The 42,722-nt window shown below is 34.0% G+C and carries 35 protein-coding genes, 1 tRNA gene, 1 rRNA gene and 2 pseudogenes; 26 read left to right on the top strand and 13 right to left on the bottom strand.

Annotated features, from left to right (window positions below; genetic code table 11):
* Positions 1-180, top strand: a 180-nt coding sequence (locus IC220_RS01405; RefSeq protein WP_188152748.1) for a transposase, incomplete at its 5' end; no start/stop codon positions are given.
* 12 nt (positions 181-192) lie between these two features.
* Here the strand turns inward: IC220_RS01405 and IC220_RS01400 are convergent.
* The 3 genes and pseudogenes from IC220_RS01400 to glpX all read right to left on the bottom strand — a co-directional run.
* Positions 193-309, bottom strand: a pseudogene (locus IC220_RS01400) (sugar phosphate nucleotidyltransferase); the annotation flags it as partial.
* Positions 310-409: 100 nt separating this feature from the next.
* Entirely contained in the window at positions 410-1,528 is a 1,119-nt protein-coding gene (rodA, locus tag IC220_RS01395) for a rod shape-determining protein RodA (protein WP_369408744.1), read from the bottom strand.
* 86 nt (positions 1,529-1,614) lie between these two features.
* Entirely contained in the window at positions 1,615-2,538 is a 924-nt protein-coding gene (gene glpX / locus IC220_RS01390) for a class II fructose-bisphosphatase (protein ID WP_188152823.1), read from the bottom strand.
* A gap of 83 nt (positions 2,539-2,621) precedes the next feature.
* On the opposite strand from glpX, the gene IC220_RS01385 reads away from it, so the two are divergent.
* The 17 genes from IC220_RS01385 to xth all read left to right on the top strand — a co-directional run bounded on the left by IC220_RS01385 (position 2,622) and on the right by xth (position 23,011).
* A complete protein-coding gene (locus IC220_RS01385; protein ID WP_188152821.1) occupies positions 2,622-3,392 on the top strand; it encodes a hypothetical protein in 771 nt (256 codons plus the stop codon).
* 65 nt (positions 3,393-3,457) lie between these two features.
* Positions 3,458-4,129, top strand: coding sequence for a hypothetical protein (locus tag IC220_RS01380; protein WP_188152820.1), 672 nt, complete (start codon positions 3,458-3,460; stop codon positions 4,127-4,129).
* Between the two features lie 316 nt (positions 4,130-4,445).
* The gene (gene ruvX, locus IC220_RS01375; protein ID WP_188152819.1) at positions 4,446-4,913 is read left to right on the top strand and encodes a Holliday junction resolvase RuvX; all 468 of its coding nucleotides are present in this window, start codon (positions 4,446-4,448) and stop codon (positions 4,911-4,913) included.
* A 17-nt stretch (positions 4,914-4,930) separates the two neighbouring features.
* Positions 4,931-5,803 carry a biotin--[acetyl-CoA-carboxylase] ligase gene (locus tag IC220_RS01370; protein WP_188152818.1) on the top strand — a complete coding sequence of 291 codons (873 nt, stop codon included), beginning with the start codon at positions 4,931-4,933 and terminating at the stop codon, positions 5,801-5,803.
* Complete coding sequence (locus IC220_RS08220; protein WP_458695326.1) at positions 5,800-5,937, top strand: CcmD-like small membrane protein; 138 nt, start codon at positions 5,800-5,802, stop codon at positions 5,935-5,937. The genes IC220_RS01370 and IC220_RS08220 overlap by 4 nt, the downstream gene beginning before the upstream one ends.
* Positions 5,921-6,325 carry a cytochrome c maturation protein CcmE gene (ccmE, locus tag IC220_RS01365; RefSeq protein ID WP_188152817.1) on the top strand — a complete coding sequence of 135 codons (405 nt, stop codon included), beginning with the start codon at positions 5,921-5,923 and terminating at the stop codon, positions 6,323-6,325. Before IC220_RS08220 ends, ccmE begins: the two co-directional genes overlap by 17 nt.
* 65 nt (positions 6,326-6,390) lie before the next feature.
* Positions 6,391-7,398, top strand: a complete 1,008-nt coding sequence (locus IC220_RS01360; protein WP_188152816.1) for a hypothetical protein — start codon at positions 6,391-6,393, stop codon at positions 7,396-7,398.
* 88 nt (positions 7,399-7,486) lie between these two features.
* Complete coding sequence (odhB, locus tag IC220_RS01355) at positions 7,487-8,647, top strand: 2-oxoglutarate dehydrogenase complex dihydrolipoyllysine-residue succinyltransferase (protein ID WP_188152815.1); 1,161 nt, start codon at positions 7,487-7,489, stop codon at positions 8,645-8,647.
* A gap of 9 nt (positions 8,648-8,656) precedes the next feature.
* A tRNA-Lys gene (locus tag IC220_RS01350) sits at positions 8,657-8,732 on the top strand.
* Between the two features lie 103 nt (positions 8,733-8,835).
* Positions 8,836-10,662: a hypothetical protein gene (locus IC220_RS01345; protein WP_188152814.1), complete on the top strand. Its 1,827-nt coding sequence runs from the start codon at positions 8,836-8,838 to the stop codon at positions 10,660-10,662.
* Positions 10,656-17,558 (top strand): ankyrin repeat domain-containing protein, encoded by a 6,903-nt coding sequence (locus tag IC220_RS01340; protein WP_188152813.1) that lies wholly within the window; start codon positions 10,656-10,658, stop codon positions 17,556-17,558. Before IC220_RS01345 ends, IC220_RS01340 begins: the two co-directional genes overlap by 7 nt.
* 101 nt (positions 17,559-17,659) lie before the next feature.
* Complete coding sequence (locus tag IC220_RS01335; RefSeq protein WP_188152812.1) at positions 17,660-19,189, top strand: acyl-CoA carboxylase subunit beta; 1,530 nt, start codon at positions 17,660-17,662, stop codon at positions 19,187-19,189.
* A 142-nt stretch (positions 19,190-19,331) separates the two neighbouring features.
* Positions 19,332-19,907 carry a Holliday junction branch migration protein RuvA gene (ruvA, locus tag IC220_RS01330; protein ID WP_188152811.1) on the top strand — a complete coding sequence of 192 codons (576 nt, stop codon included), beginning with the start codon at positions 19,332-19,334 and terminating at the stop codon, positions 19,905-19,907.
* Positions 19,904-20,887: a Holliday junction branch migration DNA helicase RuvB gene (gene ruvB, locus IC220_RS01325; RefSeq protein ID WP_188152810.1), complete on the top strand. Its 984-nt coding sequence runs from the start codon at positions 19,904-19,906 to the stop codon at positions 20,885-20,887. The genes ruvA and ruvB overlap by 4 nt, the downstream gene beginning before the upstream one ends.
* Positions 20,888-20,924: 37 nt before the next feature.
* A complete protein-coding gene (locus IC220_RS01320; protein ID WP_188152809.1) occupies positions 20,925-21,440 on the top strand; it encodes a DNA-3-methyladenine glycosylase in 516 nt (171 codons plus the stop codon).
* A gap of 69 nt (positions 21,441-21,509) precedes the next feature.
* A complete protein-coding gene (locus tag IC220_RS01315) occupies positions 21,510-22,217 on the top strand; it encodes a uroporphyrinogen-III synthase (RefSeq protein WP_188152808.1) in 708 nt (235 codons plus the stop codon).
* The gene (gene xth / locus IC220_RS01310) at positions 22,217-23,011 is read left to right on the top strand and encodes an exodeoxyribonuclease III (protein WP_188152807.1); all 795 of its coding nucleotides are present in this window, start codon (positions 22,217-22,219) and stop codon (positions 23,009-23,011) included. The genes IC220_RS01315 and xth overlap by 1 nt, the downstream gene beginning before the upstream one ends.
* 22 nt (positions 23,012-23,033) lie before the next feature.
* Here the strand turns inward: xth and IC220_RS01305 are convergent, their stop codons facing one another.
* From IC220_RS01305 to IC220_RS01285, 5 genes are all read right to left on the bottom strand, one after another.
* Complete coding sequence (locus IC220_RS01305; protein ID WP_188152806.1) at positions 23,034-23,825, bottom strand: DUF2163 domain-containing protein; 792 nt, start codon at positions 23,823-23,825, stop codon at positions 23,034-23,036.
* 124 nt (positions 23,826-23,949) lie between these two features.
* The gene (locus tag IC220_RS01300) at positions 23,950-25,197 is read right to left on the bottom strand and encodes a hypothetical protein (protein ID WP_188152805.1); all 1,248 of its coding nucleotides are present in this window, start codon (positions 25,195-25,197) and stop codon (positions 23,950-23,952) included.
* A 73-nt stretch (positions 25,198-25,270) separates the two neighbouring features.
* Positions 25,271-25,636, bottom strand: coding sequence for a succinate dehydrogenase, hydrophobic membrane anchor protein (gene sdhD, locus IC220_RS01295; RefSeq protein ID WP_188152804.1), 366 nt, complete (start codon positions 25,634-25,636; stop codon positions 25,271-25,273).
* A complete protein-coding gene (sdhC, locus tag IC220_RS01290) occupies positions 25,633-26,010 on the bottom strand; it encodes a succinate dehydrogenase, cytochrome b556 subunit (RefSeq protein WP_188152803.1) in 378 nt (125 codons plus the stop codon). The genes sdhD and sdhC overlap by 4 nt, the downstream gene beginning before the upstream one ends.
* A 100-nt stretch (positions 26,011-26,110) precedes the next feature.
* A 16S ribosomal RNA gene (locus IC220_RS01285) occupies positions 26,111-27,613 on the bottom strand.
* A 215-nt stretch (positions 27,614-27,828) separates the two neighbouring features.
* Here IC220_RS01285 and IC220_RS01280 point away from each other — a divergent pair.
* From IC220_RS01280 to icd, 4 genes are all read left to right on the top strand, one after another.
* Entirely contained in the window at positions 27,829-28,353 is a 525-nt protein-coding gene (locus IC220_RS01280; RefSeq protein WP_223158725.1) for a hypothetical protein, read from the top strand.
* Positions 28,354-28,585: 232 nt separating this feature from the next.
* Complete coding sequence (locus IC220_RS01275) at positions 28,586-30,700, top strand: WD0745 family porin (protein WP_188152802.1); 2,115 nt, start codon at positions 28,586-28,588, stop codon at positions 30,698-30,700.
* A 166-nt stretch (positions 30,701-30,866) separates the two neighbouring features.
* Positions 30,867-31,889, top strand: coding sequence for a hypothetical protein (locus IC220_RS01270; protein WP_188152801.1), 1,023 nt, complete (start codon positions 30,867-30,869; stop codon positions 31,887-31,889).
* Between the two features lie 68 nt (positions 31,890-31,957).
* On the top strand, positions 31,958-33,388 hold the full coding sequence (gene icd, locus IC220_RS01265; RefSeq protein WP_188152800.1) for an isocitrate dehydrogenase: 1,431 nt from the start codon (positions 31,958-31,960) through the stop codon (positions 33,386-33,388).
* Between the two features lie 38 nt (positions 33,389-33,426).
* Here icd and IC220_RS01260 read toward each other — a convergent pair whose 3' ends face one another.
* Positions 33,427-35,190 carry an ABC transporter ATP-binding protein gene (locus IC220_RS01260; RefSeq protein WP_188152799.1) on the bottom strand — a complete coding sequence of 588 codons (1,764 nt, stop codon included), beginning with the start codon at positions 35,188-35,190 and terminating at the stop codon, positions 33,427-33,429.
* A 275-nt stretch (positions 35,191-35,465) separates the two neighbouring features.
* On the opposite strand from IC220_RS01260, the gene IC220_RS01255 reads away from it, so the two are divergent.
* From IC220_RS01255 to IC220_RS01245, 3 genes are all read left to right on the top strand, one after another.
* Positions 35,466-36,116 carry a hypothetical protein gene (locus IC220_RS01255; protein ID WP_188152798.1) on the top strand — a complete coding sequence of 217 codons (651 nt, stop codon included), beginning with the start codon at positions 35,466-35,468 and terminating at the stop codon, positions 36,114-36,116.
* Positions 36,117-36,200: 84 nt separating this feature from the next.
* Positions 36,201-37,196 (top strand): pyruvate dehydrogenase complex E1 component subunit beta, encoded by a 996-nt coding sequence (locus IC220_RS01250; RefSeq protein WP_188152797.1) that lies wholly within the window; start codon positions 36,201-36,203, stop codon positions 37,194-37,196.
* 184 nt (positions 37,197-37,380) lie between these two features.
* On the top strand, positions 37,381-38,982 hold the full coding sequence (locus IC220_RS01245; protein ID WP_188152796.1) for a proton-conducting transporter transmembrane domain-containing protein: 1,602 nt from the start codon (positions 37,381-37,383) through the stop codon (positions 38,980-38,982).
* Here the strand turns inward: IC220_RS01245 and IC220_RS01240 are convergent.
* The 3 genes from IC220_RS01240 to IC220_RS01230 all read right to left on the bottom strand — a co-directional run bounded on the left by IC220_RS01240 (position 38,979) and on the right by IC220_RS01230 (position 40,793).
* Complete coding sequence (locus tag IC220_RS01240) at positions 38,979-39,881, bottom strand: aspartate carbamoyltransferase catalytic subunit (RefSeq protein WP_188152795.1); 903 nt, start codon at positions 39,879-39,881, stop codon at positions 38,979-38,981. The two genes, IC220_RS01245 and IC220_RS01240, sit on opposite strands and share 4 nt — an antisense overlap.
* Before the next feature lie 188 nt (positions 39,882-40,069).
* Positions 40,070-40,441 (bottom strand): DNA-directed RNA polymerase subunit omega, encoded by a 372-nt coding sequence (gene rpoZ, locus IC220_RS01235; protein ID WP_188152794.1) that lies wholly within the window; start codon positions 40,439-40,441, stop codon positions 40,070-40,072.
* Between the two features lie 58 nt (positions 40,442-40,499).
* Positions 40,500-40,793 (bottom strand): helix-turn-helix domain-containing protein, encoded by a 294-nt coding sequence (locus IC220_RS01230; protein ID WP_188152793.1) that lies wholly within the window; start codon positions 40,791-40,793, stop codon positions 40,500-40,502.
* A gap of 498 nt (positions 40,794-41,291) precedes the next feature.
* Here IC220_RS01230 and ychF point away from each other — a divergent pair, with 498 nt between their 5' ends.
* Positions 41,292-42,383 carry a redox-regulated ATPase YchF gene (ychF, locus tag IC220_RS01225; protein WP_188152792.1) on the top strand — a complete coding sequence of 364 codons (1,092 nt, stop codon included), beginning with the start codon at positions 41,292-41,294 and terminating at the stop codon, positions 42,381-42,383.
* A gap of 177 nt (positions 42,384-42,560) precedes the next feature.
* Here the strand turns inward: ychF and IC220_RS01220 are convergent.
* Positions 42,561-42,722 (bottom strand): annotated as a pseudogene (locus IC220_RS01220) (IS256 family transposase); the annotation flags it as partial.

Genomic DNA, 42,722 nt, shown 5'->3' with positions numbered 1-42,722 from the left:
CGTTCCAATAGAAAAACACCAAGAGAATACGATAAAGAGCTTTATAAAGAGAGAAATCTCATCGAAAGAATGTTCAATAAACTCAAGAATTTTCGTAGGGTTGCTACTCGTTATGATAAATTAGCTATTTCTTTCTTATCTTTTGTCCATATTGCTTCTATATATCTTTGGTTAAAATAAATGTCGACACTACCTAAGCAAAGTATCTTTAAACATAGTGTTATGACTAACCATCTTCTGGAATTGTTTTGGTTGAGGTAAGGGCCAAAGCCTATCGCCACTACCACCACACAATATTACAGGGCGCATGTTATTGTTAATGAAATTATTTAATATATTAATATTATATTAAATATACAATATACACAAGTTTTTATTCAAAATCTGTTATGGTGAATGGAGAAAGTGACTACTTCACTTCAGACTTCAGGACGGTATGAATGCTTTGTCTGCATGTAGCGCTAGGAGGATTGCGATTTAAGGTTGAAGTTAACACTAATCCTATACATATTAAACTTGCAGAAGTTGTACTGCCTCCGTAGGATAAAAATGGTAATGGATCACCTATAATAGGCAAAAGCCCTATAACCATTCCTACGTTTATCAAAAAATGAGCGCTAAAAAAAGCAAAAACTCCTATAGATACCAATTTGGCAAAATAATTTTGTGATCTGCAGGCAAGTGAAAATATCGTAATTAGCAATGAAGTATAGAGAAGAATTACAATCATACTACCCAAAAATCCCCATTCTTCACTAAGTACGGCAAAAGCAAAATCTGTACGTTTTTCCGGTAAAAACCCAAGTTGAGTTTGACTTCCATTAACAAACCCTTTACCAACTAAACCACCGGAACCTATAGCTATTTGTGATTGTTGTGCATTATAGCCCATGCCAAGTAGATCTACTGACGGATTTAAAAATGATGTGATCCTTTGTTTGTGATAATGATGTAAAAAAGGCCAAATGGCTGGTACCATCAAAATACCAAATACTCCGCAAATTACTAGGTGAGATCTTTTGATAACCACAGTGAATATCATTGATGCTCCTATCAACAACATTATCACAGAAGTTCCTAAATTAGGCTGCTTGAGTACTAAAAATATGGGTAAAAAGATAATTACGAATGCCATCAGCAATCTTTTAAACTCCATTATTTTGTACACACTTTGCTTATGAAAATAGCGGGCAAGTGCTAATATTAAACCTGCTTTGGCAAATTCTGAAGGTTGTACGCTAAAAAATCCTACTTTTAACCATCTTGTTGCACCCATTACATGTGAACCAAAGTAATTCACTGCCAGCAGCGAAATTACCGTTACTATGTAGATAACATAGGCATAAGATTCTAACTCTAAAAATAGCATGGCTACAACCAATGGTAAAGATGCACAAAATATAATTAATTGATGAATTGCAAATGGTGACCATTTTCCTCCAGCAGAAGAATACTGCACTGCTATACCGATTGCAAAAAGAGCAATTACATTAATGACTAATAACCAATGAATCTTTTCCAATTTAATTGTTGTACAAGCTTTCTATACTATAATAGAAGAAATTGAGAAAAACAGCTTTTTAAACTGGTTTTTTTCAAGAGGATAAAAGTACCTCATAAATAAGTTACAGTTTGGATTTTCATTATCCGATGAGGTAATATTACCAATGAACTGATAGAATAGCTGTCATGATTGAACTTGATACCATCTACAAGCTCACCATCTGTGATTCCAGTTGTAATAAATATTGATTCATCTTTCACCATATCGCTTATAGTGTAGATTTTTTCCGTATCGTGGATATTTAAATCCTTAGCTCTTTTCTTTAATGGTTCAGTATCAAATATCAATTTTCCTTCTATCTGTCCACCTAGTGAATTAAGCGCAGCAGCTGCAAGCACTCCTTCTGGTGCTCCTCCTATTCCAATGTACATATTTGAATTACCATTTATCAGTGAAACTACAGCAGCAATATCGCCATCATCTATTAGTTTAATTTTTGCTCCATATTTTCTAATTTTTGATATTAATTCATCATGTCTTTTGCGTTTTAATACAGTAACTATAAGATCACTTATTTTACATTCATTTGCTTGTGCCAAGTTATCTAAATTCTTTTCAATACTGTTATTGAGTGAAACTACACCTTGTGGAAGATTTTTTCCTACCGCTATTTTTTCCATATAGACATCAGGTGCATATAAAAAGTTGCCTTTTTTAGTTGCAGCAAGGGTAGACATCGCTCCTTGTTTATAATGAGCACAAATTGTAGTGCCTTCTAGTGGGTCAACAGCAATATCAATTTCGCACCCATTGCCAGTGCCTACTTTTTCTCCAACGTATAACATTGGTGCTGAATCTCTTTCACCTTCACCAATTACAATTGTACCATTTATTTCCATGGCATTGAGAGCTGTTCGCATTGCATCAACTGCAACTTGATCAGCCTTTTTTTCACCACCTAACCCTACAAGCTTATGTGCAGCAAACGCTGCAGACTCGGTTACTTTAATTAATTTATTAGCTAAATTTTCTATCATTTTAAAATTATGTATAACCTAAAATTGCAATAATTAGTTGATTATATCTAAAAAATTTAATATAATAAATAACTATAGTGATGTATTTTAACGCCATGCCACAAGACAACGATCAAAACTACAATGTAATTTACACATTATACTGTCATATTGATAGACACTTATGCCAAGATATTCGATACCCGGGGAATAATCAAGAGTCAAAAAATCTTCAAGATTTACAAAAAAGATTAAGGCAAGAACAGGAAATTAATCTATTGGAGAAATGTGGAAGTCAAACTTTAGGAGGAGAAGTTTTAAATCTTGCAGTTAAATGGAATAATTCACGTGTTGTTAAATTTCTTTTAATAAATATTAACAAAGAACAATCAAAACTTGATCTTAACAGTAAGGAATATAAAGAATATCAAACATTAAAGAAAAAAGCCAAAAAAATTGCCATTAAAAATGGTAACTCTGAAATAGTCAAGTTGTTTGCAGAGTATAAGGAAGTACCTAATAAAACTGAGAAGTGTAATACTGACAGTAAATCATGCGTTGAAACAATCGCTAAAAATCAAGAAAATACTTTTTATGATATTGATGCTAAAATAGTATCTTATTATCAGACAAGAAGGGATTTTCGTATTTCTCTAGTAAAAGATTACATGGGAGGTATGGCTACATTAGCTCTTATTGTTGCGTCTATCATGTCATCTTCTGACGCTTTTAAAGCGGTTTTTGGTGTTTTGGCTGTACTCGTTGCAATAGGTACTGGCTTGCATATAAAAAACTCTACAATACCAAGTTACGTGGAAATGCAAGAAAATAGTGTTGTATGTCTTAATCACTTAAATAGTATCGAATTATAATAATTTATTGATTATATCTAAAAATTTTAATATAATAAGTAATTATAGTTATATATTTGAAGGCTATGCCGCACAATAATGATCCAATCCATAAGTTATATGATGAGATTTTTAACCACACAATATTTGATAGCAAACTCAAGACTCTTAAGGATTTACAAGAAAAATTAGGACAAAAACAGGCAATTAACTTATTGGAGAAATGTGATAGTCAAACTTTAGGAGGAGGGGTTTTAAATTTTGCGGTTAAAACCAGGACTCTATGCGTTGTTGCATTTCTTTTAACAAATATTAGCATAGAACAATCAAAGCTCAAGCTTGAAAGTGAGTCATATAAAGAATATCAAGCATTAGTAGACAAAGCATACAAGATTTTGACTGATATGCCAGAGGATAAATCACAATGTGGATATCTAATTCCTACATGTTTTTATGCGTATTACATACAACGTAATTGTGATATTCACAAGAGGAAAATGCTTCAGGAGAGCAAGAGCAAAGATTTTTACACTTCTCTAGGACAAGATGGGATTAGGATTATTATTACAGGAGCACTTGTTGTTGCTGCTATTATGCACCCTTCTGACGCTTTTAAAGTGGTTTTTGGTGCCTTAGCTGTACTTGTTGCAATAGGTACTGGATTGCATATAAAAAATTCCACAATACCAAGTTACATGGACCTACAGAAAAATAGTATTGTAAATCTTAAGTCCTTGAATAGCTCCAAATCATTATAATTTATTGATTATTTATATTTAAAAATTTTGATACAATAAGTAATTATAGTTATATATTTGAAAGCCATTCCACAAGACGATGATCTCATTAGAAAATCATACTATGATATTAATAAATACACGGATGCTTATAGTTTGCAGGAAAGGAAATTTTCAAGACCATACATTTCCTGATTTATTTACACTTTCATCATACTCTGGAACCATACATCTTAGAAAAAATGTCACTATTGTTTACATATCTTGTTACTATACTTTACAAATCTATTGCTTCAATTTGAATCTTTTTTAAAATTTAAAATAATTTCGAAAGAAGATGCTACATAGAAACTTAGATGGATTTCTTAAATCTATTCCCAAAAATCAGCGTATCATGTGCCTTGATATGGGTGAAAAACAGGTGGGCATAGCATTTAGCGATACAACGCAATTAATAGCAACTGCACACAGCGTGTATCACAGGCAAAATACCAGCAAAGACTTAGGTTACTTTAATAAAATCTTCAAAGAAAATGAAGCTGGATCAATGGTAATAGGGCTGCCATTAGAGATGACTGGACAAGAAAATGCCTGGTGCAAAAAAATTATTTTATTTGCAAATAAAATAATAAAAAAATATAAGATAGATGTATATTTACAAGATGAAAGATTCTCAACATCTATGGCAATTCATACCCTCAAAATCACTAAAGTATCAATTATGAAATCAAAAAAAATAGACGATAAAATTGCTGCGTGTATCATTTTACAACGTACATTAGACCAAATCCCTAGGGATCTTTAAAGAAATATTTCTGAAAGATGACTTTTAAAACGTTTGCAGGATTTCACATTCATCACTACAAAGAAGTTGTGAGCACTAATATAGAAGCATTGGATTTAATTGATAAGAAAATAGCGAATGAAACTGCCATAATTGCCAATAAACAGACCGGTGGCAAAGGGCGCACAGGAAAAGTTTGGATTTCCCCTGAAGGAAATCTCTATGTAAGTTTGATAATAAATCAAGTCACAGATATAAATAAATTAACAGAGTTCACTTTTATTGCAGCTTTAGCTGTTGGCAGCACACTGTTATCATTAGACCTCTTGCAAAACCGATTTATGATGAGAAACGTTTTAGGAGAAACGCAGGCGAGCACCGCAGAATACTTAGATGTATTTGAGGAGCATAGGCAAGTTTTGACAACAAAATTGCCATCAGAAATAGGTTTTGCAAGAGGTCTATTAAAAAGTGATCTACATCTGCAATATAAGTGGCCTAATGATGTTTTGATTGATAACAAAAAAATCAGTGGAATATTATTAGAAAAAAAATTCAACTCAAATTGGCTGGTGATAGGAATTGGAATTAACATAACCTATGCACCACTCCCAGGAACAACTTGCATCAGTGATTACGGTAATTCTATATCAAATATAGATCTATTAAAGGAATTAATAATAAACTTTAACAGATTAAGAAAACAGTGGCTACTTTGTGGATTTTATGATATACAAAAAATGTGGTTAAAAAGAGCATTTAAGTTAAATGAGCAAGTTAGAATAAGGCTGGCTGATAAATTATACACGGGTACTTTTACTGATATAGACGAATACGGTAGATTAGTACTGCAGCAAGAAGATAAAAACTTGATTTACTTTAATGTTGGTGAATTGTTTGATATATTATGAATACATATGTAATTGCCGCTTACTTTTTGAGTTTTACATTGATTATTGGAGAGCTTATTTTTACATTTCATTGTCATAGAAAAAGTAAGAGGATTTTAGAAGATATAAAAAAAAGTAATGAAGAAAAAACATAAGAGGTTACTTATAGCTTCAGGAGTTTTCTGTTTTTTAAGTTGTATAGTTTTTTTCACTTTAGTAACTCTTAGGGACAATATTTCATTTTTTTATACGGTTAGTGAAGCACCAAGTACAGAAAAATCCATACGTATCGGGGGGATGGTAATTGAAGGCAGTGTTGTTCATAATGAAAGTGAAGTGATCTTTCACATAACAGATTTTAACAAAAGCGTGAAAGTGATATATAAAGGAATACTTCCACCTATGTTCTCAGAAAAAAGAGGTGTTGTTGTACAAGGCAGAATGATTGATGATAATACATTTTTGGCAGATACAGTGTTTGCAAAACATGATGAAAACTATATGCCACCTTCTAAAGAGTTACAAAAATCGTTAATATATTAATAATATTGACTAAATCAGATATATTGTAGTATAATATACCAGTTCGTAATTTTATTATAGTTAATATGACTGGTGCAGGTAACCCGAATAAAACTGATGCAAACAATAAATTGAATGTATCTGGTACAAACGAATCGGATAACAAGAACTCGACAACTGATCAATGGGGTTTTTTGCGTGCTTTTTGGCCAAGGATTAAACAAAAGAAGGATCAAGGGGATTTTTTTCATGAATTCTGGTTAGGAATTGAAGGAGAGAAATCAAAGAAATTAAAATTAGAAGGAAAAATATTAAATCTAAAAAGAAGAGAGCTGTGGAGACAATATACATCACTTGCTACAATGGCTCCATTTGCAGTACTTATGGCCATTAAACTAGAAGCAGCGTGCAGTGATGTGGTACTGTTAGGCCTTATAAATAATGCACTAAATCATACACTAATACCTTTTACAGCATTATCCCTTATTTGCACATTATATTTAATTTACAATAGCAGGAAAATAAAGCAAAAAGAACAAGAATTAAGAGGTCTTGAAAACAAAAAGGGAATGAAAGAAAGTGGTGTTCCTTACAGTAAAGATGATTATGTAAACTGTGTTGATGCTTTTACCTCTACATTAGTTATCTTAGGTGGCATAGTTAGTCAAGTATCGGGACAAGATATAATAGAAGATTCGATCCTCTTATTTTCTAACATAGTTGGTCTTTGCATAGCCTGTGCTTTCTTGCATAGTGAATGTAAAAAAATTAAGGATGAGAAATCTGACGAAAAAACTAGTAATATAAATGCAGCTACGTTTATTTTTGCTGGTGCTTTTTCATTATTGGTCAGAAGGATAACGTTAATGGCAACAGAACCATCTATGTATATCGACATTATAGGCCCTACTCTTGGTTTAATCGGAATCTTGAGTATTATAATAGGATGCATACTAAATACACGCTCCTACAGCAGTAAGTTGGAAGACGTAAAAGTGACAAAAGAAACAGCAATGGGAACTGGGGTTCATACCGTTGGCTGTTATGAGAGAGAATTCAATAATAATAGTGAACTGGGCAATCCTCCTATCTAACATATGTGACATCGCAATTTATTAGTTTATCGCAATCTTTTTTTCGTGTATAAGTAATCTATGGAGAATTTATACAAAAGGTTGTTTCATGAGCAAAATTATAGAAATTAGAGCACCAAAAACTCTTGGTGGTGAGTCAGTCACAGAAGGGATAATTAAAATTAAAAAAAATGTCGGGGAAGAAGTTACAGTAGATGACTTAATCTTTGAAATCGAAACTGATAAAACAGCACTTGAATTAAATGCAGAAAGCTCTGGTCACATAATCGAATTTGCCGTTAAGGAAGATGATGTAATTAGTCCAGGACAACTATTAGCAAAATTTGCTGTTGGTGAAGCTCCAAAAGAAGAAATAAAAAAGGAAGTTGAAGTAAAAAAAGAAGAGAGAAAAGATGCCCCATCAGCTCGTAAAATCATGGAAGAAAATGCGATTAATCCAGAAAGTGTTAAAGGCACAGGGATGGGCGAAAGAATCACCAAAGCGGATGTTATTGGCCATATAAGTAAAGCTGAGCAACCTCTAGCAAAACAATCAAAAATCAGTGGTGAAGGAAGAGAAGAACGAGTGAAAATGAGCAAAATAAGGCAAATAATAGCTTCTCGCTTAAAAGCATCACAAAATACTGCTGCAATATTAACTACATTCAATGAAGTTGATATGAAAAACGTAATGGATTTACGAGCAAAGTATAAAGAAATCTTTGAGAAGAGATATGGAATAAAATTGGGGTTTATGTCGTTCTTTATAAAAGCAGCGGTACAAGCGTTAAAGGAAATTCCTGAAATTAATGCTGAGATTTCTGGGGATGAAATTATATATAAACACTATTATGATATAGGTGTTGCAGTCGGTACTGATAAAGGTCTTGTCGTACCGGTTATTCGTGATGCAGATAAGCTGTCAGTTGCTGAAATAGAGTCAACTTTGGTTGCCCTTGGTAAAAAAGCTCGTGAAGGCAAGTTACAGGTATCTGAAATGGAAGGTGCAACATTTACCATTTCAAATGGCGGAGTATACGGATCATTACTTTCGACACCTATTATCAACCCTCCTCAATCTGGAATACTTGGAATGCATGCAATACAAAATAGACCGGTTGCCATTGGCAGTTCTATGGAGATAAGGCCTATGATGTATACTGCTCTATCTTATGATCATAGAATTGTTGACGGCAAAGGAGCTGTGACTTTTCTTGTAAAAATTAAAAACTATATTGAGGATCCAAGTAGACTGGTTTTAGAAATATAAAACTCATAAGATCCCATAGCTCAGTTGGTAGAGCGGCTGACTCTTAATCAGTAGGTCGTGTGTTCAAATCACACTGGGATCACCAATTTTTATCACATAATTAGACCTCAAAAAAAACTATTGACACTAAAAATACCTGTGCTAAAATGAGGCCATATCTAGTATACATAATTTTAGGCGGAGGTAAAATGGGAATAAATCAACAGCAACAATCAACTAGTGAAAGAGGTCTGTTTGATATCAAGCAAAAAGATTTCAGCAATGAAACTATAAATTTTGGTGAAAGTGGTATTGAGGCACTAAAACGGTCAAAACGTAATCCTATCCCTATTCCCATAATAACAGTTGCGGTTAGAAAGTTACTTCAAAAATGGATTCAACAGTATACCCTACCCGTTGCAGATACAGGTTGGTCTTGGTCCAGGCCAAATGAAGAGTTTAAAAGTCTTGTTACAGGTTTAAGTGACGATCTGAAGTCGATAAGGGAAAATTTCAATAAAAGTTTTGTGGATCTTGATGACCCAATAACTTGTAAAAATGAGCAAGTGTTTGATGCTACTAAAAAGTTTAGAGCTATTCTTGGTTTTATTCAGAAAATAGTCGATGATCCTCAAGCCATTCAAAATATTTCTGCACAAGTGGCTGAGAATTATTGGGCTATTAATAGAAATTATGAACTTCTTTTAGATAATCACATAGCTAGTCAGGCACTGCTTCTTACTAACGCTGGCTTTCTCATGGGCATTACTTCTATATCTATGATGACTAACAGTCAGTTAGATAGAAGCTATGAAACCACCAAAGTAGTAGAAGCTAAAGTAGATAGAAATTATGATGTCATTAAAAGAGCAGAAAGTAAAGTAGACAGAAATCTTGAAGTAATGCTGTCAGGACTTAAAGCATTAGAGTGTAACTTCGGAAATATGATAGAAAAAAAGTTTAGAGAAGTTATTAACTCTGTTAGACATACAAAAATAGAAGGTATTACCTCAGAATTAATTACTGTTATTAGGAATTTTATACACGAAAAAAATGCTATCAGAAATTTAACTCACGACCAATATATTACTAAATTTGCAGAAATAAATGGCATTTTATCTCGTCTGCAAAACTCTCGAATGCCACAATCAGGAAGCTTGCATACACTCTTGTATGGTATCATCAATCAAAGGTTTGCTATTCCGGAAAATTCTGATGATAAAATAGCATTTACTGCACTTGGTTTATTATGTTTTGGCACTGAAACTTACATTTCTATAATGTCCTTTTTACTTGAAGAATATAGCTACCTTGCTGATCTTCATTATCAAGAAAGTGATGTAGAAAAATATAATCATTACTTTTCTTCAATTTTAACAACTTTTAATGATTTTAAGGACTCATTGGTTGGTAACGATGGTTTAATTGATGCAGTGGTTAATATATTAAATGAGGTAAAGTCTTATGATTTCATTAAAGATGAAAGAGAAGACATAGTAAAATTTGTATCAGGAAAAATAGATTATTTAAGTTCGGTTAAATCGCAACTTATAGAAATAAGTGTCCTGTCTCAAGAAAAGCCAGCAAGAAAAATAAAATATGATTTTTCTAACTCACAAGTGAACACACCTATTGGAAAGTGGCAAGATGGAAGAAAAGTTAGCTATGCAGTACAATTTCAAGATAATGATACTTACTACCCAATTGGTGAATGGTCCACACCATATACAGTATATGGCAAAGCAAATCCACTGCTTGATATAGGAAGTGATCCACAAGGAAGAACTCGTCTTATCTTTAGAAAATTTGATAATGATAAACCCGAACTGGTTGGTATCGTTGAAGACAGCAATCAAAGAGAATTTAGAGATATTAGCAGAGATTTTTATAATGCTGCTTCAGAGCCAAATGAAAATATGGCCATCAATGAAATGGAGATTTTGCTTGAAAATGGCGCCAATGTTAATGCCAGATATAAAAAGACAGACAGGCAATTCATGCTGCTGCAGAAAGTGGTAATTCTAATATTATGCTAACTTTTAAAAATATGGGTACTGATGTTAATTCAAGAGATATAAACGGTTATGCTCCCATTCATATAGCTGCTGAAATGGGTTACGAGGGTTTTATGCAGGATCTGATAAATAATGGTGCAGACATCAATGCAAAAACTAATTCTGATTGGACAGCCTTACATATTGCTGCTGAAAAAGGTCATGTAAGCACTATTGCTAATCTCATGCAAGATGAAGGTGATATTAATGCAAAAACTAAAGGAGGCTTCACTCCTTTGCATATTGCTGCTTCCTTCGGCAAAAATAATGTCATTACTTCCTTATCCCAAAATAGTAGAATTGATATTAATGCACAATCCGAAACAGGATTAACACCGTTACATTTAGCAGTAATTGGTGAATATAATGATGCTGTTGAAGCATTATTAGTCAATTATAGAATTGAAGCTAATGCTAAAGCTAAAGGTGGTTTGACAGCTTTACATTTTGCATCCCTGACTGGTAATTTAGCAATTGTTAAATTTATGATCGGGCATTATAGAGTTAATATTAATCAAAAATCAACTGATGGTTGGACTGCACTACATTTAGCCATCGAATCTAGAAAAGAAAATGTTGCTTTGGAGTTATTATCAATCAACACCATAGAAGTAAGCATCAGAGGGAAAGATGATTTAACCCCACTACATCTTGCAGCATCAAGTGGACAGGGTAATATTGTATCAAAACTTCTAGATAAAGATGCATCAACTGAAGATGTAGATAAATACAATTATACACCTCTTCACTTTGCCATTGAAAATGGTAATTTGGACGTAGTGAAACGTCTTGTTGAAAAAGGTGCTAATCTATATGCAGTACAGAAAGACGATTATACTTCTTTAAGTCTTGCTGCTTATCATGGTAAGTTAAATATTGTACAATTTTTAGTCAATAACAAAGGTGTTGATGTTAATACCAAAAATAAGAATGGTATGGCTCCTATAGATTTTGCAGCTAGCCGTGGCTATTTTGATATAGTTGAGTTTTTTACAGATAAAGGTGCACAAGGATCTGCTCTACACTGGGCTGCTTATGGCGGTCATTTTAATATAGTTAAATACCTCGTAGATGAAAAACACTTTGATTTCAAAAAAGCAGATAAATATGGCAATATCCCCGTGCATATTGCCGCTTTACGAGGTCATTTCAGTGTGGTTAAGTACTTTATAGATCAAAAACAAGTAGATTTAAATACAGAAAGCAATGGTTACACACCTTTTCTCCTTGCTGTTTTAGGCGGTAATTTGGACATAATCAAGTATTTCGTAGATGAAAAGAATGTTAAATTAACTCATAAGGATGACAATAATGGCAACACAGTATTACATTTAGCAGCTTTAAATAGTAATTTAGGTGTCATAAAATATCTGATAAAAAAGGGCGCAGATGTAAGTGCTATTGATAATTATGGTAACACTCCTCTATTTCTAGCTGCCGCAAGAGGTCATCTAGATATGGTAACATATCTTATTCAAAAAGGAGCTGATTTAAGAGCTGCTAACAATTATGGCAACTCTCTTCTACACTTTGCTAGTTGGGGTAATCACTTTAATGTAGCGAAATATCTTATAGAAAAAGGTGTTGATTTTAATGTTACTAATGAGAATGGAGATACTTCGCTACATTTAGCTGCTTCTTCTGGTAACTTGGATTTAGTTAAATACCTAATAGACAAAGGAGCAAGTTTAACAGCTACCAGTAAGGATGGCTATACTCCTTTGCATATGGCTGCTGCTAGTGGTAACTTAGATATAGTAAAATACCTTCTTGAGCAAGGAATCAATATTCACACTAGAATTATCAAGAGTAATAAAGAAAGCAATAATGGTAAAACAGCTCTACATATAGCTGCACAAAACGGTAGATTAGATGTGGTAGAATATCTTATAAAAGAAAATGCTGATATTGGCTCTCGGAATGATAGCGGTAAAACACCAAGAGATCTAGCTATCGACACTGATGTGGTAAAGTTTTTAGAAAAAGCACAACTTAATCTCAATCTACTTAATGCTATAAAGCAAGGTAATTTTGATAAGGTAGAAAAATATTCCAATCAAGGAGCAAGCTTAAAAGTTAAAGACAAGAATGGTAATACTTTACAAGAGATAGCTACTCGAAATGGCAATACTAAAATAATAGAATTTTTAAAACAAAAGGAACTCGATTTCAACCTCATCAATGCTGTAAAGCAAGATAATCCTGGCATGGTTAAAAAGTACATTCTTCGTGGAGCAAATTTTGAAGTTCAAGATAAAGATGGCCATAGTCTTCTATATTTAGCTGCTCAGAACTACTACATAGAGCAACTTCTGCATCAGGCGCGATTTAACCTCGATCTAATAAATGCTGTAAAGCGAGGTGATCTTGATAAGGCTAAATGTGCTAGTGCAGATGCTAGTCTAGATACTAAAGACAAGGATAGTAATACCCTTCTGCACTTAGCTGCTTTTGGTGGTCATTTAGATATAGTAAAATACCTTATAGAAAAAGGAGCTGATTTAAATGCTACTAATAAAAACAACGGTACTCCTTTGCATGCAGCTGCTTCGAATGGCAAGCTAAATGTAGTAGAATATCTCATAGAGGAAAAAAGAGTAAATCTTGAGGTCCAAGACAAAGATGGTAATACTTCTTTAAGCTTAACTGTTCGTGGTAGTCACTTGGATGTAGTCGAGTATCTTGTAGAAAAAGGAGCTAATTTAAGTGTTACTAACAAGAGTGGCAATACTCCTATGTATGAAGCTATATCTTTTGATATAGTAAAATATCTGGCAGAGAAAGGAGCTAATATTAATGCTGTTAATAGGAATGGCTTTACTCTTCTCCATGTGGCTGCTGCTAATGGCAATTTAGATGTAGTAAAATATTTGATAGAGGAAAAAAGAACAAATATTGACGCTAAAGACAAGAGTGGTAATTCTCCTTTAGATTTAGCCACCCAAAATGGTTATTTAGACATAGTGAAATACCTTGCAGGAAAAGGAGCTGATATATCTACTTTAAATAATCTCTTGAATTCAATTAAAGCTGTGGTGGATGAAAGGACTACCAGCTCTAGTATGCGCAATGATAATGATGTGAAGCTTGATAGATCTATAGTATGCGAGCAAGATAGAAACTCACATGCAAAATTTAGTTATTTTTTCAAGTCTAGAAAATTACATATACGTAATAATGCTACAGAGGAAAGTGCAATTATTCCTGATGATTTTCTCTCATTGAAAGTAGTGGAGGACAATTCTGACAATAGTAAGAAATTAGCTTTTAGCGATATGTTAGGGAGTTTATTTTTTGAGCATAAGAGGCACAATTCAAGTGATAACTTTTCTTCTGAGTGTAGTTTTATTTATACTCACTCCATAGAGACGCAGAAATGCTTTGATTTGAATGATTATCCTTCTAGACATCAGCCAACTTTCCAACTCAGTCAAGGCAGTGAAAGTTCTGTTGATATATATACAACTGCAAAGCAGAAAATTGGCACTTTAGTTAATGAAATTAATTTCCATAAACGTGATGATTTTTGTTATACAAGTTATTACAAAGAGCTAGTAGGTCATGATCATTATTCCTATGAAGTAACAAAAAATGTACATCTAACTATAAATACTAATGGCAATACTTCTCTACATGCAGCTGCCTTGAGTGGTTACTTGAGTACAGTGAAGTATTTTGTAAATAAAGGAGTTAATTTAAATGTTGTCAACAAAGATAGATGGTCTCCTCTACACATTGCTGCTCAGGCAGGCCATTTGGATATAGTTAAATACTTGGTAGAAAAAGGAGCTGATTTAAGTGCTACCGACAGTCGTGACGCTAACCCTATACATTTGGCTGCTGCTAGTGGTAGGTTAGATGTAGTGCAATATTTTGTAGAAAAAGGAGCCAATATTCATACCAGGATGATCAAAAATAATTGCGGTGACACAGTTTTACACCTGGCTGCCAAAAGCGGTAATCTAGATATGGTAAAATACCTGATAGAAGCAGGAGCATATTTAAATGATACCGACAAGTATGCTTATACTCCTCTATATGTTGCTAGTTCCTTAGATATAGTGAAGTATCTTGTGGAAGAAAAAAAAGCTAGTATAAATACTACCACTAGGGATGGAAGTATACCTCTACATCAAGCTGCTTATGATGGCAGACTGGATATAGTAAGGTACTTTATAGAAGAAAAAGGGGCTAATTTACATGTTACTACTAATGATGGAAGCACTCCTCTACATCAAGCTGCTTACAGTGGTAAATTAGACATAATGAGGTATTTGATAGAAGAAAAGGGATACAGCTTAAATGTTAAAGATAATAGCGGCAAAACACCTCTATATCTTGCTGCTCAAGAAGGCCATTTAGATATAGTAAAATACCTTGTAGAGCAAGGAGCTGACTTAAATGCCACTGATAAGTTTCATTACACTCCTTTACACGCAGCTGCAGCAGCAGGTCAACTAGACATGGTTAAATATTTTATAGAAGAAAAAAGAGTTAATTTAAATGTTAAAGATAATAGCGGTAAAATACCTCTATACTTTGCTGTTCAAGAAGGTGAATTGGATGTAGTAAAATATCTTGTAGAAGAAAAAGGAGCTAACGTTAATGCCAAGGATGATCATGATTATACACCTTTACATATTGCTGCTAGAGCAGGCAAATTAGACGTAGTTAGATATCTTGCAGCAAGAGATGCTGATGTAAATGCTAGGAACTATGATTGTAATACTGCTCTGCATTTTGCTGCTCAACATGATTCATTTGATGTAGTAAAATATCTTATGGAGAAAGGAGCTGATATACAGGCTGCTAATAAATACGGCAATACTCCTTCAGATTCAGCAACCTCAACACAAGTAAAAAACTTTTTAATGCAATTACAGCTTGATGTCAACTTAGTGAATGCTGTAAAGCAAGGTAACCTTGTTTTGGTTAAAAAATACATTAGTAAAGGAGCAAGCCTCGATGCTAAAGATAAAAGTGGTAATACTTTACTAAGTTTAGCTGCACAAAACACTGATATAGTACTATTTTTGAGACAAGCTTATAAACTCAATTTAGGAATAATAACCGCTGCAAAGCAAGGTAATCTTGGTTTGATTAAAGAGTATATTAGTAAAGGGGTTAACCTAAATACTAAAGATAACGATGGGAATACACCTTTGCACTTGGCTGCTTATTGGAATAAACTGGATGTAGTGAAATATCTCGTTGATGAGAAAGGAGCTGATTTTACTCTTAAAGACAACTATGGTAGAACTCCTTTACACTTGGCAATTCGAAATGGTAATTTAGATACTGTTAAGTACCTTATTGATACTAAAGGGGCTGATTTTACTCTGAAAGACGATAATGATGGCTGGAGTCCTTTACATTTTGCTGTTTATTCAGGTAAGCTGAATGTAGTGAAATACCTTGTTGATGAGAAAGGAGCTAGCTTTAATCTTGAAGATAATTATGGCAGAACCCCTTTACACTGGGCTGCTGAAAATGGTAATTTAGATATTGTAAAATACCTTATTGATACTAAAGGAGCTGATTTTAATTTCAAAGCCAATGGTGGTTGGACTCCTTTACATTTAGCTGCTAACAATGGTCATTTAAGTACTGTAAAATACCTTATTGATGACAAAGGAGCTAATTTTACTCTCAAAGCCCATGATGGTTGGACTCCTTTACACTTGGCTGCTAGTAATGGTTACTTAGACACTGTCAAATACCTTATTGATACTAAGGGGGCTGATTTTACTCTTAAAGCTAATGATAGTTGGACTCCTTTACACTCAGCTGCTGCTCATGGTAAATTAGATGTAGTAAAATACCTTATTGACACTAAGAAAGCTGATTTTACCCTCAAAGCTCATGATGGTTGGACTCCTTTACACTTGGCTGCTAGCAATGGTCACTTAGATACTGTCAAATACCTTATTGATACTAAGGGGGTTGATTTTACCCTTAAAGACGATTATGGCTGGACTCTTTTACACAAAGCTGCCTCTTTTGGTAATCCAGATGTAGTAAAATACCTTGTTGATACTAAGGGTGCTGATTTTACTCTTAAAGCCAATGATGGTAGTACCCCTTTGCATTTAGCAGCTTCTTCTGGTAAATTAAGTGTAGTAAAATACCTTATAGAGAAAGGAGCTGATATTTATGTTAAGGATGAGTATGGCAGAACTCCTTTATCTTTAATTGGTCCGCGGAGAGTAGAATTAATTCACTATCTTGAATCAAAAGGCACACACCGTTTTCGTCGCAGTGAGAAGAGATCAAAACCTCAGATAAAGGGTGTAGCAACCCCAATTTGTCATGGTGCTGGCAGGCATGTAACAAGTGGAGCAGGCAGAGTAACAGCATGGATACCTCAATGGATCATGCAAGGAATATATAATCTTATCAGTGAAAAATCAGCAATAGATCTACCTGTAGGGCACGAAGGAGCAAAAGAAAGAATACAAGGAAATGTGGGACAATTTAGCACAGAAGCGTGTATGCAAAATAATGTCAGCGTAGGATTGCTCTTGTTACAAAACTTTTTTGATAGAAATTATCCTCTTCCCAAGTTTCAGGACATAACTTCCAAAGAAGCACTAGGTTATTCATTAAATATTATAGAAAAATTTGAACAAGTAATAAGTAAATCCTGCAATATGCCAGCAGATGAGCTTATTGATCTTGCTGAAATGCAGTCAAAAATATATTACGCTATCAAGAGTGGTCATGGTAACAAAGTTCCAGATATACTCCTAACGTATGCAACATCTGCAATAGAGTCAAGAAAAGCTGAAGAGATTTGTAAACATACTGAATCTACCGCTAAAACTTGTTTGAATAATGTAACAATAAAAAATCTGTTCTGTTATGGTCGAGCCATATAAAAGTCGATGTTTTAGATGTACAGTTCCCAGTGATAAGATGCTAACTTTATAAGTTCAACAGAATCGTATATACTTTGCTAGTTGAAAATTATTCTATGTAAATGCAAGATTTTAAAACACTGAAAGGCAAAGCATTGAAAGCTGGTGGTCCTGAGCGAATTAGCAAGCAACACAAAAAAGGGAAATTAACCGCCAGAGAGAGGTTACAGGTATTACTCGATGAAAATTCATTCGAGGAATACGATAAATTTGTAAAACACCATGCAACTGACTTTGGTATGCAAAACACAAACTTTCTTGGTGATGGTGTGGTAATTGGCCATGGTACTATTTTTGGTAGAAAAGTCTGTGTTTATTCTCAAGATTTCACTATTTTTGGTGGATCACTTGGAGCATCGCACGCAAAAAAAATATGTAAAATTATGGACATAGCTATCAATGCTAGAATTCCAATTATTGGATTAAATGATTCCGGTGGAGCAAGAATCCAAGAAGGAGTAAATTCGCTGGCAGGTTATGGGGAAATTTTTCAAAGAAATGTGAATGCATCAGGGGTAATACCACAAATTTCTTTAATTATGGGGCCATGTGCTGGCGGAGCGGTTTATTCCCCGGCATTAACTGATTTTACGTTTATGGTGAAAAACAGTTCATATATGTTTATAACCGGACCTGACGTAGTAAAAAAAGTTACTTATGAAGATGTAAGTCACGAGGATCTTGGTGGCGCTAAAGTTCATACAAACAAAACAGGAGTAGCAGATTTTGCATTCAATAATGATGTTGAAATGTTGTTAAAAGTACGTGAATTTTTTACTTTCTTGCCGTCAAATAATCAAGAATCACCTAAGTCTGTACCAGCTTGTGATCAGATCGATGATATTAGACCTCTTTCGAAATCAATTGATGAATCTTTAAATACTTTAGTGCCTACTAATCCCAATACTCCTTATGACATGTACGAACTCATTGAAAAGGTTTGTGATGAAAGGAATTTCTTCGAATTAAAACCTAATTTTGCTCGTAATGTTATAATCGGTTTTGGTAGAATTGATGGCAATACAGTCGGTATTGTTGCAAATCAACCTATGCACCTTGCAGGATGTTTGGATATTGATTCTTCAAGAAAAGCAGCAAGGTTTGTGAGGTTTTGTGATGCATTTAATATTCCTATTGTTACTTTTATTGATGTTCCAGGATTTTTGCCAGGAACAAGTCAAGAGTATAACAATATAATACAACATGGAGCAAAGTTACTCTACGCTTATGCTGAAGCGACTGTACCAAAAATTAGTCTCATTACTAGAAAAGCATATGGTGGTGCATACATAGTGATGAATTCAAAACATTTAAAAGGTGATATAAACTATGCTTGGCCAACTGCTGAAATAGCTGTGATGGGTCCTGAAAGCGCAGTTGAAATTATATTTCGACGTGAAAAAGATCAACAAGCACGAATTCAAGAATATAAAGAGAAATTTGCTAATCCATTTTTTGCCGCATCACATGGATATATTGATGATATAATAATGCCGAGTGAAACTAAGTACCACCTTTGTAAAACGCTAGAGTTATTGAAAAATAAGAAAGTGGCAAGACCATGGAAAAAGCATGATAACTTGCCTCTGTAAAGACCTCTTGCAAAAGAGGTCTTTACAGTCCTTGATTTTTTTACCCACCTAGATAAACAGCTTCTTTGTATGGTCCCAGAATATACGATTGAATTGAAAAAGAATTATAATAGTGTACAATAGATTTCATTTGGGATGATAAATGATAGGAAGCTTAAGCGGAATAGTAGATGAGGTTCATAGTGACCATATAACATTGAATGTCAATGATGTTGGCTATCTTGTATACCTTTCAGCTAAGGCTTTAGGCCATTGTTCAGTGGGAAGTAGAGTTAAGCTTTTGATTGAAACTTATTCAAACAGCAGAGAAAATATCCCTCAACTGTATGGTTTCACGAATAAAGAGGAACAAAAATGCTTACGTTTACTTGTCAAAGTAAGTGGTGTTAGTTATAAAACTGCAATGTCAATTTTGAGTAAATTAACCCCAGAGCAATTTTTTTCGGCAGTGGCAAGTGAAGATAAGGTGCTACTTAAAATCAGTGGATTAGGCCCAAAGCTTATAAATCGTATCATTACTGAACTGCACGGCAAAGTGAGCAAATTGGAAGTAAGCAACAACCAACCCATTCAAGAAGACGCTATTTCAGCTTTGATTAATCTTGGCTATGAAAAAATGAAAGCTTATGATACTATAAAAAAAATACAAGATGAATCACCAAATTTGGAAACCAAAGATATGGTTCGCATGGCACTTAAGGAGCTATCAACATTATGAAATCAATATCGTGTAGCAAGGAATATGAAGAAGATGCACGTAATATTAACATCAGGCCAGAACAACTTGATGATTTTATCGGGCAGAAAGATTTAATACAAAATCTCAAAGTATTTATAAAAGCTGCACAAACAAGAACTGAAGCTTTAGATCATGTTTTACTTTGCGGTCCTCCAGGTCTTGGTAAAACAACTTTGGCTCATATCGTTTCTAAGGAATTGAGAGTTAGTTTTCGTGCAACTTCCGGTCCGCTACTCAATAAAGCTGGGGATTTGGCTGCAGTGCTGACAACTCTAAACGCAAAAGATGTTTTGTTTATTGATGAAATTCACAGACTAAACCGTAGTATCGAGGAAGTCCTATATACCGCTATGGAAGATTTTTGTTTAGATATATTAGTGGGTGAAGGTCCATCTACCCGTACTTTAAGAATTGACATACCTCCATTTACATTAGTAGGAGCAACAACACGCATTGGTTTGCTTTCTGCGCCACTGAGAGATCGTTTTGGTATACCTCTACACCTGGAATTTTATTCATTTGTAGAATTAGTAGAAGTTATAAAAAGAGGTGCAAGGGTTCTCTCCACTGAAATTGAGGAAAGTGCTGCACAAGAGATTGCCTGTCGTGCACGAGGCACTCCAAGAATTGCTCTGAGATTATTGAGAAGGATAAGAGATTTTGTTGAAATGGAAATCAATAGGAGAATTACCTATGAAGTCGCTAATTCTGCATTACTTAAATTAGGTGTTGATAAAATGGGACTGAATAAATTAGACATGGATTATTTAAGGTTTTTATCTAACACTTCTGGTCCGGTAGGAATTGATACTATATCTATTGCATTATCTGAAGATGTGGGCAATATAGAAGAAACAGTGGAGCCTTACTTAATCAAAATTAACTTTGTACAGCGTACACCAAGGGGACGTGTTCTCACTGATCAAGCAAATAAATACTTACAGTTGTCCTGTAGTTAAAATAAATTTTTATTTCATGGAGATAAAAAATTTCGTAATGAGAGGCACAATACTATCGAGGAATTTTTATGAACGCCCAACTTTAATTGTAGCTGGAGAATTATTAGGAAAAACTCTAAAATTCTCTAACTTTAGCGGAATAATAACCGAAGTTGAAGCTTATATAGGCAGAGATGATCCAGCTTGCCACGCAGCCAAAGGTTATACTAAGCGTACCTCAGTTATGTTTGGTAAGCCAGGGTTTTCATATGTATATTTTATATATGGTATGTACCACTGCCTCAATGTTGTCACGGAAGAAGAAGGATTTCCTGCCGCAGTGCTAATACGTGGATTAAAACTCACCGACCCACTCGAGTTAAATTTAGGCGGGCCAGGAATATTGTGCAAAAAATTAAATATTACAAAAGAACACAATAGTCTAGATTTAACTGCAGGCCATGAATTTTGTGTTTATGAATCTGATTGCAAACTAGATTATATTTGCACCCCAAGAATAGGAATTAGTAGTGGTAAAGAAAAATTTTGGCGATTTAAAGCAACACGTTTATGATTGAAAATTTTCGTTTAGTAATTCACCCATATTAAGTATATTATATATTGAGAGCTGCAATGAATTAAAGTGAAATCTATCTTATTAACAAGGCCTTTGTCAGATTCATTAGATACAAGAAGTACACTCAGAAAACATGGATATAAAGTATATATTGAACCAATATTTACAATAAAATATCTCTATCCTGATCTATCTCAGTATGAATTTGATATTGTAATATCCACTAGTAAAAATAGCATCAAGGCCTTGAGTCACATATATAAAGCAGATAATTTTCCAATTATCACAGTTGGTAATTCAACGATGGAAACTGCAAAATGCCTGGGTTTTGCTAATGTAGTATCGGTAGATAGTAATGTTGATGGGTTGGTCTCATTTATAAAAACTAACTGCTCAAAAGAAGTGAAATTTTTATACATTAGAGGGCAAGAAGTTTCATGTGACCTAAAAAAAAGACTATCTGATGAAAACTTTAACGTAAAGGAAGTAATATTATATAGAACAATTGCCAAAAGACACTTAACCAATAGATGTAAAAATTTATTATTAGATGGTAGTATTGGTAGTATAGTTTTCTTTTCCACACAAACAGTCAGGGTGTTTTGCTCATTAGTAACAAAAAGTGGATTATCTTCCATGATGAGCAATGTAGTTGCATACTCTATGAGTAAGAACATTGCTGATAGTTTAAAATCAATCAAATGGAAAGCGATTATAACCTCTAGGCTACCAACACAAGATAATTTGATTGACACAATTAATAAGGATAGTTAATGCTAAAAATTGCAACTTGGAACATAAACTCTATACGCAAAAGAGTGAATCAGCTTTGTAATTTTATTGTTGATAATCAGATAGATGTAATTTTACTGCAAGAGATAAAGTGTACTGAAGAACAATTCCCTTATGCGGAAATAAAAGAACTAAAGTATGAATATGCTATCTATGGACAAACTGCAAGAAATGGCGTGTGTATCTTATCTAAATATCCAATAGTAGAAAAATTTAAGATCGACATTGTAGAAAGCTATAATGAAGCACGTTACATAGAATGCATAGTCAAATATAACGATCACCATATAAGGCTTGGAAGTGTATATGTGCCAAATGGTCAAAGTCCTGATTCTCATATGTTTGAGTATAAATTGAAGTTTTTAGATAACCTCCGCAAAAGAATGAATAACTTACTAAAAAATGAAGAATTAACCATCATAGCTGGTGATTACAATGTCGCACCAGATGAAACTGATGTTTTTGATTCAAATTTATTGGATGACCAGATATGCTTCCACATAAAGGAACGTGAGAAACTCAGAGCAATTTTTAATCTTGGATTTACAGATGCATTTAGAATATTCAACCCCAATCTGCAGCAATTTAGTTGGTGGCATTACCAAGGTAATTCATTGAGAAATAATCAAGGAATGCGGATAGATCATATGTTACTATCACCACAAGCTATAGATAGACTAGAAGCATGTTACATTTATGATAGATTACGAAAATTAGAAAACCCTTCAGATCATGCTCCTGTTGTATGTGTTATCCGTCCAACAATTGCATTATAGCTGAATTTTGCACTGACTTTACTTAGATGTACAGTCCTGAATTAGCCATAGGTATATGCGGCTCACCACGAAAATTCACAGCATTATTAAATTTGTTCTGACATGTTGAAAATGTTTTATCACAACCAGCAAGTATTGAATACTGGTCTCCAGCAGAAATTTTATGTGCTGTGAATAATGTAACAATTTGATCTTTATATTCTTTCACAATAGCTTCAAATGTTGAGAATTTTACCATCCCATGTTTATAATGTTCATCGTTTTCAGTTAAATTCGTGTCTTTAAACTTTTTTTCATCTATTACTTGAGTAACAACGCTCACCTTACTAAATTTTTTTGCATCAATTTTGCATTTATCGTCACAAAACTGTGCTCTGCACGTAGAAGAATATAACTCCACCACATTTTGCTCAAGTTTCGCTGACAGTCCCCTAATTTCAACAATAAACCTACCGTTATTTAGTATGATTTTGCCAAAACTTCCTGAGTATAAACTAATTATACCCTGACTTGGATCCTTATAATTCAAGAAAAATATTTCGATATTAGCAAAGTCATACCTTCCAGCAAAAACGTCCTCTTCTTTAATTTCATCGCTGTTTAATATTCCTTCAATTTCTAAATTGTCAGTTTTTAAGTTACTATTTAAAAGTATACTACTTGCTGTAAATCCACTTGAGGACTTATAGATTATGCCATCTATATCCAAATCTTTATCGTGATCAGTAAATCCCATCACTTTTCCATCAGCAAGTTTTAATTTCCAGCATGTAGCAATAGTCAGTAATTCTTCAGTTAAGTGGTTAGTTAACATGATAGCCTCCTTTTTTATAGTGTTTTTAAAATTATGTGAGTTTTGTATTTTTTAATATCATCCAAGTGAATGACATTAACATTAAAAATATGGATTACAGTAAAAATTGTACTGGGTATTTAGTCTATTTCATAGAAATAGTACTTGCGTTTCTTTCCCGACTCTCTATTAATTTCTGAGCATGCTTATTGGATGCCTCAAGTGATACAAGTTTTTCTATACTGCCGCTACGATCTTTCGTTTCTTGAGATACTTCAACTTCACCTTGTATCCCTGGTTTTCTTGCATTAAGCTCCTCCCATGTGCCTATCATGTAACGTTCAGTATGACCCTTTTCTTCTTCTGATTCTGGCACTTTGCCACTTGTGATCACTTCACAATCTCTCTTTAAATCATTCCAACACTTTTTGAATTGCTCTTTTAACCTTGTATAGTAAGCATCACCATACTTTTTTTCATTTGCCGTAAATAGTAAAACAGGAGTTTTAAGTATAGTAGCTCCCATGTTCAATGTATTTTTTATTATTGCTGCAGGAGTGAATAAAACGCGACCGAAGATTTGTGCTACTGAATTTTGTCTATTCATCAACCACTCCCCCATTTTCATAAAAGGAGCAATTACGTATTCAGTAAAAAGTTTAGGCAAAGTTGTAAAAAACATAATAGGAACAGATATAAAAAGACTTTTGGCCAGCTCTAGGTTACCTTTTTCATCATAAATTGCAAAAAAATAGATATTGACCCGTTCAGAGTCGCTGGTATATAGCAACTTGCCATTTCTACATTTTTCATCAGAAACTTTCTGACCATTCACTTTCTTGGTTGCTACGGAAGAGTTAGTTAGCTCGTATATAGGATCTTTGCCTTGTTTTTTATCTGCATTAATGTCTGTAACCTCAAAAACTGGTAGATATTTTTCTAAATATTCTTTTGAAAATTCAAATGGTTCATAAAATCTACTATAATTTGTTTGACCAGTGAGATCTTTACCAACTAATTCCTTAATAGTAAAATAACGTTTATTATCATCTTTATATATAATATCGTGATATACACCTTCTTTACTTGAATCTTCTTCAACAGTTTGAATAACTAAAGTTAATGGAAAGCTTTTTTGTTTTCCTTCCTCATCTATGTCACCAAATAAAAGTTCATATTCGCCAGGTATAGGATTATTCTGACTATCCTTCCTCCTTTGAATTCTACCATTCTTTACAACGTCATCGTAATTTCCTGGATATTTACATTGTCTCCATTCATTTTCTACATTATGCGTTACTGGTCTTCTCACATCTTCAACATAAGTCAGAGATTCAGATGAAGTAAAGAAGTTCCCTGTTCTAAGTATAAAATCGTAAAATCTTCCAAGCATAATATTAAAAAAACACTATAATTAAATAATAAAATCAATATATTAATAACATATTAACATAATACTAGCAGTGTTACAAGAGAATATGCCGATAAAAGAAAAAAATTGAAAAAACAAGAATTATATAAGTTATGCTCGATAAATACTTTATACATGTTACTATAAAAACCCTTATGTGAATATTATGGATATAATCTTCACATACTACTTGCATACCCAGAACTGCATGCCAAAAAACACAGAATAACAATATAGTAAAAAATAGAAGTTCTAAAGGGTAGTTAATGGCCAATAATAATTTTTCATTAAAGGATAAAAAATTGTTGAAATAAAATGCAGAAGAAAATGAATAGATAAACCAAGGAAATAAAAATAATAAAACTATAGCAGAGGCACGCTGAACCCACCAATGATGTACTGCACTTTCAGATTGCTTCATATCAACATAAATAAAAAAGCTATAGAAGAAAGAAGTAGCACTAATGTTAACACTATAGCGCTTATTGTAACGCTAGTGATCTCCAAATTTATTCCTATATCCCAAAGTAAGTGCCGAATACCATTAAAAAAATGATATGAAAAGGTTATAAAACATAAGATATAAATTAACTTAGCAACTATACTAGAAAATAACACATTCAAATAGTCTACTATAAATAACTCAGGAAAATGAACATGTAATATAAAATACCAAGAAGATACTATTAATAAAAAAAACAACAGCACTCCAGTTAATCTATGCATGATAGAAAAAAAACTGGTAACTTGTATTTTATATATCTGTAAATGTGGAGAAATTGGTCTACTGCTCATAATAATTCACTATCGGGAAATTTAAGATAAAGTAGAAGTAAAGACAGCAGCATGTGTATAGCAACACTATCATAAAAAACAGTGAGTAATACACAAAACCTAAGGAGGTAATCCAACCGCAGATTCCCCTACGGTTACCTTGTTACGACTTCACCCCAGTCACCGATCCCACTTTAGATAACTCCTTCCTTGCGGTTAGGTCGTTAGCTTCGAGTGAAACCAATTCCCATGGCGTGACGGGCAGTGTGTACAAGACCCGAGAACGTATTCACCGTGGCATGCTGATCCACGATTACTAGCGATTCCAACTTCATGCTCTCGAGTTGCAGAGAACAATCCGAACTGAGATGATTTTTTAGGATTAGCTCAGCCTTACGACTTTGCAGCCCATTGTAATCACCATTGTAGCACGTGTGTAGCCCACTCCATAAGGGCCATGATGACTTGACATCATCCCCACCTTCCTCCAGTTTATCACTGGCAGTTTCCTTAAAGTCCCCAGCATAACCTGATGGTAACTAAGGATGAGGGTTGCGCTCGTTGCGGGACTTAACCCAACATCTCACGACACGAGCTGACGACAGCCATGCAACACCTGTGCGAAATCCGGCCGAACCGACCCTATTCCTTCAAATAGGTATGATTTCCATGTCAAGGAGTGGTAAGGTTTTTCGCGTTGCATCGAATTAAACCACATGCTCCACCGCTTGTGCGGGTCCCCGTCAATTCCTTTGAGTTTTAATCTTGCGACCGTAGTCCCCAGGCGGAATGTTTAACGCGTTAGCTGTAATACAGAAAGTAAACTTCCCATATTTAACATTCATCGTTTACAGCGTGGACTACCAGGGTATCTAATCCTGTTTGCTCCCCACGCCTTCGCGCCTCAGCGTCAGATTTGAACCAGATAGACGCCTTCGCCACTGGTGTTCCTCCTAATATTTACGAATTTCACCTCTACACTAGGAATTCCTCTATCCTCTTTCAATCTCTAGATTAGCAGTTTTAAAAGCAATTCCAAAGTTAAGCTCTGGGATTTCACTTTTAACTTACTAATCAGCCTACGCGCTCTTTACGCCCAATAATTCCGAATAACGCTAGCCCTCTCCGTATTACCGCGGCTGCTGGCACGGAGTTAGCCAGGACTTCTTCTGTGAGTACCGTCATTATCTTTCTCACTAAAAGAGCTTTACAACCCGAAGGCCTTCTTCACTCATGCGGCATGGCTGGATCAGGCTTTCGCCCATTGTCCAATATTCCCCACTGCTGCCTCCCGTAGGAGTCTGGACCGTATCTCAGTTCCAGTGTGGCTGATCATCCTCTCAGATCAGCTATAGATCACTGCCTTGGTAGGCCATTACCCCACCAACTAGCTAATCTAATATAGGCTCATCTAATAGCAATAAATCTTTCCCCCGTAGGGCGTATACGGTATTAGTTATCGTTTCCAATAATTATTCCGTACTACTAGGTAGATTCCTATACATTACTCACCCGTCTGCCACTAGGTTATATTATAGCAAGCTACAACATAATCCCGTTCGACTTGCATGTGTTAAGCCTGCCGCCAGCGTTCATTCTGAGCCAGGATCAAACTCTCAAATTTAGACTTCAACCTATAAATAGGTTGAGGACATATCGGATAAATCCGATTTAATATATTTAGTTTAATACTGCTGTCTTTATTTCTACTTTAAAAAATTTCCAACTATTCAAACAACTTATAGGATCATTATTATGCAATGCGATCAGCATGTCAATATGTTTTTGCAAATTAAAAAATATTAATGTATAAAAAAATGTATCTTTAAAATATAGCTTATGAAGAAGTACTTTATTTTATTTGTCACCACAACAGTACTAATTATTATTGTATTATATTTTTCACTACAGACCGTTAATGAAAAACAATCTGCAATTGCAGGTGATAAATTTTATAAAGTATTATTTACAGGTGATAATATACAATCATTATTAAATGAAAAGGAATCTAACTGGAAACATTTAGCAAAATTCGAGTATGCAGCTAAAAATCCAACGCTGCCAGAAGCTTTATCAATTTATAGTGATTTGGCAAGCGATAAGGAAGTGCCGACTGTTTTGCGCGAGTTGGCACAGTATTTAGAAGTAATGAACTCATTTTATCATGATAAAGTAAATGGTGAAAAGCTAGAGTTAAATACGGTCTATCCTTATTCAAGCAAGGAAGCTATGGCTATAATCAAAATACATAATAATGATATTAAAGGTGCAATTGAAATATTGCACTTATTATTAAGTGACAAAAAATGTCCTGCTCTAGTAAAAGCTAATGCACATGAGTTGCTGCAAGTATACGAAAGATAAATTAATAAATAAAATAATACAAAGATTTAATACAAAGGTTGAAGATTTTAAATTTCGTGTTAAGTTAGAGTTAATCTATACGTGCAAAATTGTAAAAAGATTATTTTCTTGGTAATATTGGTATTGCATTTTGCTTCTGTTTTAGATATAAGGTAGTTTTAAGTTAACATTTCTTGAAATTTAATTATTTAGATAAGGTAAATTATTTTGAAATTTTTTTTGGGGGCAATGCATGAGAAAGTCTGTATATACTAAAACTGCCCTGGCTTCTTTATTAACTCTATATTCTTTTAGTGGCTTTACAGCTAGTGAAGAAGTGAAGAAGCAGGGTAACAATAAAACTTCGCAAGAAGTAATGAAAACATCAAACAAAAAGTTAAAAGCGAAAATGGATAGGATATGTAATGCCGATCCAGAAAAAAAAGCTAAAGAAGCTAAAAAGAGAGCTGAAGAAGAAGCTATGAGAAAAGCTGAAGAGGAGAAGAGAAAAGCTGAAGGAGATAAGAAGAAGGCGGATGAAGCTAAAAAGAAAGCTGATGATGCCAAAAAGAAAGCTGATGAAGAAGCTATGAAAAAAGCTGAAAAATCTAAAAAGAAAGAAAGTTTAAAGTCAGCAGATAAAAAGTCAGCAAGGAAGAAGCAAAAAGTGGTTGCTAAAACAGTTGAAACTGATGGCATGAAATCTGTTGCTAATAGAAACATCGAAAGTAAAGCAAAAATTGCTGATTGCGATGATTCATACTCGTGCTGTACACAAAAAAGAGGAGTAAAAATAACCTTTGGTGGTACTGTTGATGCTCAAGGGTATGGTAAGGTTTCTGCAGGAGAGAGCGATAAATTCAAGCACTACAATGTTATGGCAGGAAGAGCAGTAGATTATTATAGTGCAACTCCAGATAAGATTAAAGGCAATAATCCTCTTTTCCCTGAAGGAATAGGTAATATAGGTGACTATAGTGAACACATAGGTGCAGATGTGGATGCAACATTGCATTTAAGAGCAGAAAATAAAAATGAAGATTTGGGCTTAATTTATGGTGCTGACCTGCAATTTAATATTCCAGTTACCAAAGGGAAAGTATCTTCAAAAAACAGAGGTGCGCATGTATTCGTTAATTCAGAATATGGTGATGTAAGAGTTGGTTATCAATTTGGTCCTGAAGCACTGATGAGACTCGATGCAACAAAAATTGCAACTGTTGATGGTGCTGCAGATAGTAACTGGTTTAGAAGAGTTAACTTAGAAGGAAGTGCTGCGTCGTTTCCATTTTATGTAACACCACGCCTTTACACTGAAAGCTTTTCAAATGAAAGTGAGAAACTTGCTTTTCGTATGACTGGAAAGTACAACAAGGACATCATAAATGCTCTACCATTTAGAATTGCTTACTACTCACCAAGTTATATGGGTGCAAGACTAGGTGTCAGTTATTCACCACGTTATGACAGTGAGTTGTTCACTATATCAGAGTTAGGTGACACTGCTCTAAAAAGGGGAAAAAGACAGGCAGACGATGCACCACCTCCTAGTTCTAATGGGAGTGGAGAACAGTCTGCTCCTGGTGCTGGTCCTGTAGTTAATGCACCTCAACAACCTGGTGGTCAACAATCTACTATCGTGAAAAACCCTGTTCAAGGTGATCAACCTCAACAACCTGCCCAAGGTGGTAGTACTGTAGGTCCAAAACACGTTGGTCCAAACTATGAGCATATATTGAGTGCTGGTGTATCTTATGAATATGACTTCAACGAATATAAAGTTAAAGTTAAAGCTGCTGCAGTTGGTGAATATGGTTTCTCAAAACCACGCAATAAAGATAAGCATATGTACAGTGAATATGTTGAATATAATGATTTAATGGGTGTGAACCTTGGTGTCAGTGCTGATTATAAGATTGATGAAAGTCAAAGCGCAAAATTTGCGGCATCTTTTGCACATCTAGGTAAATCTGGTCAACCTAAAGGTATAAAAGCATTTGAACCTAAGACGCCGGAATATAAAGATATTGCTGATGCAGCTAGAGTAGCAGGATTAAAGCAATTTGATCACAGTACTATGTACTGGACTGCTGGTGCAGGTTATCAGTATGAAAATATCTACACAAGTTTAACCTACTTCGGTAGTTACATGAATGATAAAGACATGTTACACGATGTTGCACTTGGTGTTCAGTATGATCTATCTCCTGCTGGAAGCAAAAGCAAATTTGTTCCTTATGCAGCTCTGCATTACTTCAGAACTGATGAAAAACAAGATGCGACATACAAGATTACTTTACAAGGTAATAAGGAAGTTTCCCCTAACACAGGGTTCCTCCTACTCACTGGTGTGAAGTTTTCTTTCTAATCACTTCTTCTTTCCTGGATCCTAGTACTTAGTGCTAGGATTACAGGAGGTTTGATGCTGAATTTTAAGTAGATAAATTCTTAATTAATTAAATCGTTCTTATAATAATTTGACATATTATTGAAATAGTATTATACTATATTTAGTAATTTATTAAGGAGATTCAGTGTTAAGTGCTATAGAAAAAATCTATTCCTGGGATAAAACAGCATTAGCTAAAGTATTAGAAGATGCAGCCAAAGGGAAGGAAATTGATTACCCAGAGAGTGTTAAAGAAGAGTATACCCTAAAGATGAGACTGTATCAGTATGACACTATGGGTGTTAATCTACACGAAAGAAAGATACATAATACTATTACTTTATATGCTTTTAATTTAATTTGTAGAGAGTACCCTTTAGCTTTTCCTGTTTTGTTAAAATATCTCATCCATAATGATTTATTTAAAGATGCTAAAAATGATTTAAAAAAAATATCTCAAGAGCTGCAAAGTGTAATGGATCAAGATTTAAAAAATCTGGAAGAGAAGTTAGCGCAGAAAGATCAGTTAACGAAGGAAGATAAATCTCAATTCATAAGTGAGACTTTTGAAATTGCATCATGTCAAAAATACATGAAAGACCTTTTTAATGGTAAAAAAGTTACAAAAGATACTGAAGCAGGGACTTATTCACAAAAATACTATTCTATGCTGGAGAGTAAATTGACGGAAATGATGAAAGAGAAGATAAATGACTATGCTAATGATGATGATGCGATTAAAGATTTATACCAAAGCCTTAGTAATAAAGCAGAAAAGGTTGAAAGGTTAGACTGTATAATAGGTGTAGTACTTCTCACTTCCGCTCTCTTAACTGGTGCAGCTTACATTGCTACAATAGTGAAAGCATTTGTCGACGAAAATGACCTCATATTTGCAATGATTATACCCTCTGCTTGTATACTTTTTATAGGACTTGCAATAGCGGGTACAGTACGGTCAAAAAGAGTGGATGCTAAAGTAAGCCTTGCAAATGAATTGGAAGATTATATAGTAGGACCAAAATGCGAAGAGATTCACTACCCTGATTTGAGAGAGATGGATGTGGATGGCATATTAGGTGGGAAGCATGAAGAAGTTCAGTCCAAAATGGAGAATCCTGACCCGAATAAGGTGGGCAAGGATAACGTACTAAATGCTTCTCAGTAGGTCTATTGTAAAATTGACTACTTGTACTATTTAAGTTAACATATGGATGTTTATGATTAGGGGATATTATGTATATACCGGTTACAGTTGCGTATGGCGATGGCATTGGACCAGAAATAATGGAAGCAGTGTTGTCAATACTTCGCGAAGTAGAAGCAAAAATATCGATAGAAGTTATTGAAATAGGTGAGCGTGTTTATAATAAGGAATGGTCTCACGGAATTTCTCCGAGTGGTTGGGAATCAATTGAGAGAACAAAGATACTTTTGAAATCTCCTACAACCACTCCTCAAGGTAAAGGCCACAAAAGTCTAAATGTTGCACTCAGAAAAAAACTTGGGTTATACGCAAATATAAGACCGTGCATATCATACTCTCCTGTAATAGAAAATAAATTCGGCAAGTTTGATATTGTGGTAATACGTGAAAATGAAGAGGATGTATATACAGGAATAGAACACAGATTAACTGGTAACTCTTATCAATGTACAAAAATTATCACCCGATCCGGCTCAGAGAAAATATGTAAATACGCTTTTGAATACGCAAAAAAGCACAACAGAAAAAAGGTAACTTGTCTGACGAAAGATAATATTATGAAAATGACTGATGGCACTTTTCATGCAGCATTTGACCACATTGCAAAGAGTTATCCTGATATACAAGCAGAACACTATATAGTTGATATTGGAATGGCAAAAGTTGCAACAGAACCAGAAAATTTTGATGTTATAGTCACAGAAAATTTGTATGGTGATATACTGTCAGATATTGTTGCACAAACCTCAGGCTCTGTTGGGTTGGCTGGAAGTAGTAATATCGGTAATGAATATGCAATGTTTGAAGCAGTGCATGGCTCTGCTCCTGATATTGCAGGAAAGAAAATTGCTAATCCTTCTGGACTCTTGAACGCTGCAGTGCAAATGTTAATATATATAGGTCAAGCCAATACTGGAAAATTAATTTATGATTCATGGCTAAAAACTTTGGAAGATGGTATACATACTGCTGATTTATATAATAAAAAAATAAGTAAGAAAAAAGCGAATACCACTGAATTTGCGCAGGCTATTATGGATAATTTAGGAAAAAAACCTAAAATATTATCTGAGCTTATAGCTGGTGAAGATGTAAACGACAAGGTAATACATAAGATACAGAGTGAGTATACAATGGATTATAAAGTTAAAGAGTTAGTCGGTAGCGATGTTACTCTTGCCTGGGATCAAGCTAAAACCCTTGAACAAATAGTAATTTTATTTACATCATGTAAACTACAAGTTGTATCAATATATGCAAAAGGGCTTTCTGTCTGGCCAGAGGATTCTCAATGTATTAGCGATCAAATAACTTGCAGATTTTTTATAGTTGATGGGGAACACACCATCACAAATAATGATGTTAATGATATACTTCTAAAATGTGAAGAGAATAATCTTGATGTTATAAAAATGGAAAAATTATACGTGTATGATAAAAAGGTAGGTTTTTTTTCTTAAAGCACACTTGCAAATTTACAGATGAGCGCATTGCTGCCTTAGTATAAATTGTTTGATAGTGACATTTCATCTGATAAAAAACCTTTTACTTGTGCATTCCATAAAGCTTTGTATATTCCATTTTTGTTAAGAAGATCCTGATGTATTCCATCTTCTATGATTTTACCTTGCTCAAGCACTAAAATGCGGTCCATGTGCAATAGTGTAGATAAACGATGTGCAATTACTATGACTGTGGCTTTGCTTGCTGCAAGCATTACACTAAGTGATTCTTGTATCATTTGCTCAGTTGAAGTGTCAAGTGCAGAAGTTGCTTCATCCAGAATCAAGATAGGTGCATTTTTTAAAATAGCTCTTGCGATGGCAATCCGTTGACGCTGACCACCAGAAAGTTTCACACCACGCTCACCAACAATTGAGTTATATCCGTCAGTCATTTGCATGATATCTTCATGAATTTTTGCTTTTTTACATGCTTCAACTACTTCATCAAAGCTTGTGTCGTATTTTGCGATCTGTAAATTTTCCAAGATAGTTCTATGAAACATAGTTATGTCTTGCGGTATCACCGATATGTTTGCCCGTAGAGATTCTTGTGTAACATCGAAAATATTTTGGTTATCAATTAGAATTTGTCCCCTCCTCACATCAAAATACCTGAGTAAACACTTAATTATAGTTGTCTTTCCTGCACCGGAAACACCTACTATTCCCACCTTCTGGCCAGCTTGAATGTGTAAATTGAAATTGTGTAATACATCAGTTTGGTTATATGCAAAATACACATTATCGAATTTGATTTCTCCACGTACATTTGTAAGAGAAGTTGCATCTTTCTTATCTTTAACATCATAACTGCGATTAAAAAAAGAAAAGGATACCCTCATTGATACAATTGCTGGATTGATACTAAATAGTAAATTTGATAAAAACGAATCCAAATCACCATGTATATTGAGTGTAGTCATTGCAGCAAAAGCAAAACCACCTGCAGTAATCTGTCCATTTTGATACAGATAAGCAAGTAAACAGATTTGCGCTACATTCATTGTCATTACCATAATTGTGTCAGCATTATCCACCCAATAAGCATTAAACTTCAAAAGGGCCCTGCACCAATTTTGAAAGTGCAATAACGCCGGAGTGAGCTTTAATTTCAATTCCATCCACGTATTACCGATAACTTTTATGCTAAATATGTTTGCTATTGAATCATTTATTATGCCTACAACTTCTTGTTCTGCTGCAGTATACTTCTCCTGTAGCACTGCTTGTTTTTTTAGCAGAAAGAATATTACTGGCGTATAAATTATTATAAATACAAGCATTACCATAGCTGATGGTACACTAATCTTGAATAGAAACACTATGCTTATGGCAATGGTTGCTAGGTTATGCGTGGTATAGCAGCAATAGGTTATCACGTTAGACAAATTGTCACGAAAATCTGTGATCTTACTTGAGATCTCACCTGACAAGTGTGAGTCAAACCAGTGTAATGAATGACCAAGCGTTTTTGTGTATATGTCTTTTACAGTTTCAGCCATTATTGTAGGTTTAAACCTTGCATCCAACAGACGAGTGATAAAAAACATTCCATGATTCATTAATTTATAAAAAATAAATAACATAATTAATACTGAAACGTTAGAATTTACCTGAATGGCATCTATTATTTCTTTTATGCTATAATCAACAGCAATCTTCCATATAGATGCAAGTACTTGTAATACAAAGAGTGCACAAAAGTACGTTTTGTATTTCGCAATTATGGACTTGAGGAAAGTTAAAAATTCACTCATTTTTCAAGACTTTAGCTTTAATAGTAGTCTAAATTAAGGTAAAAGACAACAGCTAGATATACTGTAATTGCTATTGAGTATAGAATAAGTTCTTCAAAAATAATAAAAACTTTTACAGTAGGAGTAGTCTTATAAGCTGTTCGGACTATTATGAAACAGGCTATACTTTGCATACACTTTCTTAGAACCTTGAATAGCCTAAAATTATAATAATTAGTTGATTATATCTAAAAAACTTAATATAATAAGTAATTATAGTTATATATTTGAAAGCCATGCCACAAGACGATGATCTCGTTAGAAAATCATACTATGATATTGATGAATACACGGATGATTATAGTTTGAAGAAAAGTGGACTTACAAGACCAACAATTAATTTATTGGAGAAATGTGGAAGTAAAACTTTAGGAGGAAGAGTTTTAAATCTTGCAGTTGAACAGAATAATCGAGGTGTTGTTGAATTTCTTTTACACAATATTAACGAAGAACAATCAAAACTTGAGCTTGAAAGTGAATCATATAAGAAATATGTAACATTAGTGAACGAAGCATGCCGTATTAATGTCACATGGGACAAAGAAGGAAATAGATATAATATAATTATGTTATTTATGTGGCATAAAAACCAACGTGATATTGATGTCGAAAATAGAACAATGCTTCCGATAACACTTCAGGAGAGCAAAGATGATTTGTATGCCTCTCTATGGAAAGATGGGATTGGGGTGGTTATTACAGGAGCACTTGTTGTTGCTGCTATCATGCACCCTTCTACAGCTTTTAAAGCGGTTTTCGGCGCTTTGGCTACACTTGTTGCAATAGGTACTGGCTTGCATATAAAAAATTATACAGTGCCAAGTTATGTGGAGATGCAAAAAAATAGTGCTGAACTTGCAAGTCAACAAGAAAGAGTACATGCTTAATGTAGCTGTTTCATAATACTTTACTAAACCCTAACAATTTTGATATATTTAATGAAATGAAATTAAATTATAGATAGAATTAAAATGGCAAATTTAAGTGTAAGAGAAGCTTTGTGCATAGCAATTAGAGAAGAAATGCAAAATAACCCTAATGTGTTAATCATGGGTGAAGAAGTTGCAGAGTACGATGGTGCTTATAAGGTAACCAAAGGATTATTAAAAGAGTTTGGAGAAAATAGGGTAATTGATACCCCTATTACTGAACATGGGTTTGCTGGCCTTGCTGTTGGTGCAGCATTTGCTGGTTTGAAGCCAATAGTAGAATTTATGGCTTTCAATTTTTCTATGCAGGCTATTGATCAAATTGTAAATTCTGCAGCAAAAACGAACTACATGTCAGGTGGACAACTTGGTTGTTCTGTAGTATTTCGCGGACCAAATGGTGCTGCCGCAAGAGTTGCTGCACAACATTCGCAATGTTTTGCATCTTGGTATTCACATGTACCAGGGTTAAAAGTCATAGCACCCTATTTTGCTTCTGATTGCAGGGGACTACTTAAAGCGGCCATTCGTGATCCTAATCCAGTAATATTCCTAGAGAATGAAATAGCTTATGGACATGAGCATGAAGTGCCTGATTTTCAATTATCAGATAAGGATTACCTATTAGAAATCGGCAAAGCTGCTGTTATACGAGAAGGAAAGGACGTTACTATTACCGCTTTTTCATTGCAATTAATGCATGCTTTAGATGCAGCAGATTTACTAGCCAGTGAAGGTATTGAAGCTGAAGTTATTGATTTAAGGACTCTAAGACCACTTGATATTGAAACCATCATTAACTCTGTAAAAAAGACTAATAGGTTAGTCAGTGTAGAAGAGGGATGGCCATTCGCAGGAATAGGTGCTGAACTTTCAGCAGTTGTGATGGAGCATGGGTTTGATTATCTTGACGCTCCTGTTGTGCGAGTTACAGGCAAGGATGTACCACTGCCATATTCTGCAAATTTGGAAAAAAAGGCATTACCACAAGTAGAAGATATAGTTGAAGCTGCACGTCAAGTGTGCTTTAGAAAATAGATAAAGCTATTCTGATTGTTGTCAATATGCCCCTCAACTGAGCTGTACTTTTATGCATTTTCGGACGGAGACACCTACACTTTCTCTCAAAAATAAGACCACTTTTTTAACTGTTAGTAAAAAACATAGGCAGTTTTTAATAATTTCAATATAATTGCAGTTCTACTATCTATTAAACAAAGAAATGAGCTACTTTCAAGGGATAATAAGTTATACCTTATTGCTTCTTTTAGTACTGCTTTTCTCAGTATTTTTTGGTTATGGAAGTTATTTAGCTAACAATTGCTTATTGATATTTTTTGGTAATGATGGTTATTTAACTAACAATTACTTATTAATAATAGCATTAATTCCCCTTTTAGGTGCAATAGCTATCTTTTTAACTGGTAGGTGGACAAAAGTTAGTAACGGAATTACTGTTGCATCTTCTATACTGCTGTTTGTATGTACATGTATGTGTATCGCCTATTGGTTTTTGCTGTATGAAAATAATCATCAAACTATTCTAGTAGATTTTGGTAATAATTTGCATATCAGTCTGCAGATGGAATCAACAGGAATGATATTTAGTTTATTAATATCATTCTTATGGATATTAACTAGTATATATGCAATATGTTACATGCAAAATAACTACCCCGGCAGTAATTACTCGAATTTTTTATGTTATCTTTCAATATCAATAAGCTGTGCAATGTTTATAGCTTTTTCTGGAGATTTACTTACTACATTTATCTTCTATGAGCTTCTAACCATAAGCACTTATCCTTTAGTTACCTATTACTCAACTAATGAATCAATAATTGCCGGACGCTATTACTTGGGGGTATTGTTCTTTTCTTCTTTGGTGTTGTTTTTTCCTGCAATAGGGTTGTTATATAACGAATTTCATACTTTAGATTTTCAGCCTAATGGCATATTTAGATTTGATACTTCACTCACTACTTTTGCTGCAGTATGTTTTGCCATTCTAGTTTATGGAATCGGAAAAGCTGCACTCATGCCAATGCATTTTTGGTTACCAAAGGCAATGGTTGCACCAACTCCAGTAAGTGCACTTTTGCACGCTGTTGCTGTTGTAAAGTCTGGAGTTTTTATAATTATAAAAGTAATATTGTACACCTTTGGCGTTGATAATTTGCAACGTTTTGTAAAGCAAAGTTGGTTTGTTGGAGGATGGCTTTCTTATGCTGCTGGGTTTACTATTATCACTGCCTCACTGATAGCATTAAAACAAAAAGAGTTAAAAAAATTGCTTGCTTACTCTACTGTTTCTCAACTTTCGTATATTATACTATTTGCCTCTATATTTAATATGCTTAGCATCGAAGTTGCAGTTTTCCAATTGATCTGCCACGCATTTGCAAAAATCACTCTATTTTTTGTTGCAGGTAGCATAATAACAAAGACAGGGGAAAAATATATAGATAGAATGCATGGTATAGGGCGTAGCATGCCCATTGCTATGATAGCATTTACTATAGGTGCATTGTCTATGATAGGAATTCCACCAGCGCCAACTTTTTGGAGTAAATTATTTATTCTGCAGGCTGTTTTCCAGTCTGATAATACAATACTTTTTATATTTGTAGCTTTAGTGTTAATTACTAGCACTTTACTGAATGCGTTATATTTTTTACCTATAATCTATAACTCTTTTTTCTCTAAACCTTCTCAGAACTTCTTTATAAGGAAAACACCAATTTTTTTAGTTTTACCGCCGGTCATTACAGCTATATGTACTTTGATTCTTTTTTGCAGCTATGGTGCAAAGTATATACGTTAAGTTTGTTGAAAATTATAATAGTGCAACACTGCCTTGCGTACTGCTACCCCAAATTCTACTTGTTGCAAAATTACGTTGTCTGCTATGCTATTATCGATCTCTATTCCTCTGTTTATTGGTCCTGGATGCATCACAATTGCATCTGGCTTTGCGTATGATAATTTTTGTAAATCAAGTCCATATAAATGAAAATACTCCTTTTCTGAAGGTACAAAATAACTGTTATTCATACGTTCTTTCTGCAGTCTTAAAAGCATAATTACATCAGCATCTTTTATGCCTTCACTCAATGAATAGTACACTGTATCTACTTCAGAAAAATGCTTGCAGGTTAAAGTTGGTGGGGCAACCAAACTGACTGTTGCTCCTAACATCTTTAGCAGTCTTATGTTTGATCTTGCAACTCTACTGTGCAGAATATCACCACATATCACAACTTTCAAATTTTTTATCTGCCTTTTGTAATTACTTATTACCAAATAATCTGTCAGCGCTTGAGTTGGATGTTCATTACTTCCATCACCTGCATTAATTAACGAGCTTTTAACATGCTGTATAAAAGTGTCAATAATACCACTCTTTTGATGCCTGATTATCATAAAATCGCAATTCATTGCATTTAATGTTTTAATCATATCTTTGAGATTTTCCCCTTTATTGATGGAAGAGGATTTAATTGGTAAGGTTACAACATTTGCTCCAAGACTTTTTGCTGCTATTTCAAAAGATGTAAGTGTGCGTGTTGAATTTTCAAAAAATAAATTAACTACTGTTTTATTCTGTAAGATCTTATCATGAACATTTTCTTTGTTAAGATATATGTTAGCCAGTTTAATTATGTTTTCTATGTCATTGATTGTAAGGTCTGAAATTGTTAGTAAATTTTTTCTTTTATTCATATAGCTAAAGTAAGAAAGTTGTCCATATACCTTTAGAGCTGTTATCCGAGTAGCTAAACTAAGAAAAACAATGTAAACCTCAGTGTTACATACTAAAAAGGCAACCTGCTCCTGCTTGAATAGCACATACCTATCTAAACAAATATCTTTACTCTAAGCAAAAATCAATACTGTTCGCAGTATATCTATTATAAGGACTCTTCCTTATGACTACTTTGAGCATCTGTACCACTACTTTGAATACCTTGTAATTTCTCCTTAGAAAAATTCAGTAACTCTTGTAATTTGCCTTTACTGCTATTACAAGTGTTACCTGCATTTCCCTTCATGTACTCCTTACATCTACCTATTAACAAGTTAAATAGCTCATGAACACATACTTTTTTTTCTGCTATCTCATATAAGGCTACTACAACATTTTTATGCCCTTTAGACTTAACTACTTGAGCTGGATTACTTGCTCCTGTATTTAAATCATGCGTCCTTTGACTTGCTAATAAAGCCAACTTAAAATGATTATCAACCCGCTCTATACACTTTTCTACAATAAACTCTGGCATATGACTACCTTAATAAACCTTATACTATACCACAAAAAATAAAACGTCAACTTTATAGTTAATGTTCAGCTTCTTGTTTGAATTTTTTTGTTTCAGATTCTGATACTTGACCTTCCGCTATTGTGATAGTTATTTTATGGTTGAGCTTTTTAAGAAATACTAGCAACCTCTCTAAAGAGAATCCATCTATTTTACCATTTTTAATCTGTGACACTTTTGGTTGATCAATACCTAATCTTTCTGCAGCATGAGATTGAGTCCAAGTATTTTTTTCTATAACTTTTCTTATTATATCAAGCAGCTTTTTCTTTATTTCTATACTACCTAAGCTATTTAATGATATTATTTCCATAACCTTCCTTTAACTTAATTTTAATATTGAGTTAGCTTCATTAAAAACATAACACATTAGTAATATAAGCACCAATATTATATAACTCTCTAAAACCATATAATATCAATACTATAAATTTTAATTTTGCTACATTTCTATGTCTTCACTAACTTTTTAGTAACTTTAAAGTGTATCTTATATGAAAAAATCATTCATAGCAAGAATTAGTTGCACTTATAAGATCAATAATATAAAAAAAAGTATTTTTTAAATTCATCGTACATAAGAAATTTACATACCTAAATCTTGAAAGAGGTGTCTACTTTCATTTTTATAACTTCTATCATAAGGAGAGCCTTTTATCTTGATGTGTATCTTCAGAACGTGATGGATGGAAAAATTCTCATTCAAGAAAGAAATAGTATACCATAAATTTGTTAAAAGATTAATTATAAATGTGGTGAAATTTGTCAAATTATGTAATAGTAGGTTATATTGTAATTTTGCATAGTAAATATGAGTTTTAACTGCGGTATAGTTGGATTACCAAATATAGGGAAATCGACTTTATTTAATGCACTTACGCAATCAAATTTAGCTGAAGCTGCAAATTATCCTTTCTGTACAATAGAGCCGAACATAGGCAAGGTACCGATAAGAGATCAGCGATTGAAGCAGATTGCATCAATTGCTCACTCAGAAAGAATAATTTATAACCAATTAGAATTTGTAGATATTGCAGGTCTTGTGAAAGGTGCAAGCAAAGGAGAGGGTCTTGGCAATAAGTTTTTAAGCCATATAAGAGAGGTTGATGCAATTGTTCATTTATTAAGATGTTTTATAGATGATAATATTAATCATGTACACGACAAAATAGACCCGATATCAGATGCTGAAGTGGTTGAAATGGAATTGATCTTGGCTGATATTGATAGCATAGAAAAAAGATTACCTCAAATGGAAAAAAAAGCGAAATTAGGGAATAAAGAATTGAAAGCACAACTGGAGTTAATGCAAGAGGTGTTAGCTGTATTACAATCAGGTAAACCTGCAAGAAGCTTAAAGCATGCAAGCGAAGAAATGAAATTGTTGCAATTACTGACAACAAAACCCGTTATGTATGTCTGCAACGTTGAAGATAAAAATGTAATCAGTGGCAATATGTTATCCGATAAAGTGAAAAAAATGGCCGAAGAAAATGGGAGCAAATTTTATTGCATTTCAGCAAAACTTGAAGCGGATATTGCAACCCTTGAAAGCGAAGAAGAAAGAGAAAGCTTTTTGCTAGAATTTGGCTTGAAGGAATCAGGATTAGATTCAATTGCACGTATTATGTATGAAATCCTTGAAATGATAACTTTCTTTACTGTAGGACCAAAAGAAGCGCGAGCATGGCCGGTGAAACTAGGATCAACAGCAGATCAAGCAGCTGGGGTAATTCATACTGATTTTGCCAAAGGTTTCATAAAAGCAGAAACAATAAGTTTTGAAGATTATATAAAATATGGTAATGAAACAGCCTGCAAAGATGCAGGAAAAATGCGTTTTGAAGGTAAGGATTATGTTATTCAAGATGGAGATATAATGCATTTCAGATTTAATGTATAATGAACACTTTATATTAAATGGAAGTGTTAAATAAGTCATAAGTTAAGGAAAAGTGAGAGGAAAGTCAAGAAAGAGAAACAAAAATAAAGTATAAGCTTTCTTAGATGTATGGTCCCAGAATATGATGGAAATATAAGCAATTCGGGAGTGTTAAATAAACTGTGTCAAACCACATTTTTAGCTCAACTCAATTTTCAATCTTCCAGGAAAGAAAATGTCAAGCTGAGATATGGCTACTGCCCAATCATGCACAGGCATCGTCCATTTTTCCTCTGCCTTCTTTATAGCACAATATACCAACTTATACAAGGCATTTATGCTGGTAAATGAGCCCTTGGT

The sequence above is a fragment of the Wolbachia endosymbiont of Pentalonia nigronervosa genome, assembly GCF_014534705.1.
Lineage (GTDB): Bacteria > Pseudomonadota > Alphaproteobacteria > Rickettsiales > Anaplasmataceae > Wolbachia.
The sequence above is the reverse complement of the archived record's forward strand: the minus strand, read 5'-3'. Positions and strand labels throughout refer to the sequence as shown.

Coding starts and splice junctions, on each gene's coding strand:
- IC220_RS01255 (WP_188152798.1), top strand. CDS start 35,466: ATGCCACAAGACGATGATCTCGTTAGAAAATCATACTATGATATTGAT.
- ruvB (WP_188152810.1), top strand. CDS start 19,904: ATGAAATCAATATCGTGTAGCAAGGAATATGAAGAAGATGCACGTAAT.
- IC220_RS01305 (WP_188152806.1), bottom strand. CDS start 23,825: ATGTTAACTAACCACTTAACTGAAGAATTACTGACTATTGCTACATGC.
- IC220_RS01245 (WP_188152796.1), top strand. CDS start 37,381: ATGAGCTACTTTCAAGGGATAATAAGTTATACCTTATTGCTTCTTTTA.
- IC220_RS01230 (WP_188152793.1), bottom strand. CDS start 40,793: ATGGAAATAATATCATTAAATAGCTTAGGTAGTATAGAAATAAAGAAA.
- icd (WP_188152800.1), top strand. CDS start 31,958: ATGTATATACCGGTTACAGTTGCGTATGGCGATGGCATTGGACCAGAA.
- IC220_RS01360 (WP_188152816.1), top strand. CDS start 6,391: ATGACTGGTGCAGGTAACCCGAATAAAACTGATGCAAACAATAAATTG.
- ruvX (WP_188152819.1), top strand. CDS start 4,446: ATGCTACATAGAAACTTAGATGGATTTCTTAAATCTATTCCCAAAAAT.
- IC220_RS01345 (WP_188152814.1), top strand. CDS start 8,836: ATGGGAATAAATCAACAGCAACAATCAACTAGTGAAAGAGGTCTGTTT.
- IC220_RS01260 (WP_188152799.1), bottom strand. CDS start 35,190: ATGAGTGAATTTTTAACTTTCCTCAAGTCCATAATTGCGAAATACAAA.
- xth (WP_188152807.1), top strand. CDS start 22,217: ATGCTAAAAATTGCAACTTGGAACATAAACTCTATACGCAAAAGAGTG.
- sdhD (WP_188152804.1), bottom strand. CDS start 25,636: ATGAAGCAATCTGAAAGTGCAGTACATCATTGGTGGGTTCAGCGTGCC.
- IC220_RS01320 (WP_188152809.1), top strand. CDS start 20,925: ATGAGAGGCACAATACTATCGAGGAATTTTTATGAACGCCCAACTTTA.
- IC220_RS01300 (WP_188152805.1), bottom strand. CDS start 25,197: ATGCTTGGAAGATTTTACGATTTTATACTTAGAACAGGGAACTTCTTT.
- ychF (WP_188152792.1), top strand. CDS start 41,292: ATGAGTTTTAACTGCGGTATAGTTGGATTACCAAATATAGGGAAATCG.
- IC220_RS01280 (WP_223158725.1), top strand. CDS start 27,829: ATGAAGAAGTACTTTATTTTATTTGTCACCACAACAGTACTAATTATT.
- sdhC (WP_188152803.1), bottom strand. CDS start 26,010: ATGAGCAGTAGACCAATTTCTCCACATTTACAGATATATAAAATACAA.
- ruvA (WP_188152811.1), top strand. CDS start 19,332: ATGATAGGAAGCTTAAGCGGAATAGTAGATGAGGTTCATAGTGACCAT.
- IC220_RS01250 (WP_188152797.1), top strand. CDS start 36,201: ATGGCAAATTTAAGTGTAAGAGAAGCTTTGTGCATAGCAATTAGAGAA.
- IC220_RS01370 (WP_188152818.1), top strand. CDS start 4,931: ATGACTTTTAAAACGTTTGCAGGATTTCACATTCATCACTACAAAGAA.
- IC220_RS01380 (WP_188152820.1), top strand. CDS start 3,458: ATGCCGCACAATAATGATCCAATCCATAAGTTATATGATGAGATTTTT.
- rpoZ (WP_188152794.1), bottom strand. CDS start 40,441: ATGCCAGAGTTTATTGTAGAAAAGTGTATAGAGCGGGTTGATAATCAT.
- ccmE (WP_188152817.1), top strand. CDS start 5,921: ATGAAGAAAAAACATAAGAGGTTACTTATAGCTTCAGGAGTTTTCTGT.
- IC220_RS01340 (WP_188152813.1), top strand. CDS start 10,656: ATGCTAACTTTTAAAAATATGGGTACTGATGTTAATTCAAGAGATATA.
- IC220_RS01275 (WP_188152802.1), top strand. CDS start 28,586: ATGAGAAAGTCTGTATATACTAAAACTGCCCTGGCTTCTTTATTAACT.
- IC220_RS01385 (WP_188152821.1), top strand. CDS start 2,622: ATGTATTTTAACGCCATGCCACAAGACAACGATCAAAACTACAATGTA.
- IC220_RS01240 (WP_188152795.1), bottom strand. CDS start 39,881: ATGAATAAAAGAAAAAATTTACTAACAATTTCAGACCTTACAATCAAT.
- odhB (WP_188152815.1), top strand. CDS start 7,487: ATGAGCAAAATTATAGAAATTAGAGCACCAAAAACTCTTGGTGGTGAG.
- IC220_RS08220 (WP_458695326.1), top strand. CDS start 5,800: ATGAATACATATGTAATTGCCGCTTACTTTTTGAGTTTTACATTGATT.
- IC220_RS01335 (WP_188152812.1), top strand. CDS start 17,660: ATGCAAGATTTTAAAACACTGAAAGGCAAAGCATTGAAAGCTGGTGGT.